Source organism: Myxococcus sp. SDU36 (assembly GCF_030168875.1).
Lineage (GTDB): Bacteria > Myxococcota > Myxococcia > Myxococcales > Myxococcaceae > Myxococcus > Myxococcus vastator.
In genome coordinates this window covers 285,550-343,220 of sequence record NZ_CP077414.1, presented here as the reverse complement: position 1 = coordinate 343,220, position 57,671 = coordinate 285,550, and the positions used below count along the sequence as shown (strand labels likewise).

Genomic DNA, 57,671 nt, shown 5'->3' with positions numbered 1-57,671 from the left:
GCGGCCGCGGCCGCCTGCTCGCGTTGCAGCTCGTAGACGAAGTTCAGAACCTCGGCCACGGCGTCATACAGCTCCTCGGGGACCTCCTGGCCCACCTCCACGCGGTAGAGGGCATTGGCCAGGTTCACGTTCCGCATGAGCGGGATGTTGTGCTCCCGGGCAATCTCACGAATCTTCTCCGCCTTGAGCCGCATGCCCTTGGCCACCACGCGCGGCGCGCCGTCCTTCTCCTTGTCGTACTTCAACGCGATGGCGATTTCGGCGTCGTCACTCATGGGAGGCCTCCTGGCCGGACTTCAGGCCGTAGACGAAGTTGAGGACCTCGGCGACCGCGTCGTACAGCTCCTCCGGGACTTCGTGCCCCACCTCCACCCGCAGCAGGGCGTGGGCCAGGGGCACGTTGCGCAGCGTGGGCACGTCCTGCTCGCGGGCAATGGCCTTGATGCGCTCGGCCTTGAAGTCGATGCCCCGGGCCAGCACGCGCGGCGCGCCGTCCTTCTCCCGGTCGTACTTGAGGGCCACCGCCACGTGGTCCGGATTGGTGACGATGACGTCGGCCTCGCGCACGGCCTCCATCTGCGCGCCTTCCATGATCTCCTGGTGCAGCTCCTTGCGCTTGGCCTTGTGGTGCGGGTCGCCCTCGCTCTGCTTGTACTCCTTCTTCACCTCCTCCTTCGTCATCATCATGTCCTTCATGAAGGACTTGCGCTGCCACCAGACGTCGAAGACGCCGAAGAGGACGAAGAGGAGCGCCACCCGCGTGGCGACGCGCGTCACCAACTCCCCCATGATGGCCATGATGCCGCGCGTGTCCTGCCGCACCGCTTCGGCCACCATGGGCATGGAGTCCCGCACCACACCGTAGACGACGTAGGCGGTGACGGTGATTTTGAGGAGGTTCTTCAGCAGCTCAACAATCGCCTTCTTGTTGAACAGGTTCTTCATGCCCTGGATGGGGTTGAGCTTCTCCATCTTCGGCATCAGCGGGTCCATGGTGAAGAGCGACCCCACCTGGAGGTACTCCAGCAGTCCGCCGACAATGGCCCCACCCGCCAGCACCGGCAGTGACACCACCACCACGGCGCGCACGCCCAGGTAGAGCAGCTGCCCGGTGGCCACCGAAAGGTCCACCGGGTTCGTCAGGTGGTCGAAGGAGAACTGGAAGAGCGACGTCAGCTCCGTCTCCAGCATGTCCCAGCTGCCCTTGACCGCGGCCAGCCCCACCACGAGCACGCCCACGCCGCTGAGGTCCTTGCTCTTCCAGACCTGCCCCTTCTTGCGTGAGTCATCCAGCTTCTTCTGGGATGGCTCTTCTGTTTTTTCGCCGCTCTCGTCCGACATGGCGCGTCCCGGATGAAGAGGCTCAGGACAAGAGCCGCAGGGCCTGGTTGAGGGTCCGCAGCATGACGACCATCTCCCCCTGCATGCGGTCTATCAAGGCGCCGAGCACCAGGAAGACGAGCAGCACGCTCACCAGGGGCTTGACGGACATGGAGATGAAGAACACCTGGATTTGCGGCGCCACGCGGTTGATGGCGCCCAGCGCCACGTCCGTGAGGAAGGTCGCCAGCATCGCCGGAGCGGCCAGCGACAGGCTCACCCGGAGCAGGTCCGCGAACACGCGAATCATCAAGTCGAAGAAGGGCCACGGCCCGTCGTGGAAGCGCGGGAAGCCGTCCAGCGGCACCGCCACCAGGCTGTCCGCCAGCGCTTCGATGACCAGGTGGTGCCCGTTCAGCGTGAGGAACAGCACCACCGCCAGCTGCACCTTGAAGTTGGAGAACAGCGTCACCTGCTGCCCGAGCTGGGGCACGTACAGCTGCGCGTTGTTGCTGCCGGACATGGTGTCCACCAGGTTGCCAGCCACGCGCGCCGCCTCGAAGAGCGTGTTGACGACGAAGGCGATGGTGAAGCCAATGAACACCTCCTTCGCCATCAGCGCGATGTACGGCATGGCGCTCAGGGGGATGGACGTCACCGAGCCTGCGATGAGGGGATAGAGGACGATGGAGAGCGTCAGCCCGACGCCCATCTTCAGCTCGGTGGGGACCACCTCGCCGCCCAGGAAGGGGCTGAAGATGAGGACGGGCATCACCCGGCACATCACCAGCGCCACCGTGAAGATGACGGCCGAGACGTTGGCCCGGGTGCCCAGCTCCGCGACGAGGTCCGCGACGTTCATTTGATGAGGACGGGGAACCTGTCGAAGACGTGGAAGGTGAAGCGCACCAGCTGGCTTCCAATCCAGGGCCCCGCCAACGCGAGGACGCCGAACACGGCGATGACCTTCGGCGCGAAGGTGAGCGTCTGCTCCTGAATCTGCGTGGTGGCCTGGAACAGGGAGATGATGAACCCCACCAACAGGCTCATCAGCACCGGCGGCGCCGACGCGACGAGCACCAGGAACAGGGCCTCCTGGGTGATGAACGTGAGCTGATTCATGGAGCCCTCTTCCTACAGGTAGCCGACGACCAGGCCCTTGGCGATGAGATACCAGCCGTCCACGAGCACGAACAGCAGCAGCTTGAACGGCATGGAGATGGTGGTCGGCGACAACATGTGCATGCCGAGCGCCAGCAGGATGTTGGCCACCACCATGTCGATGACGATGAATGGGACGAACAAGAGGAAGCCTATCTGGAAGGCCTCCTTGAGCTCGGACACCACGAAGGCCGGGATGATGACCATGAAGTCATTGTTCTCCACGGCGTCGCGGTCCTCGCCCTTGCGCATCTTCTTGGCGAGGTTGAAGAAGAGCGCCCGGTCCTTGGTGGTGACCTTCTTGATGAGCCACTCGCGCAGCGGCTCCTTGGACTTGTTGGCGGCGCCCAGCATGGAGCCCACCGTCTCCGAGGAGAACACGCCAGGGCCCTTGGCCCAGATGTCCAGGCCGGCCGCCCGGTACATCTGCTGCCCCACCGGGGCCATGATGTAGACGGTGAGGATGATGGCCAGGCCGGTGATGACCTGGGTCGGCGGAATCTGCTGCGTGCCCAGCGCCGAGCGGACGATGGAGAGCACCACCGAAATCTTCACGAAGCTGGTCGCCATCATCAGCGCGAAGGGCACCAGGCCCATGGCCGCGAGCGCCAGGATGAGGATGAGCGGGCGCGAGGCGAACGAGTCGCTGTTGACGGCCTCGTTGACCACCGAGTCGGGGATGGCCGCGCTCCCGCGCCGCTGAGCGAGCGCGGCGAATGGATGAACGGTGACCGCGGCCGCGAACAGCCAGGGCGGGACGCGCGGGAGACGGGGGCGGGCAGAGGAAGGGACGTTCACGGGCACGGTCGTCAGGAGCCGGGGGGCTGGGAAGGCGAGCCACCGCTGCGGCGGGAGAGGAGCTTCTGGAGGAATGGGCTCAGTGGAACTGCATTCGTCTGCGGGCGCTGCGCGCGGATGCGCTCCACCGCCTCCACATCCAGCTTCGACAACAGTTGCAAGCCGCCCTCGCCGCCGCCCAAAAGCAGGTAATCGTCCGCGGCCTTCACCACGAAGAGGCTGCGGCGCTGGTCCAGGGGCAGCCGCTCCACCACGGAGATCAGGGGCTGACGGCCCGCGGCCACCCCCTGGAGCCCCATCAGCTTGCGCAGGCCCACGTTCAGCGTGAGGTAGATGGACGCCACCACCACGCCCAGCACGAGCAGCGTGCGCACCAGCGTCCAGCCCAGGCTGTCCGTCTCCTCGGACTCCGGCAGGGTGTCTCCGGCCGCGCCGCTCCGGGCCGCCTTCGCGGACTCGCGAGCAGACAGCTCCGCGTCCAGGGCACGGTCCGCCTCCAGCAACTCGGCGTCGGCCTCCGAGCCCACACGCTCAGTGGCCGGCGCTGGCGTCGCGGGCGAAGCAACCGCTGGTGCCTGCTGGGACGGGGCAGGCGCCGACGCCTCGGGAGGCGCCACCGGCTTCACGGTGGGTGCGACCGGCGCGGACGTGGACGGAGCCTGGGCCATGACGGCGGGCGGCGCGAACACCAGCGCGGCACCAAGCAACAGGCGCATGAGGGGGGGACGGAGGACTGCCATGGCTGGGCGCGAGGCTAGTGCATCGGCCGGAGGACCGCCACGGGCCCACGCCCGGCCGGCCGCTCCTGCTCGCCTGCCCTGCCCCGCCTGGGACTCAGCTCGCCAGGGTGATGATGCGCACGCCGAGCTGGCCTTCCAACTCCACCAGCTCACCCCGGGCCACCACCTTGCCGTTGACGGACAGCTCCACCGGCTCTCCCGGCCCCCGGCTCAGCTCGAGGACCTGACCGGTGCGCAGCCCCACCACCTGCTGCGCGGTGACAGGCACGCGCGCCAGCTCCACCGCAATCTGCAGGGGCACGTCTCCGAGCAGGTCGCTTCCGTCCGGCTTGCTCACATCGTCCAAGGCCGCCCCTTCCAGTGCCGGAGGCATGTCCAACTCCGGGTTCGTGAAGTCCTCTTCTTCATCCCCAGGCTCCTCGTCCGCGGTGCCCGGGTGGCCCGGCGCTCCTTGAACGAAGTCGGTGATGCGCGCCTGGTAGCGCCCGTCCTCGCCGACGAACACCTCCGCCTCGGCCCACCCCTCCGTCCCCTTCCCTACCCGCAGCCGCGCGGTGCCCGCCTCGCCCTTGTCCGGGCGCGCCGATAGCGCGTCCAACAGCAGCACGTCCTTCACCCGCAGGCTCGCCAGGTCCTGGCCGGAAATCTCCGCCGAGCCAATCTCCGCGCGCAGCCAGCTGCGCACCGCCGACAGGCGGCTCGCGAAGGCCTCCAGGTCCGCCTTCCCCCGGGCCCGCCGCTGCGCGCTCTCCACCGCGGGCTCGGCCGCGTCCAGCACCGCCGCGGGCACCACCAGCCGCACCATGCCGCTGTGCGGCCCCAGCGTCGCATGCAGGTGGACCGCCAGCATGGGGCCGTCATCCCCCAGCCGCGCGGAGACCTCGTCCACGCCCCGCGCCACGCCGTCCAGCCGGGGGCGCGGCACCGCCGCCTGCAGCCCTGGCACCAGCAGCTTGAGTCCCTCCAGGACGACGTAGGCCATCACGCCCTCCTCGATGTCCGTCAGCGGCCGCAGGCCCACCGTCTCCCCGGCGCCGCCCAGCAGCAGGTCCACCGCCACGTGCGCCAGCGCGAGCTCCACCTCCAGCACGGCCCGGCCCTGGAGCGCCCCGGGCGCGAGCACCGCCAGGAAGGTGGGGTCCCCCAGGAAGCGCCGCAGCTCCGCCATGGGCCGCACCTGGACGGACTCCACCGTCAGGCGCACCTCCGCGTCGAACACCTCCTTGAGCCGGGCCGCCACGGCCACCGCCGTGCCCTCCGCGGGCGTCAGCCACCGCAAGCGCTCCGCGAGCAGCCCCTGGGCCCGGGAGACCTTCTCCAGGTTCCTGAAAGCGAAGGGCCGCCAGCGCCGCTCCTGGCTGGCGGTGGGCTCCTCGGAGGCAGGGGACTCCTGTGGCGGCTCCTGACGCGAAGGCCGGAGCTGGCGCAGGTCCACCAGCATCGTGCGCTCATGGACGCCCGGTCCTTCTTCCTCGGATTCGAGACTCATGCCTTCGCCTCGAAGCGGACGTCTTCAAGCCGGAGCCCGCGGCCACTGAGCGCGGACCGCAGTCCCTCGCTGGCCCCTTCGAGCTGCTTGAGCACCTCGCGGTTGCTGCCGCTGAAGGTGGCCGAAATCTTCCCGTTCCGGGCGCTGACCTTGATGGACAGGCCGCTGAGCACGTCGCCCCGCAAATCAATCTGGAACTCCGCGTTGCCCGCGGCGTTGGTGCCCACGCGGACGCGGTCGACAATCTTCTGTGCAATCTCGGTGGCCAGGGCCCGCAGGCGCTCCGAGCCCGCGGTGTCCTTGGGCTTGGCCACGGGCACCGGCGCCATCAGCGCGGGGTTGAAGCGGAAGCCAGGGGCCATGGCCTCCGCCCCGCCTTCCTTCTTGTCCTTGCCGCCGCCGCCCTTGCCGCCACCAGCATCCGCGTTCGCCCGGATGGCGGCCCCCCGCTCGGAGCTGACCTGACCCAGGGAAGACTCCGCCTTGCCCAGGTCCTTCTCCCGGCTATCGGAGGTCCGCTTTTCGTCGGTGCGCCGGGCATCCCGGGAGTCCGCCGCGCGCGAGCCGCCACGGGCCTCCGCGGCCATGCCCTGGGCCTGGGCCTGGGCTTGCGGCTGGGCCAGCTCCTTCATGCCGGGCTGCTGCTCCTGCTGCACCCGCTCACCAAACGTCTTGCCCTGCTGCGTGGCCCGCGCGAGCACGGCACGCGCCAGCCCCCCCTGCTGCTGCTGGGGCTGCGCGGGCACCGAGCCCGGCGACGGGGGCGGCTGCTGGGACTGCTGCATCAGCCGCTGGAAGGCGGAAGCCCCCTCCTGGCGCTTCTTGGCCTGACCCTCGGCGAGCTTCTTCTCCTGGAGGAGGCGCTCGGCCATGCGCGCTGCTTCGCGGTCGTCGTCAACTCGGCTCATGGCGTCATTCCAGGGGGATGGGGAGGGCGCAGGTTACTTGCGCTGGCGCGCCAGGAACAAGGCGTTGCCAATCTCCTCCTGGTTCAGTTCCTCACGCTGCTGTCGCTCGTACTTCACCTGCTTCTGCCAATTCTCTCGGTGCTTCTCGATGGCCTTCAGCTCCTTCGCCGCCTCGGCCATCTCCCGCCGGCGCTGCTCCACCAGCCGTTCGGCCACCTTGACGGCCTCCCGCTGGCGCTCCACCTCCAGCGCCACCTGCGCCTCTTCGTCCTTCAGGCGCTCCTCGAAGCGGTTCATCATGTTCATGCCGTTGATGCCGGCACCCTTGAACATGACCTCCTTCAGGTAGGCGGCCACCTTCGCCTTGCGCTCGCGCTTGCGTTGCTCCAACTCGTCGATGAGACGCTGGAGCTCCGCCTTCTCCTTCTCCAGCGCCTTGATGGCGGAGGAAAAGGCCTGCTCCGCCTCTTCCTTGGCCCGGGCGCGCATGTCCTGCAGGGCCTGCAACCGGTACGGGGGCATGTTGGCCCCATCCTAACCCGGAATCCCCGCCGCGCAGCACCCCTGGCCGGCGCCTTACTCGTCGAACAGGGCGATCAGCTGCTCCACCGTCTCCTCGAATCCGGAGTTGGAGTGGGTGTCCTGCTTGAGGAAGTCGATGATGGCGTCGTACTTGTCGATGGCCTGATCCGTGCGGGGATCCGTCCCGTACTGGTAGGCCCCCAGGAGGATGAGGTCGCGCTGCTTCTCATACGTGGAGAGCAACTCGCGCAGCCGGCCCGCCGCCTTCTTGTGGTCCTTGGAGACGATGCCGCTCATCACACGGCTGAGGCTGGCGAGCACGTCCATGGCCGGCCACTGGTTGCGCTCACCCAGGGCACGGTTGAGGATGAAGTGACCGTCGAGAATACCGCGGACCTCGTCGGCGATGGGCTCTTCCATGTCACCGCCGGCCACGAGGCAGGTGTAGATGGCGGTGCACTTGCCCTTCTCCGAGTTGCCCGTGCGCTCCAGGATGCGCGGCAGCATGGAGAACACGCTCGGCGGGTAACCTTGACGGGCCGGGGGCTCACCCACGGCGAGACCAATCTCACGCTGGGCACGCGCCAGACGCGTCACCGTGTCCAGCATGAAGAGCACGTTGCCGCCGCGCTCGCGGAAGTACTCGGCGATGGCCGTGGCCACGTAGGCCGCGCGCAGACGCACGAGGCTGGGCTGGTCGGAGGTGGCGCACACCAGCACGGAGCGCTTCATGCCCTCCTCGCCCATGGCGTCTTCGATGAACTCGCGGACTTCGCGGCCACGCTCGCCGATGAGCGCCACCACGCAGAGGTCCGCTTTCGTGTTCCGGGCAATCTGCCCCATCAGCGTGGACTTGCCGACGCCGGAGCCGGCGAAGAGGCCCACGCGCTGGCCCTCCCCCACCGTGAGCAGCCCGTCGATGCAGCGCACGCCCAGGGGCAGTGGCCGCTCGATGCGCTGGCGGGTGAAGGGGTCCGGGCAGTCACGGTCCACGGACCAGTCGATGAGGCCCTCTTCTGGCAACGGGTGGCCGTCCATGGGCTCGCCGATGCCGTTGAGCACGCGGCCCAGCAGGGCCTCTCCGCACTTGATGCTCAGCGGCTTGCCGGTGGGGATGACCTCGCTGTCCGGACCGATGCCGTACAGCTCGCCCAGGGGCATGAGCATCACCTCATCCCCCTGGAAGCCCACCACCTCCGCCTTCACCGCGCCGCGGTTGCGGCTCTTGATGAGCACCAGCTCGCCCACGCGGACGTTGGGCACGCTGGCCTTGATGATGAGGCCCGTCAGCTCGGTGACGCGGCCGCGCACGCGCACGACCTGGGCTTCCTTGATGAGGTCGAAGTACCGCGAGAGGTCAATGGCCATGGGCGTGTCCCTTGACGCTCCGGCTCACGCCGGCCCTTCCTTGCGCGCGGTGTCCGGCAACAGGATGTTCTGGAGCATCTCCAACTGCGTGGGCAGCTGGGCGTCCACCGTGCCGAACTCCGTCTGGACGATGCAGCCCACGGGGGCCACCTCGGGGTCCTCCTTGATGGCCAGGTCCACCGCGCGGCCAATGAGCTCCATCAGGACGGGCTTCTTCGCGCGGAGCACGGCGGCCGTCTTCGGGTGGACCCGCAGAATCATGGAGCGGGCGCTGCGCAGGTTTTCAATGGCCACCGCGCACAGCTCCACCATCAGCTCCGGGTCCTTCTCCAGGCTCCGGCCGATGATCTTCTCCGCCATCTTGAGTGACAGCGCGATGACGTCCTGCTCGTGGCCGCTCAGCACCTCCCCCGCCTGCATCTTCGCGCGGAGGATGATTTCGGTGGCCTGCGCCAGGCCCTCCTGCCGGCCCTGCTCACGCGTCTTGGCGAGGAGCTCCTCGCGCTCACGCTGCGCCTCCGCGAGGATGCGCTCCTTCTCGCGCTGCGCCTCCTCCAGGATGGCCGACGCGCCCTGACGGGCCTCGAAGACCTCGGCGTTCATCACCCCCGCGCGGGGAGGCCGCAGCACGGGGCGCTCGGGCGCGTGCGCCGGCTCCGCCGTCCCATCACCTCGAATCACCTTGCCGATCGCCATGGGCCGCTCCTTGCGGGCCCGATGCTAGCGCGTTCCGCCCTTGGGTCCACGTCCCCCCGCACCAGGAGGCACAGGACGGTCGGTACCCGACGGAGAGCGGGGACGTCGCTGGACGGCGGTCCCCTCGCTCCGGGGCTTGGGCATGGGCGCCAGGGCCGGCGAGGTGATGGCCCGCCCCACCAGCACCCGGGGGGGACGCTCCGGCGCCGGCTCCGCCTCGGGGGGCCTGGCCCGGCCGCCTCCCTGGGCACCGGACGAGCGTGAGCGGAACACCCGGGAGACCTCCGAGTCCTCCCGGTCCGGGTCCGCCGCCCGGAGCTTCATCCGAGCGGCCCGAGGCGGCTCCTCCGCCGGGCGCTGCTGCCCCCGGGGCTCGACGCGGGAGCGCTCATCCGCGGGGCGCGCCTGGACTCGGGAGCCCTCGGCCACGCGGGAGCGCTCATCCGCGGGGCGCGCCTGGACTCGGGAGCCCTCGGCCACGCGAGAGCGCTCGTCCGCGGGGCGCGCCTGGACTCGGGAGCCCTCGGCCACGCGGGAGCGCTCATCCGCGGGGCGGGCGTGGACGCGGGAGCCCTCGGCCACGCGGGAGCGCTCATCCGCGGGGCGCGCCTGGACTCGGGAGCCCTCGGCCACGCGAGAGCGCTCGTCTGGAACGCTGGCATGGACCCGCGAGCCCTCAGCCACGCGGGAGCGCTCGCCCTGGCCCCCAGCCTGAACCCTCGAGCCCTCGGCCACCCGGGAACGCTCATCCTGGCCCGCGGCGTGGACCCGCGAACCCTCGGCCACGCGGGAGCGCTCTTCCGGCGGACGCGCGTGCACCCGGGAGCCCTCGGCGGCGCGCGCTCGCTCACGCTCGGACAGCGCGTCGGGGTCCTGGGGGCGAGGCCGGGCGCCGCGCTGTCCCAGCCGCGAAGGCGGCGGCCCGATGCGCGCGCCCTCTGGATCCGCCCGAGGCGGGCGCGTATCGGGCCCCTCACCCTCACGACGAGCCCCCGCGCCGCCCGCGTTCGCGGGCTCACGCCGGGCCGGCATCCGCTGCACCGCGGCGCCATCCTGCCGCTTCGCGGGCGCGGCCACGCGGGACGGCTCACGCGAGGACAACACGCCCGCGTTCCGCGCCGCCCGCTCCGCCATGAAGTCCCGCCGGACCGGTGGTGCTCCGGCCCCCTGGCGAGCCGCCCCCGGGGCCTTTCCCCGAGCCGGCGGACGCGCCGGCACCTCCCGCCCGGCACCCGGCGCCCCAGCGGCCGCGGCCCCACCAGGCGCGGCCCCACCAGGAGCCGCCGCCTTGGCCGCGGGTGGCGCCGCCGCCGCGGCCGCCTTCCGGGCTCCCGGAGGCGGAGGAAGCACCGCGGACTGACGCGGCGGAGGCGGTGTCGCCAGGCGAACCGGCCGCTCGATGAGGCCACGCGTGGCCAGCCGCTCCAGGTCCATCACGATGTCGGTCCGGCCGCCGTCGCCCCGCGCGGTGGGACGCACGCGCTCCTCGCGCACCCACTTCGCCAGCAAGCTTCCGAACTCACCGCGGTACTTCTCCAGCATGCGCGCGGCGAACTCCGGGGACTGCGCCACACACGCGCGCGCCAGGCGCTGAGCCCCCGCGCTGCGCAGCGCCACCGCGGGCCGCGTCAGGCCCTCGTGCGGCTCCAGCTGCGCCCGGGCGTCCTCCTCCGGCAACTTGCGCGGAGCGTTGGCCGCCACGGCCTTGGTGGCCAGCAGCTTCAGGTCCGGCGGCAGCTGCTCCAGCATGGCCTCGCGCTCCGCGTCCGGGAGGCCCGCCAGCGCCGGCCCCAGCACGCGCGCGCCCAACCGGTCGCACATGGTGAGCAGCTCCCGCTGCTGGAGCTGGAGCACGTCCGCGAACTTGAAGCCCGCGGCCTGCTGGCCCGCGACCTCGCGCGCGAGCAGCTCCTCCAGCTTCCACCGGACGATGTCCAGGACCTGCGGCCGGACCTCGCGGGTCAGCTTCACGCGCGAGGGCGGCAGATGCGCGCGCACCGCCTCCGCCAACGTGCCCGGCAGCGCGCGCAGCACCACTTCCACCAACGCGCCCCGCTCACGTTGCAGCAGCGCGGCCAGCCGCTCCGGCTCGGCGCTCCAGAGCTGCCCCCGGCGGTCCTTCACCAGCCGCTTGATTTCCTGCACCAGCGCGGGGATGCGCTTCTCGCGCGGAATCTGAAGCAGCTCCTGCGCGCGATGACGCAGGAGCGCCCCCTCCTCTTCGGGAAGGTGCTCCAAGGCGCCGAGGCTCTCCTGGCCGCAGAACGTCACGGCCGTCAGGAGCAGCATGCTCTGGCGCTTGTTGAGCGAGGTGAAGAACGAATCCAAACGTCACCTCTCGGGCCCCACGGACGCCCGCTGGGAGAGGGAGGGAAGCCCCACCGTGAGGGGCGGTGACGTCAGGCCTCGGGAGGACGACCGCGGGCACGCGCGCCAGTGCGCGTGGCCGGGGCGCTGCTGGAGCCGCCGCGCATGAAGGTCCACATCGTCAGGCCCAGCATCGCCAGCACCAGCACGAAGGCGCCCGCGAACATCACCTTGAACTGGCTGGCGCTGGACGCCGTCATGCGCAGCCCCAGCACGTCCTGCAGGCGGCTCTCCGAGTCCGTCTCCGCCGACGGCGGCAGGGCCTGCGTCATCAGCACCGTCACCGCGCTGGCCTTCAGCTCCGGCACCGCGGTGGCCGCGAACTGCTGCACCACGGCGGTTTCGATGGGCGGCCTGCCCCCCTCGCCCGGGCGGTACTTGATGAACACCGACGCGGACGGCATCGGCTTGTTCTCCGGCTGCGCGAGGTCGTTGTTCTCCGGAATCATCACGATGGCGCGCGCTTCCAGCACGCCATCAATCTGATTCAGCGCATTGGAGACCTCGCCGCCCATCGCCTTGAGGAGCATGGCGCGCTCCTCCGTCGCGGTGGGCACCATGCTGCCCTTGGAGAAGTGGGCCAGGCCCTTCTCCACCGGCCGCGGCAGCGAGTTGAGCTTGAGCAGCTCCGCCGCCTGCGCGGCATCCGCCTTGGGCACGGTGATCATGAACCGCACCTCGTTGCCGCCTTCTTCCTTCTCCTTCTTGGCGGTGATGCCGTTCTTGCTGAGCAGGACGTAGATTTCGTTGGCGTCCGCTTCGCTCAGCGCGTGCTGGAGTTCGATGTGGCAGCCCGTCAGGAAGAGGAGGGCAAGAAGCGAGGCGGCAAACGCGTGCGGTCGGCGAATCATGGGCGGGTCGGAGCTTACTAGGCCCCCGGAAAACGCGGAAGGGCGCCCCCTCCCGCTCGTAGAGGGAGGGACCGCCCTTCTCAAGGCCGCGTCGCCGGGGAGCCGGGGTTGGGCCTACACCTGGGTCTTGACGACGTCCTTCAGGCCGGTGGTCGCCTTCTCCACGACCTTGCTCGTCAGGTCCAGCTGCTGCGTGTACTGGTACATGGAGGCCTGGAGCGACAGCAGCTCCGCGTTGGAGAACGCCTTGCCGCTGGAGGCCTGCTTGATGATGTGCTCCAGGTTGACCTGGCCCTTCTCCAGGTCACCGACGATCTGCGTCATCATGTCGCCCGCCTTGGACGACTTGGACGCCTCCGCCTTGGCCACCACGGGCTCGGCCGCCTTGGTCGTCACCGACTCCTGGGCACCGTGCACCTTGTTGAGGGCGGCCTTCTCCGTCTTGGTGACGCTCTCCACCTGACGCACGGCATCCGTGCGCTGGGTGGCCTGCGCCGCCTGGGCCTTGTTCACCTGCTGGGCCGCGTCCACCTGACCGGCGCCCTGCGCCTTGTCAGCGAGAACTCCGTCGAACTTCGACGCGCCCTGCTTGTTCGTCTGCTGAGCGCCCTGATCCTGCAGCTTCTGCTGGGCGACCTGCGCCGCGGAGACTCCGGCCATCGGACCCGCCATGTGAGACCCTCCTTGCATCCATCGGAGAAGGAGGAAGCTCCTCCTCCTCGTTCAAGAGTTCCTTGAGCCGGTCGATTGCTCGCGCATGCAGCCGCGACGCCCAGCTCTTCGACTGTCCTATCTCCGCTCCCGCCTCTTCCAGCGTCCTGCCCTGGAAGTAGTACCCCATCAGGAGCTTGCGCTCCTTCTCCGGGAGCTTCTCGATCGCCGCCCGCACCCGCGTCTTCAGCTGCTCCTGCTCCATCCGGATGTCGACGGGGAGCGACTCGTCGGTGTAACCCGTCGTGTCCGCGCCTTCGATGCTGCTGGCGAAGACCATCGCCAAGCCCGTCACCGCATCCGAGATGTCATTCACATCATCGTCGAATGAGCTGCCGCGGTTGCCTGCTCCGGCCTCACGATCCGAAAGATTTCCCAGATACGCCGCCGCCCGCTCTCCCACATAGGCGCCGCGGGCGTCCGAACCGCGCAGCACGCCCATCTTCCGCAGCCCGTCGAAGATGGCGCCCTTGATGCGGTAGTGCGCGAAGGTGAGGAAGTTGGCCCCGACCTTCGGATCGAACCGCTCGGCGGCCTCCAGGAGGCCTATCTGACCGTAGGCCAGCAGTTCATCCAGCTCCAGCTGGGCATTGAACTGCTTGCGCACGGTCGCAGCCAGCGACCGGACGTAGGGGCCGTACTTCTCGAGGATGACCTGCCTGTCGTCGCCCAGAGCCAAGCGCCGCTCACTCGGCCTTAGACCACAGCCGCTCGAGGACCTGATTCAGCCGCGGATCATCCTGGAGCGCGTCTGCGATTTTGCTGGTGAGTGAAGAAGACTTCATTCGGAGCTTCTCCTTCAGGACTTCGGCGACCAGGGCCTGCGTCGCCTCTTCCTTGCTCTTGAAGCCCCCATTCTTCAGCTTCCGGGCAATGGCCACCGCCTGGGAGGCCACCGGATCCGCGGCCTGGGGGCCCTGGACATTGCTGGAGCCTACCAGACCCGAGGGCCCGACAAGAGACTCCGTCCGGTCCACCCGGCCACCAAAGCTGGCGCCACCCGCCGGAGCCGCGCCGGCAGGGCCCTTCGCGCCACCCGCGCGGCCCTTCCCACCGCCTCGTCCGACACCTCCGACAGCCATCGCCGTGACCTCCGTCCTACGTCTTCGCCGGAGGCAGGACTCCCGCCTCCTTGGCCTGGATGAGGGACTGCGCCAGGCGGGCACCGTCCCCGTCGGGATCCAGGTCCATGGCGGCCTTCAGCTCCTTGAGCGCCTCGGGAACCTTCCCCATGAACAGCAGCGCTTCGCCCGCATGCGCCCGCGGGAGCGCGGACTGCGGGGCCAGGCGCTGCGCGACGCGGTAGGCCTGCAGGGCCTTGTCATGACGGCCCTGCGAGAACTCCACCGCGCCCAGCGCCAACTGGGGCACCTCGCTCCGGGGCATCAGCGCGGCCGCCCCGGAGAAGATCTCCTTCGCCTTGTCGAAGTGGCCCATGTCGAGCCACAGATAACCGGCCTCCAGCAGGACCCTGGCCTGCTGGCGTCCGAGTGGGACGAGGCTGTTCGAAATCTCCGAGGTGTCCGCCATGCACGCTCCCTGGGGCGACGACGCCCGCGGTTAGCGGACGTTGCCGATGGAGTTCTTGATCGTATCGTTGCGCGACTTCATCACGTTCGAGATCGCGGTGAAAGTCTGCGACTCCTGCTGGATGGCGGCCTGCAGGTTCAGGAGCTTGGAGTTCTCCTCGGCCATCTTGTTCAGCGAGAAATTGCCATTGACGGTGTCCGTGGTGCTGCCGGAGCCCTGCGCACCCAGCCCCAGCGGCGAGCCGGAGCCGGCCACCGCGCCACCCAGGCCGCCGCCCGCGACGACACCGCCGCCGGCCGGCGCCACCGCGCCGCTCAGGTTGCCCGCCACCGCGGTGTTCATCACGCCCGCATACGGCGCGCCCATACCCGAGCCGCCCGTCGCGGAGAACGTGTGCATCGAGGAGACGGCGGCGGAGACAATCTGCCCGCCGGGAACCATGCCGGCCATCGCGCCCACACCCGTGCCCACGGCGCTGGCGGCGCTGTTGAGACCGTTGTGAAGCCGCGCGCCGAAACCGGTGTCCGGCGTCTGCCGCGCCGTCGTGACGTTGGTCGAGAGACGAACGTTCGGGCCCATCATGTTGTCGATCTTCGCCATTGCTTCCTCCAGGCGCTGCTTCCAGCGGAAAGGTCAGAGATCACCGATGCTCAGGATGCTCTCTCTTGCATTATCGGCGGGGGGCACCGCTGGTTGCCTGACCCCGGAAAAAAAGAGCCTCCCGGGGTAAAACCACCGTCATTTCCGGCCCTTGCCACCCTTGGACTCGGCGATCAGCCGCTCGCGGGTCTCCACCAGCATCTCCAGCAGCTCCTCCGCGCGGCCAATGGCGGCCTGGGCCTTCTTGCCCTGCTCCACCTTGGGGCCCTTGAGCTCGGTGAGGCCCGTCTTCACCCCATCGAAGAAGCCACGGACCTCTTCCACGGAGGCCGCCTCGAGCAGCGACTCGATGGCGGGAAACGAGGGCGCGGGGAGGTCCTGCGCGGTCTGGGACGGCTTGGCGGTCGGGGGCATCGCGGAGACGGTCTCCTGTCGGGCCACCAGCCAGGCTGGCCAGTGGGCGCTGGGCCCCCGACGGTAAGGGAAAGCCCCGCTGCCGACAAGGCGCTCTCCTCTTCCCACGACGCGCGCGGCCCCTGGACCACCGCCAGGAGAGCGAACGGCCATTCCAGCAGGGGGGTGGGCAAGCCCTGTCCGCTTCAACAAGCGCACCTAGGTTTCCTCCAACGGGGGACGTCGCAGCCCCCGCCCACTCACAACAACCACGGGAGCATTTCCATGAAGAAGCTCGTTGGCGTCTTCGCCACCATCGCCATGCTTGGAAGCGGTACCGCCCTGGCCAACAACGACGAGAACAAGCCAAAGGACTCGTCGGCGGCACAGGGTGGCTCCGGCCAGGTGGGTGAGACTGAAATCCAGAGGGACACCACCACCACCATCGAACGCGAGACGACCGCCACGCCCGCTGAGCCGGGCATGGGCGGCTCCGGCACCATGGGCCAGCAGGCCAACATGGGCCAGAAGGAGCTCAACGGCCGCGTGGTGAAGGCGGAGAGCGACAAGATCTTCGTCGACATGCAAGGCGCGGTGGTCCCCCTGGAAGTCGACCGCAGCACCACCTTCAGCGACCCGACCCTGAAGAAGGCCAAGGACCTGCGCCCTGGCCAGGAGATTCGCGCCAGCTACCAGGTGAAGGAGACCAAGAACATCGCCAAGAGCATCTCCCTGTCGGGCACGGGCGGCGCCGGTGACCCGGCGCTGACGCCCGACTCGTCCATCAACCAGGACAGCGACATGGGCGGCTCCGGCGTGGAGCAGCACGAAGGCACCGGCGGCGCGGGGGACGACAGCACCCTGAACCCGGACACGGGCTCCAACACCTCGCCCGACACGTACTGATGCCCCACCCACGGGCATGTCAGGACCGCACCCCATGATGGGGAACTCAGGGCCCGCAGCCACCACCCGGCTGTGGGCCCTGGCGCCATGCCGCGCGCGGACATCCGGCGCCGTCATGCCTGCATCAGCGTACAGTCCATTCAGTATTGACTGAACGAAGTCCGCCGCCTAAATGCCTGCCCACCGATCCGGCCGCCACGCGTCCCACCACGGGATGCCCGGCACGGCGAGGCGTGGAGCGCGGGCATGAAGGAGTTGGAGACCGCCGAGCACCGCTTCATCGAAGCGATGGGGCTGTACTTCGAGCGGCGGGGCGGCACGCGCATTGGCGGGCGCATCTATGCGCTGCTGATGCTCGCGGGCGAGCCCCTGTCGAACAAGCGAATCGCCGAGCTGCTCAAGGTGAGCGCGGCCTCGGTGTCCACCAACCTCCGCGCCTGCGCGGACATGGGTCTGGTGGAACCGACCACCGTTCCCGGAGACCGGCAGCACTACCACGTCATCCATTCCCAGGGCTGGGAGGGCAAGCTGCGCGTCGCGGAGGAGTCGCTGAGCGCCTTCGCCCGCATCTGCTCCGAAGCCCTCGCGGCTCCGCGCCTCGCTGGAAATCGCAGCTTGCGAGAAGCGTCCGCTTTCTGTGATTTCTACAAGGCCGAGCTGACAGGCATCGCCGAGCGGTGGCGCGCAGCGCATGCCCCCCGTCCGCCACGCCCCGACAAGACTTCGAAAGGACGTACCGCATGAATCCCACCGCTTCGCAGGCCTCCATCGTCTCCATCACGAACGTGACCAAGGACTACACCCTGGGGAAGGTGGTCGTCCCGGCGCTCCGGGGCGTGGACCTGGAGGTCCATGCCGGTGAGTTCATCTCCATCGCCGGGCCCTCCGGCAGCGGCAAGACGACGCTGCTCAACCTCATCGGGTGCGTGGACACCGCCACCGGCGGCGTGGTCCGGGTGGCCGGGCAGGACACCAAGCAGCTCACGGAGCGCCAGCTCACCAACCTGCGCCTCAACACCATTGGCTTCATCTTTCAAAGCTTCAACCTGGTGCAGGTGCTCAGCGTCTTCCAGAACGTGGAGTTCCCCCTGCTGCTCCAGCGCAAGCTGGACAAGGCCCAGCGCCGGGAGCGGGTGATGCAGCTCTTGGAGCAGGTGGGCCTGGCCAGCCACGCCAAACACCGGCCCAACGAGCTGTCCGGTGGCCAGCGCCAGCGCGTGGCCGTGGCGCGCGCGCTCGTCACGCGGCCCCAGCTGGTGCTCGCGGACGAGCCCACGGCCAACCTGGACTCGGTGACGGGCCAGAACATCATCGACCTGATGAAGGAGCTCAACCAGAAGGAGGGCACCACCTTCATCTTCTCCACGCACGACGCGAAGGTGATGAGCCACGCCAACGCCGTGGTGCGGCTGGCGGACGGCAAGTTCCTGGACCGCATCAGCGCCGCCGAGGCCAGCCGCGTCATGGCCGCTGGAGGCCACTGACCATGGGACAGCTCCGTTTGCTGCTGCAGGTGGCCTTCCGCAACCTGTTCTCCAGCAAGATCAATCTGCTCATCGGCGGCATCATCTTCTTCGGCACCCTGCTCGTGGTGGTGGGCGGGGCGCTGATGGACAGCATGGATAGCGCGATGAGCCGCAGCATCATCGGCAGCGTCGCGGGCCACCTCCAGGTCTACTCGGATGACTCCAAGGACCCGCTGGCCCTCTACGGCAGCATGAGCGGCGAGCCGGACCTGGCCGCGCTGGACGACTTCAGCCAGCTCAAGCCCTTCCTGGAGAAGCACCCCAACGTGAAGACGGTGGTGCCCCTGGGCACCAGCGGCGCCATCATCACCTCCGGCAACACGGTGGACCTGACGCTGTCGAACCTGCGCGAGCTCTACAAGAAGCGCGACGAGGCCGGTGAGACGCCCGAGCTGCGGGAGAGCATCGACAGCGTCAAGGGGCACGTCCGGCAGATGGTCAACCTGATGGCCGACCAGACGGCCCGGAGCGAACAGGAGCTGGGCGGCGCCCAGAAGGACCCCGCGGAGGTGAAGGCGCTCGCCCAGGCGCGCACGGACGCGTTCTGGGACGCCTTCGAGGAGGACCCGTATGCCTCGCTGGAGCTCCTGGAGAATCGCATCGCGCCGCAGATTCCGGACGGGGACATGCTGGAGTTGCGCTACGCCGGCACGGACCTGGACGCGTTCCAGCGCACCTTCGACCGCATGGAAATCGTGGACGGCCAGCCGGTGCCCACCGGCCAGCGCGGCATGCTGCTGTCCAAGTTCTTCTACGAAGAGTTCCTCAAGATGAAGTCGGCGCTCCGGCTGGACCACATCAAGCAGGAGCGGGAGCTCAACCAGAAGACCATCGCCACCGACCCGGAGCTGCAGCGCTGGGTGAAGGAGAACCAGGTCCAGACGCGGGAGATCATCTTCCAGCTGGACCCCGTCAAGACGCGGAAGATGGTGGAGCGGCTGCAGAAGCTGCTGGGCAGCCAGGAGCCCGCGCTGGACACGCTGCTGACGCAGTTCTTCACCACCGACGACGCCAACTTCGACACCCGCTACGCCCAGTTCTATTCGGAGCTGGCGCCGCTGCTGGAGCTCTACCGGCTGCGCATGGGGGACGTGCTCACCATCACCGCCTTCACACGCACCGGCTACATGCAGAGCGTCAACGTGAAGGTCTACGGCACCTACCAGTTCAAGGGCCTGGAGAAGTCCGCCATGGCCGGCGCGCTGAGCCTGATGGACCTGATGTCCTTCCGGGAACTGTACGGCTACCTCACCGCGGACAAGAAGGCGGAGCTGGCGGAGATCCAGAAGCAGAGCGGCCTGGAAGCCCTCAGCCGGGACGAGGCCGAGGAGTCCCTCTTCGGAGAGGGCAGCGACAACGTCCTGGTGGCGGAGGCCACGTCCACCGACGTGGACGACCAGGCCGCCTTCATTGGTGACCAGGGAGCCCTCACGCGTGAGAACCTGCTCCAGCGCGTCTACACCCAGCAGGAAATCGAACAGGGGGTGGCCCTGAGCGCGGCCGTGATGCTCAAGGACCCGGAGCTGCTGGAGCAGACGATGGTGGAGCTGCGGCAGGCGGCGAAGGACGCGGGCCTGAAGCTGCGCGTGGTGTCGTGGCAGGAGGCGGCGGGCATCATCGGGCAGTTCGTGCTGCTGGGGAAGATGGTGCTCTACTTCGCCGTCTTCATCATCTTCGTGGTGGCGCTGGTCATCATCAACAACGCCATGATGATGGCCACCATGCAGCGTGTGCGCGAGGTGGGGACCATGCGGGCCATTGGCGCGCAGCGCTCCTTCATCCTGGGCATGGTGCTGGTGGAGACGCTGGTGCTGGGGCTCGTGTTCGGCGCGGCCGGCTCATTGGTGGGCAGCGGCATCATGGCCCTGCTCAACAGCGCCGGCATCCCCGCCGGCAACGAAGCGCTCTACTTCTTCTTCTCCGGCCCCCGGCTGTTCCCCACGCTGAGCGCCAGCAACCTGGTGGCGGCGTTCGTGATCGTCCTGGGCGTCTCCGCCATCTCCACCCTCTATCCCGCGTTCCTCGCGACCCGGGTCTCGCCCCTCCAGGCGATGCAGACGGACGAGTGAGAACATGCTCCAGCTCTTCCTCATCGCATTCCGCAACCTCGGCACCCACCGCAGACGCACCCTGCTGCTGGGCGGCGCCATCGCCAGCGTCACCGCGCTGCTCGTCATCCTCATGGGCCTGTCCACGGGCATGAAGGAGTCGATGCTCCGCTCCGCCACCACGCTGTCCACCGGCCACGTCAACGTGGCCGGCTTCTACAAGGTGACGGCGGGCCAGGCGGCGCCCGTCGTGACGGGCTACCCGGCCATCCTGGAGCAGATCCGCAAGGACGTGCCGGAGCTGGAGTTCGCCGTCCAGCGCGGCCGGGGCTGGCTCAAGCTCGTGAGCGAGACATCCTCCATGCAGGTGGGCGTGGGCGGCATCGACATCCAGTCCGAGCCGGGCCTCCGCCAGGTGCTGCAGCTTCGCGCGGGCGCGCTGGACGGCCTGGCCGAGCCCGACACGGTGCTGCTCTTCGAGAAGCAGGCGAAGAAGCTGAACGTCCAGGTGGGCGAATCCGTGACGCTGGCCGCCCAGACGCTGCGAGGCGCCAGCAACACGGTGGACGCGCGCGTGGTGGCCATCGCGGCGGACATGGGCATGCTGAGCGACTTCGGCATCTTCGTGCCGGCGGACACGCTGCGCTCGCTGTACCAGTTCAAGAGCGACACCGCGGGCGCGCTGCTGCTCTACCTGAAGGACATCCAGCACGTGCCGGCGGTGCAGGCCCGGCTGCGCCAGACGCTGACGGCCGCGGGGCACACGGTGATGGACCACGACCCGCGCGCGTTCTTCATGAAGTTCGAGACCGTCAACCGCGAGGCCTGGACGGGCCAGCGGCTGGACATCACGAACTGGGAGGACGAAATCTCCTTCATCACCTGGACGCTCACCGCGCTCAACAGCCTCACCGGGGTGCTCATCTTCGTGCTGATGGTCATCATCGGCGTGGGCATCATGAACACGCTGTGGATTGCCATCCGGGAGCGCACCCGGGAGATTGGCACCCTGCGCGCCATTGGCATGCAGCGCACGCGCGTGCTGCTGATGTTCGTCTTCGAGGCCCTGCTGCTGGGCACGCTGGGCACGCTGGCGGGCGCCAGCGCGGGGCTGGTGCTGTGCCTGGCCGTCAACGCCATGGCGGTGCACGTCCCGGAGGTGGTGGCGGTGTTCATCATGTCGGACACGTTGAATCTGGCCGTGCACCCCTCGTCCATCCTGGGTGCCATGGCCTTCATCACCGCGTGCACCACCGCCATTTCGCTCATTCCCTCATTCCTCGCCGCGCGGCTCAAGCCGGTGACGGCGATGCACCACATCGGGTGAACCCATGAGCCTCAAGAACATGCTGTCCGCCGCGGCGCTGGCCGTGTCGCTGCTGTCCGCTCCGGCCGCCCTGGCGCTGGAGCCGGCCGAGCAGGTGAAGCTGCTGGCCACCATCGACGACCGCCAGCGCAACGGCGGCGACTACAAGGCGATGGTGTACCTGGAGCAGAAGGAGAAGGGGAAGGCGGACCTCGTCTACGAGCTGGTCGTCTATCGCCGCGACGAGGACGACAAGCTGATGATGCTCTTCACCAAGCCCAAGGCGGAGGCGGGCAAGGGCTACCTGCGGCTGGACAAGAACCTCTGGAACTACAACCCCAGCGTGGGCCGCTGGGAGCGCCGCACCGAGCGCGAGCGCATCGCCGGCACCGACAGCCGCCGCGCGGACTTCGACGAGTCGCGGCTGGCCGAGGAGTATGACCCGTCCTATGAGGGCGAGGCGAAGCTGGGCAAGTACACGGCCCACCTGCTGTCGCTGAAGGTCAAGCCCGGCGTGGACGTGGCCTACCCCGTCCTCAAGCTCTGGGTGGACAAGGCGTCCGGCAACATCCTCAAGCGGGAGGAGTACGCCTTGTCTGGCCGGAAGATGCGCACGGCGCTCTACCCCCGCTGGAAGAAGATGTTCAGCGAGTCCAAGAAGGACGACGTCTGGATTCCGGAGGAGATGCGCATCTACGACGACATCGAGAAGGGCAACTCCACCACCATCCTCGTCAAGACGGTGGACCTGCGCTCGCTGGAAGCCAACCTCTTCACCAAGGCGTGGCTCGAGAGCAAGAGCCGATGAGCCCGCGCACGCTCACCCTGGCCGCGGCGCTGGCCGCGGCCCTCACCGGCGCGTCCGCGTGGGCCCAGTCCGAGGAGCGGCCCGATGAGGACGCGCTCTTCGGAGGCGGACAGGAGGAGCCGCCCGCGGAGGCGCCCGCGGGCGAGGACTCGGGCCGGCCCGACGAGGATGCCCTCTTCGGCGGTGAAGGCTCGGAGCCGGCGGCGGACGTGGACCCCGGCACCACCGGTGGCGCCACGGAGCGGCAGCCGCCGCTGACCGAGCCGGCCGGGGACCGGGACGCGGACGTGTTGAACGGCCCGGCGACCCGGAGCGCCTTCGACACCGAGGACGTGCTGGATGATCCGCTGAAGATTGGCGGGCAGTTCTACCTGCGCGGCTTCATGGCGGGCAGTGAGAACACCTCGCTCCGCCAGACGTCCTTCTCCGCCCCCACGCTGGTGGACGGCTACCTCGACGCGCGCCCGTCGGACCGGATCCGTGGCTTCGTCGTGGGACGCTTGAACTACGACCCCGCAATGCCGCCGCGGACCACGCAGGACGCCCCGGCGAACCCGCGCGTGCTGCTGGACCAGGCGTGGCTGCGCTTCGACCTGGAGCACACGGTGTTCTTCACCGTGGGCAAGCAGCACGTGAAGTGGGGCACCGGGCAGATCTGGAACCCCACCGACTTCCTGTCGCCTCAACGCAGGGATCCGCTGGCCTTCGTGGACCTGCGCACGGGCGTGTCCATGCTGAAGGTGCACGTGCCCTGGGAGTCCAGGGGCTGGAACGTGTACGGCATCCTCGTCATGGATGACCTGGGCACGGACGTGGGCGCCATCACCGACCCGAGCGGAAGCCCCACGTCCCAGGCTGGCGGCAGCGACCCGGTCAACCGGCTGGGCCGTCTGGGCGGCGCGCTGCGCGCGGAGGTCATGGTGGGGTCCGCGGAGCTGGGCGCCAGCGCGGTGGCGCAGAACGGACGCAAGCCCCGCTTCGGGCTCGACGTGTCCTCGCCGCTGGGGCCGCTGGATGTCTACGCCGAAGTGGCGCTGAAGGAAGGCACGGACCGGCCGCTGTACCGCATCCCGGAGGGGACGACGCTCGAGGACATCGCGCAGAACGGTGTCCAGGTGGAGGCGTACATTCCCTCGGGGCTCACGCCGCAGATGACGGCGGGCGCGACCTACAGCTTCCCCTATGGGGAGAACGACCTGGCCGTGCTGGGCGTGGAGTACTTCTTCAACTCCACGGGCTACACCGGCTCGTTCGGGTATCCGTACCTGCTGCTGAAGGACGCCTTCAACCCGCTCTACCTGGGACGGCACTACGGCGCCGCTTACGTCTTCCTGGACCGGCCGGGGCCGCTGGAGCGGACGTCCTTCAACCTGTTCACGCTGGGCAACCTGTCGGACCGCTCGTTCACCACGCGGCTCAACGTGATGCACCGCGCGCTCACGTATCTCACGGTGGAGGCGTACGGCTCGGTGAACTACGGACGGCGCGGCGGTGAGCTCCGGCTGGCCATTGACGTGCCGGAGGGGCTCGTCGTGGACGGGCAGCCGATTCCGGCCTTCTCCGTGCCCGCGCCGACGTTCCAGCTAGGAGCGGGGCTCCGCATCAGCCTCTGAGTCCATCGCGGCGTCCTGAGGTGCCCGAGGGCCGTGCTCCCCTGCTGCTGGGAGCGCGGCCTTCGGTGTTTTCAGGGCTCGGGCAGGCAGGTTCGGGATGCCCGCCCTGCGAGCGACCCTCCGAGCGCCGCACAGGCAGTTGGGGTGTCCGCGGCCAGACGGATGGACAGGTTTTTCCCCATGCGCCTTTGGATTGCCATCGCTGCAGGGTTGGGCCTCGGCCAGTCGCCGAGCGCGCCAGTCATGATTCCCCCCGAGGACCCCTCCATCCGGGACCCGGCCGCAGCGGCGCTCCAGGACGCGAACCAGCAGGCGGCGGAAGAGATTGAAGGGCTGAGGCCCCCAGCGGGCTACGTCTATGAGATGCCGGAGGATGCATCGCAGCTCGACTTCGTGCTGACACCCGTCCTGCCCGACGGCGCGCCACCGCCGACGACGGGACAGGTCGCCACCGAGGAGGCCGCGCAGACCTACGAGCCGATTCCCTCGCCCCTGGAGGCGCTGCAACAGGAGCAGGCCGCGATGGGTGGGAGCGGACAGCAGCTGGTGGATGACGGCACCGCGACGGGACAGGACACCCCGGGTGGGACGGCGAACGGCGCGGGTGGGACGGGGCAGGACGGCCGTGGCACCACCGGCGCGGGCACCGTCGAGCAACAGGACGTGAGCGGAACCGGAACCGTTGACCAACAGGGCGCTGGGCCGGGTGGCGCTGGCAACGTCGGTCAGCAGGACCTGAGCGGCACGGGCACAGGAGGCTCCGGCACGACGGGCTCACAGGACGTCAGCGGAGCGCCCCCTGAGAACACCGTTCCTCCGGAGCAGCAGAACCTCGGCAGCACGGGCACGTCCGGCGCTCAGACGCCCCTCCGGCAGGGCCCCACCACGGGCCAGGACGGCACGGAAGCGACCAGCGCAGTCCCCTCCCCCGCCCCCTTGACGCCGGCCTTCATTGGCGGCTCCGAGCCCATTGGCCGCTCGGAGCCCATTGGCCGCTCGGAGCCCATTGGCCGCTCCGAGCCCATTGGCACGCCGCCCACCGTGACACCCGTGAACAACCAGCCGGGCACCGGCGGCGCGGGAGCACCGGACACGAACCCGCCGCCGCCCGCGCAGCAGTTGGAGCAACTGCGTGAGCGAATGAAGCAGCTCGAAGCCCAGCTCAACGAGCGCGACGCCGACCTCACCGTGCGCAACCAGGCCGTGCAACTCCAGGTGGACACCTACGGCGACCGCGCGGTCGACGTGGAGCAGGCGCGACAGGAGCGGCTGACCCAGATTCAGACCGCCAGCCAGTGGATGCTCGCGGCGGACACGGCGCTGGAACAGGGAGAGCTGGACGTCGTCAATGCGCTCGACATCGCCGACAACGCCTTCGCCGACTTGCGTGACAGCGCGGAGGCGGACGGCCAGGGGACCGTCGTCGTCCACGCGGAGCGCCTGCGTGCGGCGCTCAATCTCGCCCGTGGCTTCGTCAACAACCGCGACGGCTACAATGCCCGGCTCGCCCTCCAGGAGGCGGGCGCCCAGTTGAGCCTCCTCCGCGCCGCCAACCTCGAGCGGCAGGCCACGGGCAACGTGCTGCTCAATCCGTGAACGACGGCGTCGCCCCCACGGGGGGGCTCTGCGGCCGGGCGATGAGATAGCCCTGCACGAAGTCCACCCCGTGCGCGCGGACCCAGCGCAGCTCCTCGTGCGTCTCGATGCCCTCCGCCACCGTGCGGATGCCCAGCGTCCGCGCAATCTCCAGGAGCTTCTCCACGATGGAGCCCTTGTACGGGTCCAGGTGGACGTCACGCACCAGCTCCATGTCCAGCTTGATGATGTCCGGACGCAACTGGTGGATGAGGTTCAGCGACGAGAAGCCCGCCCCCAGGTCGTCCAGCGCCACCTGGAACCCCGTCTTGCGGTAGAAGTCCACGATGCCGCGCAGATGCTCCGCATCCGTCGTCTGGTCCGTCTCGATGATTTCGAACACGACACGCTCCGGCGCAATGCCCGCCGCGTGGATGGCCTCCACCGTGGAGCGAAGACAGAACGTGGCGTCGTAGATGGCCGTGGGCGTGAAGTTGATGAAGAGGTGCGTGTCCAGTCCGTGCTTCACCGCCTGCCGGATGGCCGTGGTGCGCGCCGCCAGATCCAACTGGAACAGCAGGTCCGCCTCGCGCGCCGTCTGCATCATCCGTCCGGGCGGCACCAGCGCGCCGTCCGGCTCCAGGCCCCGCATCAACGCCTCGTGCGCGAAGATGCGACGGGTGTCCTGCGCATGGACGATGGGCTGGAAGTGCGTGGTGAGCCGCTCCTCGGAGAGCAGCGCCACCAGCCACCCCGCCCGCGTCCGCCTGGCGAGCCGCTGGAGTGAGCCCACCCGGGCATAGTCACCCAGCCCGGGCTCCGCCTCCCCCAGCATGAACAGCGCCCGGGTGGCCCGCGCCTCCTCCTGCGTGAGCGCGGCCAACAGGCTCGAGGCCAGAGGCGACAGCGCCGCCTCCGGGACCCGCACCTCGACGCAGTGGACCTCGGCGCGCACCTGGACCTCGTGCCGCGCTTCCCGGAGGAAGGACAGGAGCCGCCCCTGGCTGTGCCCCACCGGGCTCCACAGGAACAGACGCCCGGCGCCCTCTGCGAGGGAAGGAAGCGTCTGGCACCTGCCGCAGGACCGCGTCGGGGTGTCGCTCATCCAGACAGCCTACTCCGTCGTCTCGCGGAAGATGAGCAGGCCTCGCGAGGAATCCGTCGCGTACACGAAGCCGTCGCCCGGCACGTGCACCTTGCTCAGGCCTTCGAGGAACGCGACGCCGTGGCCCGCGTCCGTCTCCCGCCAGGTGTTGTAGTAACCCACCTGCTGGGGCGAGCCGGGGACGGACACATCCACGATGCGCAGGCCGTCCTGACCATAGGCCAGGTAGACCTTCGTCCCGGCGAACGCCACCGCGCGGATGGACACCTCCGGGCGCGTCCGGAACTCACCCGTCCGGGCCACCGTGGCCGGCGCGCTCACGTCCAGCACGCTCAGGTGCGCGCCCCAGTCCTCGCCCGCGTCGAACGCGTAGGGCCGGTCTCCCACCATGCCGACCGCCGTGGCGCGCGACGGGGTGTTGGCGAAGCGGCCCAGCAGCTTCGGGCTCGATGGGTTGGTGACGTCCGAGACGGTCATGCCGAAGGACCAGTTGCTCACGTAGAGCCGGCCGCCCATCGCCGCGACGTGCAAGGGCACCTCACCCGCCCGCGGCTCCGCGCCCTCGACGAAGTACCGCCTGAGCTGCGTCGGCTCCGCGGGCGTGGCGACGTCGTAGACGTACACCTCCGAGTTGGGCGCCGGAGACGCCGCGTACAGGACGTCTCCGTCCAGCGCGAGGGAGTTCACCTCCACCACGGACTCGGGGACGGAGCGCAGACGGACGGGCACCGCAGGGTTGGTGATGTCGAACACGATGACGCCGCTGCGGCGGCTGCCCACGTAGAGCGTGCTCCCGTTCACCAGCGCGTCCGTGAAGAAGTCGTTGGACGGCTCGGACAGGCGGACCTGGCGCGGCTGCGCGGGGTCGCTCAGGTCGAACACGACGAGCCCCTTGGCCCCCGCCGTCACGTAGGCGTGGCCATGGGCCACCGCGACGTTGGTGACCGTGGCGTCCGTCAGCTTCACCTCGCCGACCAGCGCCACGCCGGAGCGCTCCTCTTCACCCGCGCGGCGGCCCACCCGGACGGCGTCGAAGGTGCCCTTCAGGTCCGCCGTCCCGTTGGCGCAGCGCCGGAAGATGCCTGACATCTGCCCGGGCCCGGTCGAGGAACACCCGGCGGCGGCGAAGCGGATCGTCAAGCCGTTGGCGTCCTGGAACTCGCTGGCCAGGAAGAACGACTCCGGGGTGCTCTGCCGCTCCGTGGCGGTGACGCCCAGCAGCATCTGGGTGTTGCTGCCCCCTCCCGACAACCGCATGGCGGCCGCGGCACCGGAGCCGTCGTTGAGGTTGATGTTGAGGTTCCAGATGCCCTCGGGTTGTACGGCCGCGAGGCTTGAAAGCTGGCAGGCCGACACATCGATGGCCTCGACCTGACACTCCGCCTTGGGAGCGGACGGATTGTCATTGCCGCAAGCGGTGGCGAGCGCCAGGGTGCTGGTGAATGCGAGGAGGCGTTTCATGCCCCCCTGCATATCATCCGGCGCCAGCACCCGACGAAACAGCGCGCTCCTCCGGTCTCCAAGGGAGCGATGCCCACCGCCCGTCAAGTAAACGGAAAGAAATCGCCAGGGCGCTTGTATACCCCGGCCGCTGGGAGGCAGCCTCCCAGGCAGGTGTAGTCTTGCCGGTACCCCACCCACAGAGGTGCCTTCAGTGAACCCCCGTCCCCTCGCCGCTGCCCTGCTCGTCCTGCTCTTCCCGGGGCTCGCGCTTGCCCAGTTCTACGTCGTGCCCCGAAGGCCCGGGAAGACGGCGGTGAACAGCTACGAATTCGAGTGGCGACACACGGACATCCTCGTCGGCCCGGGGGCCACGGGTCTGGCGGAGCCCGCCGAGCGGACGGCGCACGAACAACCACCGAAGAGCCCGGGCGGCGCCAACCCGGGCGCGCCCACCACGTCGCCGGATGTGGGCGACACGAAGGCACCTCCCGCCGGTCCGCCCTCGGAGGCCACGGGGGGCCCGTCCGAGCCCCAGTCCCAGACGGGGCTGCCCGGCAGCACGCCGGTGGTGCTCGGGGACGCGGCCGACGCGGGCGTGCCGCCCTTGACGACGGGTGAAGACGGGGGCGCCCCGGAGCGTGGCCTGGCGGCCTCGGACGCGGGGACGGAGGACGGCGGCGCCCTGGCCACGGCCGATGCGGGGACGGAGGACGGCGGCTCGCTGGCGGCCGGTGGCACCGACGGCGGCGAGCAGGACGCGGGCGCCACCTACCTGATGGCCAGCGACTCCGATGACGGCGGGACGGTGCTGGGCGGCGGCCAGTCAGTGTTCGCGGGCGCGGACGGTGGGTTCAACTACACCTACGCGAAGTCGCTGGGGGACAAGTCGGGCGGGGTGCGCTTCTACTTCTACGAGCGTGAGCGCATGGTGGCCGAGCGCGCGGCGCCGCTCATCGAGGAGGCCTACCGGTACCTGGTGGACCAGTTCAAGTACGTGCCCACCAAGACGTTCCCCTACATCCTCTACAGCAGCTACCAGGAGTTCCTGCAGACCAACCTCTTCGCCGTGTCCGAGGGCACGCTGGGGCTCACCAGCACCGGCGAGGACCTGAAGCTGACGCTGCCGTACCTGGGTGACCACCGCCTCTTCGAGGAGGTCAGCACCCACGAGCTGGCGCACCAGTTCACCATCCAGAAGGTCCGCACCGTGGCCGAGCAGGCCAAGATGTTCGGCGACCCGCTGCAGGCCATTCCGCTGTGGTTCATCGAAGGGCTCGCCGAGTTCTACGCCAAGCGCGGCATGGACCCGGAAGCGGAGATGCTGGTGCGGGACCTGCTGGTGAACCCGGACCTCTTCAAGGGCTACGCCTTCCTCGACTTCTTCTCCCCCGGACCCTACGGCTACCTGTGGATCTACAAGGTGGGCCAGGTCCGCGTGTCCTTCCTGGAAGAGGAGTACGGCGCTGGCTTCATCCAGCGCGTGCTGGAGGAGTCGCCGCGGCTGGCGGGTGGCTCGCGCGACTCACCGTCGCTCAAGTTCGAGGAGCTGCTGGAGCGGCTCACCGGTGACAACCCCAAGCGCATCTCCGCGCGGTTCGAGAACTGGCTGAAGCGCCGGGCCTTCAAGACGTACCTGGCGTCCGAGCAGTCCGCGCCGTCGTTGGACCTGCTCGACAAGGCGCCCGGCTACACCACCGCCATGGCGTCCTCGCCTTCGGGCAACGTGCTGGGGCTGCGCACCATCGTCCCGGAGACGGGTGAGAGCCGGCTGTACATCATGGACCCGCGCGTGCCGGACAAGACGGTGAAGGTGGCGGGTGACGGCGTGCCGGGCGTGGAGTCGCTGCACCCTATCTCCGGGCGCAGCTTCGCGTTGACGAACGACAAGCTGGCCTTCATCGCGGAAATCACCGGGCGCGACATCATCTACGTGCAGGACTACACGCACAAGTCGGAGCAGCGAGGCTCGGACGTGCTGGTGCGCCGCAACGCCATCCGGACCGGCATCGACCGGGAGGTGGGCCTGGTGGTCGACCTGAGCCTGGGTGGCCGCACCGCGTACCGCATCGACCGGCACGGGCTGCTCGCGGCGTACTCGCCGGCCTTCTCGCCCGACGGCCGGTGGGTGGCGTTCATCGGCATCAACGACGCGGGTCTGCGGGACATCTACGCCATCGACCTGCAGGCGGGCCCGGACGCCCCGCCGCTGCAGCTCACCGACGACGTGTTCTCCGAGCGCGAGGTGACGTGGGGTCCCTCCGGCGTCATCTTCACGTCGGACGCGACGTCCCACCGCCAGTTCAACCTCTTCCGCGTGCGCCCGGACGCGCCCCGGCAGGTGGAGCGCCTCACCAGCGAGGAGCGGGACCACACGGCCCCGGTGGCCCTGGCGGACGGACGCCTCTTCTTCACCGCCTTCAACAACAGCAGCTCCGACTTGCACGAGCTGACGAAGGACGGCCGCATCGTGCGGCGCACGGACCTGACGACGGGCGTCTTCGAGCCCGGCCCTGGCCCGGACGGCGGCCTGTGGATGCTGTTCCACGTCTCCGGTGAGCGCCGGCCCGCGGTGCTGCGCCCGCCGCGCATGCTGGCGCTGGACGTGCCCGCAGAGCCGCCGCCGGAGCCGCCCAACCCGCTGGCGGTGCGGCCCCTCACGGACGCGACGAACTACGAGCCCTTCACCCGGCAGAACCTGGAGTTCGGTCCCTTCTTCGGCTTCGCGGGCGCGGGCGGCGGCGGCTTCGTGGGCCAGCTCTTCGCGGCGGCCAGTGACCGCATGAAGGACCACCAGTTCCTGCTCACCCTGGCGGTGTACGGCAGCTTCGACCTGACGGACGGCTACCTGCTCTACGTCAACGACAAGTCGCGCATGACGTGGGGCGGCGGCCTCTTCCAGTCCCTGCGCTTCCGCGTGGACCGCACCTTCGAGGGCGAGGAGGGCGCGCAGAACGCCTTCTTCACGTCGGGTGAGCGCTTCTTCGGCGCGCTCGGCAGCGTGCGCTACCCGCTGAGCACCTTCCTCTTCGTGCAGGGCGACCTGGCCATTGGTGGCACCCGGTACTTCCTGGACGACTACACGGAGTTCGAGCTGTTCTTCCCCGAGCGCAACGCGGCCAACCGCGAGCTGCTGACGGAGTGGAACTCGCGCAACCGCTCCATTCGCTTCCAGACGGAGCTGAGCGGGCAGATTGGCTATGACAGCCTGAAGTACCACTACGCCACCGGCCCGCTGTCCGGCAGCGCGGCCATGCTGGAGACCACGGTGGGCGTGCAGCCCTTCGACAACCAGGCCTACGGCAACGTGCGCGTGGACGCGGAGCGCTACTTCCCCATCTACGGCCGCGCGAACATCTTCATCCGCGGCGGCCTGGGCACCACGCTGGGAGGCCGGTACGCGCGCTCCTACTTCCTGTCCTCGTTCGACACGCTGCGCGGTGTGAACTTCGGCGACATCCAGTGGCTGCTCGGCCGGCACTACGTCTACTCCACGCTGGAGGCGCAGCTGCCGCTCAACGACATCATCCGGGTGGCCTTCCTCAGCGACCTGGAGGCGATTGCCGCCATCGACGCGGGCGGCGTCGGCGAAGGCCGGGATGACCTGTGGAACCACCGCGTGGTGAACGGCGTCGTCGGCTTCAACCTCGCGCTGGGGCCCCTGCTGCTGCGCCTGCACTTCGCGCGGCCGTTCGACGTCGGCGCCGCGGCGGGCCAGCCGGACCCGGGCTGGGTGACGAACTTCTCGCTGGGCATCGCGGGCCTCAACGGCTTCTTCGACCAGGCGAACACCGGGAAGAGCGTCGGCCCGGCGCCGACGCCCATGTCCCCGGCCCTGATGCCCTCCCTGGGAGGCGGCTACACCGCGCCGCGCCGCTGAAGTGGCGTCAGGACTGCGCGGCGACGAGGGCGGCGTTGGCCCGGGCCATGGGCCCGCCCTCCATGGGAATGCGCTCGAAGTCGCCGCGCAGTGCCTTGATGGCGAACTTCTCCAGGTCGATTTCCCGGCGGGTGCGCACGCCGAGCACGCGCAGCAGCTCGGACAGCGGGCTGAAGCCGGACAGGCTGTGCTGGAGCAACATGCCCCCCGCCACCGCGGTGAGCCCCCGCCAACGTCCGCCGTCCCGCCGGCCCAGCAGCAGGCCCAGCAGGCCCAGGGCCGACGTGCCCACGGCGAGGGCGCGGTTGATGTCCCACTCGCGCTCCAGCCGGGCGAGGTAGCGCGTCATCTCCGCGCGGTCCCCCCGCTCGGCCATGTGCCGGACGCAGCGCTCCACGTGCTCGTCGATGCGCCGGTTCACCACCAGCGGCGTGTGGACACGGACGGTGTCGGACGACGTCTGGTTCCACGATTCCATATGAGGCCCTCTCTCCCTGACGCGGCGCGCCCCCTCTTCTCTAGAAGCTAGGACCGCCGCCCCACGCCGTGCACAGCCCACCCGAGGAAAGGGGCCCCGTTCAGCCCGGCCGCCTGCCCCGCCAGGGGCCCCTTCGCGTCCCATTCCCTCCAGGGTGGGACGAGCAGCCAGGTTGGGTAATCCGTTTCCCTTGCACGCGACGGCGGGTGCCTGCGCGCCGCTTCAAGCGTTCGCTCTTCACCAAAGGGTGGCCCTGGGAACAGGCACAACCGTTGCTTTGCGCCGGGGTTGATGACTCCTTCTCGATTGCTGCTGTGCCTGCCGCTGCTGAGCCTGTGGGCTTGTAATGGAACCCAGGCGGAGCGGCCCCCGTCCCTCCAGGACCCTCCGGGCGTGGAGAACCCGCGACTTCCGCCTGGCGAGGAGGAGCCGCCGCCGGCACAGCCACCGCCGCCCGTGGACCCGCCTCCTGTCGACCCGCCACCGGTGGACCCACCTCCCGAGCCCCCGCCGCCCGTGCCGGAGACGGAGCGGCCCTTCGCGATGCCGCCCGCGCAGACGTCGGTGCCGCGGTACGAGCTCATCATCCCCGAAGAGACGATGCGGAGGTTCGAGGCGGACCCGTGGACGACGGAGCAGGACGGCCTCTTCAAGGCGAACGGGACGACGTACCGCGTGCAGGTGCGCCTGCGGGGCGCCTCCGCGCGCTTCTTCCCGAAGAAGAGCTGGAACGTGAGCTTCGAGGACGGCGTGCGCTTCGAGGGGCGGACGTCACTCAACCTCGTGGCCGAGTACGCGGACGCGACGCTGCTGGCGGAGAAGCTCGCCTTCGACCTGCTGGAGGCCATGCGCGTCCCCGCCTCGAAGGGCACGCTGGTGCGGCTCGACGTCAACGGCGTGTACCAGGGCGTGTTCCTGGAAATCGAGCAGGTGAACAAGGCCTTCCTGCGGGCGCACGCCTACGCCGACACGGATGCAACCATCTACCGGTGCGGCTGGAAGGACTGCGAATTCAAGATGGTGAAGGTGCCGTACCAGGGTGACTGGGCGAAGAAGACGAACGAGTCCCAGCCGGACGACAAGCTCTGGGAGATGGTGGGCGCCATCAACCACACGCCCGAGCCCCAGTTCGTCAGCGAGCTGGAGAAGCGCTTCGAGCTGGAGCACTACCTGCGCGCCATGGTGATGGACGCGCTGATGTCCAACAACTTCGTGGAGGACTCGGAGAGCTACTTCATCTACGACCGCGCGGTGGCGAAGTGGTCCTACGTCCCGTGGGACCTCAACAACGTGGACTCGCGCTGGTGGTACCCCATCAGCGTGGAGGACATGAGCCAGAGCACCAGCAACATGCGCCACCCGCTGTTCAGCTTCACCCTCACCGACGCCTGGGTGGCGAAGATGTACGAGCAGCGCAAGCTGGAGACGGCCTCGTACCCCGGCTACCTGCCGGTGTTCTCCAACCTGGCCACCCGCGTGGTGATGAACCCCGTGCTGCGCGAGCGGCTGGAGGCGCGGCTGGACAAGGCGATGGAGGAGCTCTTCACCAGCGAAGTCATGGACGCGCACATCGACAAGCTCCATGCGCTCATCGACCCGCACATGCGTGACGACCCCTTCATGGACTACGGCCGCTTCTCCGCGGGCCGCGCCTACCTGAAGCGCTACGTGCGCGAGCGCCGCGGCTTCATCTTCAAGGAGCTGGAGCGGCTCGCGGAGCAGCGGCCCACGCTGGTGCTGGAGGCCGTCCACCCGCGCGAGGGCTGGGTGGAGGTGGGCAACCGCACCTCGGCGCCCCTCTCCCTGGCGGGCATGGTGCTGACGACGCAGCTTCGCATCAGCCTGGCGCAGAGCCCCAGCCACCTGCCCACCCAGGTGCGCGCGCCCATCGGCGCGGTGCTGCCGGACGTGACGGTGGCCCCGGGGCAGCGCGTCCGCCTCAACGCCGCGCAGCTGGGCATCCAGATGCCCGCCAACGGAGAGATTGGCCTCTTCAACGGGCGCTCCGTGGTGGGCGTGAAAGACCTGCTCTTCTACGGCGACCTGGGCGCGGGCAGGCGCTACGAGCGCGGCGCGCGGGGCTGGGAAGTGCGCTGAGCGCCGCGCGCGTGGTTCAGGGCCGAATGCGGACCTCCAGCGTCCGCTTCGCGCTCAGTCCCCGGTCATCGGTGACGAGAATCTCGTGGGAGCCCACGGACGGCGTCCACCACACGCGCTCATCGGCGCGCGCCGTCCCCAGCAGGGCCCCGTCCACGAACCACGTCAGCGCCCGCTCGTGTGAGGCCTCCGCCTCCAGCGGCACCTCCTGTTGCGAGGCCGGGACGCCGGGAATCAGCACGGCCACCTGTCCCGGCGCGGGGGAGACGATGGATGGGGCTGCGCGCGCGCCTCCCGGTTCGCAGCCAGGCGCGGCGGCGGGCGGCTCCGGCAGGCGCCGGTGCTGCTCCTCCAGCCAGCGGCGGATGGTGGCCGGCCACGTCACGTACACCCGCGTCTGCGTCTTCCGCCCCGTCCGGCACATGGGGCCCACCGACAGCCCCGTGGCCACGTCCACCTCCACGTGCTGGTGGTACGGGCAGCGCGCGGTGGGCACCGCCGAGCGCCGCGCGTAGACGTGCTTGCGCTGCACGCAGGCGTCCGTCGGCAGGTGCCCCGAATAGGCGCAGACCTCCACCACGGCCAGGTCATCCGGCGGATTCACGCGCTCGTCCGGCAGGTTGAGGCCGCGCGGGCCCACGCCCTCCAGGATGTCGAACAGCACCGGCCCCGCCGCGTCCGCGCCCACCAGGTGCACGCTGGGCGTGTGGTCGAAGTTCCCCAGCCAGACGACCGCCGTGTGCCGGGGCCCCGAGCCCGCCGCCCACGCGTCGCGGTGGCCGAAGCTGGTCCCCGTCTTCCAGTGCACGCGCGCTGGCATGCCCGTCAGCCGCCGGCGCGCCGGGAAGTCCGGCCTGTCCTTCAGCGACAGCGCCCGGCGCGTCAGCCACGCCGCGCCGGGGGACAGCACCTCCACCGGCTCGCCCGCCTTCTCGTCCAAGAGGAGCCGCAGGGGCGGCGCGCGCCCATCCCCCGCGAGCGCGACGTAGACGCCCGCGAGCTCCAGCGGCGTCAGCTCGATGCCGCCCACCGCCGCGGACAGGCCGTAGTAGCCGGGCTCCTGCACCAGGCTGGTGACCCCCGCCGCTTGCAGGGCGCCCAGGAAGCGCTCCACGCCCACGCGCTCCAGGAGCCGCACGAAGGGCATGTTGAGCGACTGGGACAGCGCGTACTCCAGGCGCACCAGCCCCTGGAAGCGGCCGTCGAAGTTGCGCGGCGCATAGCCGCCGTAGGCCGTGGGCACGTCCGCCACCAGCTGCTCTGGCCCCACCATCCCCAGGTCGATGCCCATGGCATACAGCAGGGGCTTGAGCGCCGAGCCCGGTGAGCGCGGCGTGGCGAAGCCAATAATCTGCCCGCCGTGCCGCGGGTCGAAGAAGTCGAAGTTGCCCACCAGCGCGAGCACCTCCGCCTGCTGCCGGTCCACCACCACCGCCGTCCCGTTGTGGATGCCTCGTGGCGCCAATCCCAGCGCCGCGTCCCGCATCAACCGCTCCACCATCCGCTGCGTGCCGGCCTCCAGCGTGGTGCGCAGCCGGGCCTGCTCCGGCCGCTGCGTGCGCAGCCACACCGCCACGTGCGGCGCCTCGCGGGGAAAGGGCGTCAGGTCCGTGGGCACCGGCGTGTCGCGCACCTCGCGCAGCACCGTCTGCGCCGACACACGGGCCGCCTCGGGCCCCCGGGGAAGCGCCTCCACGTCCAGCAGCCTGCGCGCCACGCCGTCCCGCGCCGACTTCAGCCGGGACGTGTTCCGCGCCGTGGGGAAGCGCCGGTTCGGGTTCTGCGGCACCGCCAGCAGCGTGGAAATCTCCGCGGGGCTCAGGTTCGCCGCGGTGTGGCCGAAGTACGCCAGCGCGGCGGCCTCCACGCCCTCCACGTTGCGCCCATACGGGACGAACTGGAGATAGGCCGCGAGCACCTCCTGCTTGGACAGCCGCACCTCCAACTGCATCGCCCGGAAGGCCTCAATGATTTTCGACGTGAAGGTGCGGGGCCGCGGCTCCAGCACGCGGACCAGCTGCATCGTCAAGGTCGAGGCGCCCGACACCCGCCGCCCCGTGGACAGGTTGCGCGCCGCCGCGCGCAGCACCGCCAGCGGGTCCACGCCCGGGTGGTGGAAGAAGCGCTTGTCCTCCAGGGCCAGCAGGGCCTGGACGTAGTCCGGGTCCACGCGCTTCACCTGCGTGGGGATGCGCCAGCGCTCGTCCGGGGCCAGGAAGACATGGGCCGGCGTGCCGTCCCGGTACTCCATCACCACCGACGCGGGCGCGAAGAGCCGGGCCGGCAGGGGCACGCGCCAGGCCGCCAGCCACGCGGCCACGGCGAGGCCCAACAACCCCAGGCCCGCGGGCAACAGCTTCCGGATGATTCGACGGGCACGGCTCATGAGGCGATGAATCCCTGGCATATGCTACGCGCGATGAATGCCTTTGAAATCGACGCCATCCTGACGTCCATCCTCGACGACCGGCGGCTCACCCCCACCGAGCGGCAGGCATTGCAGGCCGTCCTGGCGGAGCGGCGGGCAGGCGAGGCCCTGCTCACCCTCTTCCGCTCCCGGGCCTTCGCCCTGGCGCGAGCGTCGATGAAGGACGCGCGCTCCCGGGAGGTCATCTCCTGGCTGGAGGAGACGGTGCAGGCGCTGCACGCGCCCGAGCCCGAGCAGACGTCGCGCATGGAGGCGCACTTCTCTCCGGGCGAGGGCCCGCTCAACGCCATCGTCCAGCAAATCCAATCGGCGCGCGGCTCCATCGACGTCTGCGTCTTCACGGTGACGGATGACCGCATCACCCGCGCGCTGCTGGAGGCCCACCGGCGCGGTGTGCGGATGCGGATGGTGAGTGACGATGACAAGGCCATGGACCCGGGCTCCGACATGGAGCGGCTGGGGGACGCCGGCATCCCCGTCCGCCTGGACAGGACGTCCGCGCACATGCACCACAAGTTCGCCGTGTTCGACCGGCTGCGGCTGGTGACGGGCAGCTACAACTGGACGCGCTCGGCCGCCGAGTACAACCACGAGAACGTCCTGGTGTCCGACGACGCGCGGCTGGTGCAGCCCTTCAGCCGCGCGTTCGACGCGCTGTGGGAGACGCTCGACTAGGAGCGTCTCCCCGCGCCGCGCGCTACAGCAGGTTGTCCTTCCACGGCCCGGACACCTGAATCGTCCGGCCCGGCTCACGCGCCCACAGGCGCGGGTCATACATGGCCTCCGCCTCCGCCGACGGCAGCGTGAAGGCACCCGCCGTCACCGCGCGCACCGCGTAGACGACCTTCTTCGACTCGCGAGGCCCCAGGCTGCCAAACACTTCCATCCGGTCATCGCGGATGTTCACGTAGTCCGCGGACCACAGCGACGCCGGGTCCACCCAGTCGGTGGCGCCACCCCGGCCCAGGCGCGCGTTCTCGATTTCCCAGCCCGCCGGCAGCCGGTCCACCAGGGCGATGTTCTGCACGCGCTCGGCCGTGGTGTTGCGGAGTTCCAGCTCCACGTAGACGAGGTCCGCCAGCGCCACCGGGGCCTGCCCCATGGCCAGCTCCGTGCCGTCCAGCTTGCGCCAGGTGCGGGTGAGCGCCAGGCCGTCGCCGCCCGTGCGGGGCTTGCTGTCCGAGCGCACGCCCTCGCTGCTGAGCACGAGGTACAGCCGCCCCTCGTCCTTGGACGTCACCTCCAGTTGGAGCCCCTGCCGCTCGCTGGCCCGGGCCAGGGCCCACGTCCGGTCCGACGAGCGCACCGTCTTGTCCTGCACCGGCGTCAGCACCTTGCCGTCCGCCTTGAGCACCGGCGCGGAGAACTGGGTGGACGTGCCCTGCAGCCGCTTGCCCAGGCCGGTGATGCCCCACACCAGCTCCTGCGTCGTGTACCAGTTGCTGTGGTGCGCCTGGAGGGACTCGGCCACCATGCGGGCCAGCGGCTCGCCCGCCGCGTCCTTGCCGAACAGGTCCTGGAAGGTGCTCAGCATGAAGCCGCGGCGGCGCCGGTCCGAATAGAAGGACCAGTCGTTCTTCCGCTCGTCGGTGACGGGCGACAAGTCTGGGTTGCGCAGCTCCTTCTCATAGCGCCGGTCGCCCGCCAGCCACAGCGAGGCCTTGAGCATGTAGTCCCGCTCCTGCTCCTCGCCCGTGAGCGCCTGCTTCTGCGCCCGCGCCGCCAGCGCGTCCACCATCTTCTGCACGCGCGCCTTGCGGCCCTTGCCGGCCACGGAGAGGACGTAGTGCATGTAGGCCTCCGCGCTGTCCGTGTACATGGCGTCGCGGCCCTGGCGGCCCTCGAGCTTGTTCAGCTCGGTGGACATCCACGTGAGGGCGTCGCTCAGCCGGTCCTGCGGCACGGGGTACTTCAGCTTCTGCGCGTCCAGCAGCATGTGCGTGGCATACGCCGAGCCCCAGCCCACCGGCTCCGTGGCGCCCGGCCAGTAGCCGAAGCCGCCCGACGGCGTCTGCATGGACAGGACGCGGTTGATGCCCGCCAGCACCATGTCCCCCACGGACGCGCCCCGGGTCAGCGTGGGGTCCACGTCGTTCACCAGCTCGGACACGTACAGCAGCGGCCGGGTGGAGGACGTCGTCTGCTCCACGCAGCCGTAGGGGTATTGCACCAGGTACGAGAGGTGCTGCAGCGAGCGCGCGTACGGGTTGGCCGTCACCCACACCGTGGAGCGCTCCGTCGTGGGCACCCAGCCCTGGAGGTACTGAGAGACGTCCGTCGTCCCCTGCGCCAGCTCAATCTGCTGCACCCGGCGCTCGCGCGGGCCCGCCGGAGACAGCGGCACGTCCAGCGACTCCCGCGAGGTGTGGCCGCCGCCCTCCACCGTCACCGACAGCCGCGCCGCGCCCACCGCTTGCACCGCGCGGGCCTGGAAGACGAAGGTGTGGGACTTGCCATCCGCCACCCGCGCCGTGCCCTCGCTCTTGCCCAGGAGCTGCAGCGGCGAGGTGGCCGCCGCGGGCATCACCAGCCCCGGCACCGGCAGCGACTCCGCGTGGAGCGTCACCTTCACGTCCTGCGCCTTGCCGGACAGGTTGGTGACGAAGACGGGCACCTGGATTTCGTCGTGCTGCGTGAGGAAGCGCGGCAGCGTCGTCTGGAGCACCAGCGGGTCGCGCACCAGCACCTGGGCGCTGGCGCGGCCGATGCGCTGCGGCCCCGCCGTCACCGCCATCACCCGCACCGCGCCGCGGTACTGGGGCAGCTTGAAGGGCACGCGCAGCTTGCCGTTGGCCGGCACCGGCAGCAGGCCGCTCCACAGCGCCACGGGCTTGACGGGCTGCACGCGGCCGTCCGCGCCGCCCTCCCCGTCACCACCCGTGGAGCGGGACGCGCCTCCCGGCGGCACCAGCAGCGTCCAGCCCAGCGTCTCGTAGGTCTCCACGCCCAGCGCCCGCCGGGCGAAGAGCTGCTTCTGCGGGTCCGGGCTCTGGAAGCGCGTGAGGGAGAGGATGCCCTCGTCCACCACCGCGATGGTGGCGAAGGTGGGGCCTTCCTGCGGGCCCAGCTCCAGGTCCACCGTGAAGGTATCGTTGGAGCGCACCTCCTTGGGCACCTTCATCGTCACCGTCTGCGTGTACTCCACCGGCTCCAGCGTGACGCTGCCCACGCCGAAGGCGCGGTCCGGCATGAAGGCCTCGGCGGACTCCAGGTGCGGGTCCTTCACCAGGAAGGCGCTCACGTACACGTTGGGCGCGAAGGCGGACGGCGTGAAGCTCCACGTCACCTCGCCGGGCTCCACCGCCACCCAGTGGGAGGCGAGCACGCGGTCCGTCTCCGCGGTGAAGAGCATGCGGCCCTTGTAGGGTGACTTCAGCTTCACGGTGATGGCCTGTCCCACGCGCCCCTTCGCCGGCAGCGCCAGGTCCAGCGACGTGGGCTTGAGCGGGCGCGGCGTCTGGTCCACGCGCGAGCCTTCACCCCACCAGTAGTACCGGCCCTCCCCTTCCAGCTCCAGGTCCGTCTGGGCTCCGCCCGAGCGCACGCGCACGATGTAGCCCGCGGCGTCCGCGCCCGGCGTCACGTCCAGCGAGAAGCGGCCGTCCTTCACCGTCACCGTGGAGCGGCCCTCGCGCACCGGGCGCAGGTAGCGCTGGTAGCGCTCGTAGCCCTCGTTCTCGTCGTAGAAGGAGCCGTACTCCTCCTCCAGGCGCAGGAACTCCACGTCCACTGACTTGGGCGTCTTGTCCGAGGCGGCCAGCAGCTTGCCGTCCCAGTCCACCACCACGCCCTTCACCGTGAAGGGCTTGCCGGCCTTGACCTTGCCCGTGTTGCCCTGGAGGCCCACGTAGTAGGCCTCCGGGTGCACCGGCACCGTCACGCTGCCCAGGGTGGAGCGGCCGCTGCCCGACTCGAAGACGCTGGCCAGCGCGCTCAGCGCCCCGGCGCCCCGCAGGGCCCCCATGGCGCCCTGGGCCGGGCAACGAAGGACGGCCTGTCCCTTCGCGTCCAGCGTGCCCTGCACCTGGCCCAGCGTGACGGGGCGGGGCTCGCTGCCGTCCTGGCGCCACAGCCCGTAGGCGTACTGCGCGTTCTCCTTCGGCTTGAAGGCGGACGGAATCAGCCGGCACGTCAGCTCCACCGGGCTGCCCTCCGCCGAGCCACCGAAGAGGTACGCGGCCTCCACGCCCACCGGGACTTCCTCGCCCTGGAGGTAGCCGGCCTGCTCGGTGCGCGCCTCCACCTTCATGCGCTCCGGGACGAACTCCTCCACGCTGATGCTGTAGAGGGCCACGTCGCGGTCCGCCACCTTCAGCACCACGCGGTAGCTGCCCGTGTCCTGGAACGCCTCGAAGGGCAGGTCCAGCGTCACCATGCCCGCCTCGTTCGTCTTCAGCGACACCTTCTTCAGCTCGCGCTCGCGCGGGTCCACCACCACCAGCTCCACCGGCATGCCCACCGGCGGCGCCTTGTCGTCCTGCCCCCGCAGCACCGCGGCGAGGTGCGCCGTGTCGCCCGGGCGATACACGCCCCGGTCCGACCACACCGACGCGCGGTAGGCCTTCTCCGAACGGTAGGGCTCGCCGTGCACGTCCGCGTTGGCGATCTCCGTCTTCAGTTCGCTGTACTTGAGGTACGTCAGCTCCTCGCCGTCACGGGCGATGAGCGCGAAGGGCGCGCTGTCGTCGATGCCGGGCGCGGGCACCTGGAGCCGGCAGCCATCCGCCGCCACCGTGGTGCAGCGGGCCACCGACTCGCCGCTCTTCTTCACCAGGGAGACCTCCACGCCCGACAGCGGCTCGGTGCTCTCCATGCCCAGCGCCCACACCCAGACCTCACCAGCGCCGTTGGAGCGCGGCTCGGCCTCACCGCGCTTGGCCACCAGGCTCAGGTTGGTGAGGAGGATGCGGCTCGCCGCCACGTGGTGGCTCTGCTTCGCGGTGATTTCCACCAGGCCCTTCGTGTTCGCCGGAACCAGGCTGGCCACGTCCACGTAGGTGGTCGTCAGCGTGTCCGGCGGCGACTTGAGGGCCAGCGTGCGCTTCGCCACCACGTTGGAGGTGCGCTCGTCCGCGCGCTCGCGGTGGTCGTCACTCATCCAGAAGACGAGGTTCTCCGGCGGCACGTTGCGGACGGTGAGCTCCACCGAGTCCAGGTTGAGGTGCTGCAGCGGCAGGTTGCGCCACGCGCCGCGCGGCAGGTAGCGGCCAGTGGTCGCGAAGGACAGCTGCGGCGAGCGCGCGGGGACGGCGAAGGCGTCCTCGAAGGTGGCCAGCAACATGCCGCCGCCCACCGAGGTCGTTCCCGCGTCGATGCGCAGCGCGTAGGAGCCGCGCTTGAAGTCACCGAAGATGCGGAAGCCGCGGCGCGACGGCGCGACGGCGACCTTGACGGCGGGCGTCAGGTGGATGGACTCCGCGGCGATGCCGTCATCCAGCGTGCAGCCCTTGTTGCGGTGGTCCCAGTAGTACGGGTCATACCCCTCCGTCTCGCGCGGAGAGGGCGGCGCGGCGCCGTCCACGTCCCGGCAGCTCACCTCGAGGTAGAAGCCGGTGCCGCCCTGCTCCACGGACACGCGGGTGATGTCCATGCGCTTGCCGGCGCGCAGCTCGAACGCGCCGCGCGCGGAGGGGGCCGTGGCCTTCGCCTGCGACGCGGCGGGCAGTCCCGCCTGGAGGCTGAAGTCCACCGTGCGGCCCTGCTTGAGCAGCCCGCTGGTCAGCTGCGCGCTGACGACGTTGCGCGTGGTGGGCAGGGTGCGCCACTTCACGTCGCCCACCGCCTGCCCGCCCACCCGGAAGCTCGCCCGCGAACGCAAGGCGGCGACGTCCACGGGGCCGGAGAAGACGGCCTCCACCTCCACGCGGCCCTTCACCGTGTCGAGCTGACGCGGCACCATCCGGACGAACTGGAAGGGCGGCGTGGTGAACGCATGGGACCAGTCCCCAGCCGCGGGCGGCTTCACCACGCCCGAGTCCAACCCCACCGACGACACCGCGACGGCGTACTTCGTGTCGAAGGCGAAGCCCTCGCCCGACGGCGTGAACGTCAGCGTGGACAGGGAGGACCAGGAGAGGCTGCCCGGCACGTCCGGGGTGATGGTGACGACGGTGTCCTTCAGCACCGAGCCATCGCGGGGGCGCACCTCCCGAGGGAATTCGATGACGAGCTCCTGCGGAAGCACGTCACCGGTGGAGACCGCGCGGATGACGGGCGTCAGCACCTCCGGCGCGGGGGGCTGCGGCGTCCGCGCCACGTCCGTCCCCGAGTCCGCCGACTGCGCGGCGACGGGCGGCTGGGGCTGCGTCGCGGGCGTCTCGGTGGACTCCTGTTCCTTCTTGCAGCCCGCGAGCGTGGCGCTCACCAACAAGGCCGCGAGGAGCCAGCGCGAGCGTTTCGCCCACGGTGGCCGATGCGTGACGACGGACTGCGAACCCATGATTCCTCCAGAAGATGACGCGTGTTCTTCACGCGGCGTGCCGGACCCGCGCGCACCGGGGAAGAGAGGGCTGTGGTCAGGCGCCCGCGGCTCTGACGCGTCCCCCGCGCGTCAGCGGACCCGCAGGGTGTCCAGGGGGCCACACCGGCCGTGGCCCCTTGGCGCCTGCGAAGGCTTTCGAGGCCCCCAGGCTATCGGAGTCCGGGACGCGGCGTGACATCCATCCGCGGTCCTCGCGATGCGAGAAGGCGCTAAGGTGCCCCGCGCATGGTGCTGCCCGTCCGATTCGTCCTCATGCGCCCCCGCAACGCGGAGAATCTGGGCGCCGCCGCCCGGGCCTTGAAGAACTGTGGCCTGTCCGATTGGGTCTGGGTCCGCCCGGAGGTGGAGGACCTGGAGCCGGCGCGCAGGCTCGCCGTCCACGCCGGGGACGTGCTGGACGCGGCGCGGCGCGCGGACACGCTGGAAGCGGCCGTGGCGGACTGTGTCTGGGTGGTGGGGACCAGCTCGCGCAAGGTCGAAGGCAAGCGCCGGCTTCCGCCACGCGCGGTGGGCGAGGAGCTGGTGGCCCGGGCGCCCCAGGGGCCCGTGGCGCTCGTCTTCGGTGACGAGCGCAGCGGGCTCACCAACGCGGAGGTGGAGCGCGTGCATGACTTGTCCGCCGTGCCGACCGCGCCCGAGCAGCCCTCCATCAACCTGGCGCAGGCCGTGCTGCTGTACGCCTACGAGGTCCGCGTGGCGATGCTGGAGGCCGCCGCCACGCCGCCGGGCCCGCTGCCCGCGGCGGCCACGGACTCGGAGCTCGCGCAGGTGGAGTCCACGCTGGAGTCCGTCCTCACGACGGGAGGCTTCCTGGTGGACGCCCAGCCGGGCCGCACGGCGGTGCGGGACTTGTTCGCGCCGCTGCGGCGCTCCCGGCTGACGCGGAAGGAGGCGCGCTTGTGGCTGGCCGCGCTGCACAGCCTGCGCAAGCGCCAGCCCGCGCCCTAGCTAGACGGAGCGCGGCTTCTGGGGGATGCCCGTCCCCTTGCCCACGCCAATCCCGCCGGGCCCGGAGGTCGGCGGCCCCTTGCGCCCCGCCATGCGCATCGCGCTCCAGGCGAAGGCCGCGGCGACCACCACCAGCAGCAGGACCCACAGCCAGGTGGACGAGGAAGGGCCCGTCGTGGGCTCCCGGCCGATGGGCAGGGGCGCCTGCGCCTGTGACTGGGCGAGCGCGAGAACGGGGACCAGGAGCGTCAGATATGGAATCCGGGTGCGCATGACGGGAAGGTGTCCACCGACGCACGTCCCCGCCCGCGCTCCCAGAGGGCCACGCCGGCCGTGCGGACACGGACCGGCCGGCCGGGCGTCCCCCCACAAGCCGGCTCCAGCGCGCCGGGGTTCCCCGGGCCTCTACAACTCCTGCTCCCGCCCGAGGCCGGGCCGGGTACAGTGCCGCGCCCATGCCTCGCAAGCCCGACAAGCCGAAACCGCCGCAGCAGCAGCACAAACGCTGGGAGGGCAAGGAGAAGCCAGACTGGCTGTCGCGCGCGCTGGCCCGCGCGGGCGTCTTTCCCCAGAAGGAAGCGGAGGACGCCATCCGCGCCGGCCGCGTCAGCATCAACGGCCGCGTGGCGAAGATGGCCCTGACGCCCGTGCATCCGGGCGCGATTGTGAAGGTGGACGGCCTCGTCGTGCCCCTGGAGGCCCCGTCCACGCGGGTGCTGGCCTTCCACAAGCCCGCGGGCCTGCTGTCCTCCACGGAGCGGCAGCACCGCACCGGCACCGTCTTCGAGGCGCTGCTGCCCCAGCTCCCGCCGGAGCTGGCCGGCTATACGTGGCACGCCGTGGGCCGCCTGGACGTGGACTCCACGGGCCTGCTGCTCTTCACCAACGACGACAAGCTGGTGGCCCACGCGACGTCCCCGGACACGCGCCTGCCCAAGCGCTACGTGGCCACCGTCTTCAGCACCGCGAGCGACGAGCGGGTGGAGCCCCTGCGCCAGGGCATGACGTTGGATGACGGCCTCGCCCGCCCCGCGAAGGTGCACGTGCGGGACGAGCACACGGTGGAGGTGACGCTCACGGAAGGCCGGCACCACCAGGTGAAGCGGATGCTCGGCGCCGTGGGCCTGCCCGTGCGCGCGCTGCACCGCGAGGCCGTGGGCGGCGTGGACCTGGAAGGCATCCCCGAAGGCACCTTCCGGCTGCTGACGGACGACGAGGTCCGCCAGGGGCTTCGCTACGAGGGGCGCGCGCCCTCGGTCCCCTAGCCGCTTGCATTGGCTTCAAACGACCGGCCCGGTCGCGTACCTTCGCCCCCATGGCGGACTTCGACCTGGTGGTGATTGGCTCCGGCCCGGCGGGTGAGTGGGGCGCGGTGCAGGCGGCGCTTGCGGGCAAGCGCGTGGCGGTGGTGGAGCGGGAACCCGTGCTGGGTGGGACCGCGGCGAACACGGGCACCCTTCCCTCCAAGACGCTGCGCGAGACGGCGCTCCACCTGTCCGGCTTCCGGGCGCGAGGCCTGTACAGCGTGGAGACGACGCCGCGGCACGAGGCCACGGTGTCCGACTTCCTCTTCCGCGAACGGCGGGTGAAGGACATCGAGCGCGAGCGCATTGCCCGCAACCTCCAGCGCCACAAGGTGGAGGTTGTCCAGGGCACCGGCGCGCTCGTGGACGCGCACACCGTCGTCGTGCGGCGCCAGGGCTCCCCGGAGCGGCGCCTCACCGGCGACACCCTCCTGGTGGCCACCGGCTCGTCGCCGTACCGGCCGCCGCTGTACCCCTTCGAGGACCCGCGCATCCACGACTCGGACGAGGTGCTGGAGCTCGAGAGGCTGCCGCGCTCGCTGGTGGTGGTGGGCGCAGGCGTCATCGGCTGTGAGTACGCATGCATGTTCGCCGCCATGGGCATCCCCGTGACGCTGGTGGAGTCGCGCGCGGAGCTGCTGCCCTTCCTGGACGACGAGTTCTCCGCGCTGCTGGGGCAGCGCATGGAGGCGCTCGGCATCCAGTCGCGCTTCGGTCAGACGGTGGAGCAGGTGGACGTGCCACGGGACGCGGACACCCCCATCCGGCTGCGGCTCTCCTCCGGCGCCGCGCTGGAGACGGACCAGATTCTGGTCGCCTCCGGCCGCACCGCCAACACCGCGGGCCTGGGGCTGGAGGCCCTGGGCGTGAAGGTGGGCCCGCGCGGCCAGGTGGAGGTGGGCTCCACGTACCAGACGGCCCTGCCCAACCTCTATGCCGTGGGGGACGTCATCGGCTTCCCGGCGCTGGCGTCCACGTCCATGGACCAGGCGCGCATCGCCGTGGAGCACGCGTTCGGCCTGGGCGGCGTGCGCACCATGGCGCCGGTGCTGCCTTATGGCATCTACACCATCCCCGAGGTGTCGATGGCCGGCGAGACGGAAGGCGCCCTGCGCAAGCTGAACGTGCCCTACGTGGCCGGCCGCGCCGCCTTCGCCACCAACCCGCGCGGCCAGATTCTGGGAGACACACACGGCCTGCTGAAGCTGCTCTTCCACCGGGAGAGCCTCAAGCTGCTGGGCGTGCACGTCATGGGGCCCCAGGCCTCCGAGCTGGTGCACGTGGGCCTCACGGCCCTGCTGACCGGCTCCGGGGCCCGGCTCTTCGTGGAGACGTGCTTCAACTACCCGACGCTGTCGGAGGCCTACAAGGCGGCCACCTTCGACGCGTTGGACCAGCTCAGCGGTTGCTCCTGAGGCTCCCCACCGTGAGGCCCGTGGCGAAAGGGGCCGCTTCGTGCAGGTCGTCCGCCGAGCCCCGCGCCAGCCGGGGGGCCTCGGCGGGCGCTTCCCGGGCTGGCGTCGGCGCGGCGGCGCCGCGGCCCCCTGCCCCTCCGAGCAGCTCCTGGATGCGCTGCCAGCGCGCCTTCTCCTCCACCATCAGCCGGGTGAGCTCCGCGCGGGCGGACCCATCCTCCAACTCGGAGGCGGCCGCCGCCACGCGGTCCAGGAACGGCATCAGGTAACCGAAGTCCCTGTCGAAGGCGCTGGAGTCTGGGTTCTTCGCCATTGCCGCGCACGCTATCCCACTTCCCGGCAAGTGGGTGGCTTCAGCCGTGGTACACGCGCGAGGCGACAATCCGGTCGCCGCGCACCTCGAAGACCTCCGCCACCGGCATGGGGGCCTCCCCCGGCGCATGGCGCAGGTACTCCATGAACACCCTGTCCTCGTCCGCGGTGAGGGCCACCAGCTCATACCGCAGCCCCGGCAGCCGGGCGTTGGCCGCCTTCCACCAGGCGGACAGCGCCTGCCGCCCCACCAGCCGCCCGCCCGTCTCCGGGTGCAGCACCCGGATCTTGGGAGAGGTGTGGGTGGCGTCCTCGGCATAGAGCGCCACCAGCGCGTCCACGTCGTAGGCGTTGAAGGCGTCCAGCCAGGCTCGGGCCAGGGAGGAGTTTTTCGTCGCGCTCATCGTTAGAAACCTCAACTGAAAATGGCACTGAGTAGGCGGAGGTAGGCTCAGGTGAGTCAATCTCCATGCGGATTTGGCTGGAAACTACGTCCTGTGGGAAGTAGAGGCCCCGCCTGCTCTGTTCCGTCAGGCACTTTCAAGAAAAGAAGGACCGGATCGTGGCCGCCAACGCACCCATCGAGAAGATTCGAAACATCGGTATCTCCGCCCACATCGACTCGGGCAAGACGACGCTCTCTGAGCGCATCCTGTTCTATACGGGTCGGATTCACGAGATCCACGAGGTCCGCGGCAAGGACGGCGTGGGCGCGATCATGGACTCGATGGACCTGGAGCGTGAGAAGGGCATCACCATCCAGTCCGCCGCCACGTTCGCGATGTGGGGCGACCACAACATCAACCTCATCGACACCCCGGGACACGTGGACTTCACCATCGAGGTGGAGCGCTCGCTCCGCGTGCTCGACGGCGCCATCCTGGTCCTCTGCTCGGTGTCCGGCGTGCAGTCGCAGTCCATCACCGTGGACCGCCAGATGAAGCGCTACCGCGTTCCGCGCATCGCGTTCGTCAACAAGATGGACCGCGCTGGCGCGAACTATGACCGCGTGGCCGCGCAGCTGAAGGAGAAGCTGAACCACCACCCCGTGAAGCTCCAGCTGCCCATCGGCGCAGAGGACCGCTTCAAGGGCCTGGTCGACCTGATCGCCATGAAGGCGTTCTACTTCGACGGCGACAACGGTGAGAATGTCCGCGAGGAGGAGATTCCCGCGGAGCTGCTCGAGGAGGCCAAGGAGCGCCGTCAGCAGATGATTGAGGGCGTGGCCGAGGTCGACGACCAGCTCGGCGAGCTCTTCCTGTCCGACGCGGCCATCCCGAACGACGCGCTGGTCGCCGCCATCCGCCGGGCCACCATTGGCCTGAAGATGACGCCGGTCATGTGCGGCTCCGCCTACAAGAACAAGGGCGTGCAGCTGCTCCTGAACGCCGTCTGCTCGTACCTCCCGAACCCCAAGGAGGCGACGAACGAGGCGCTGGACCAGAAGAACAACGAGGCGAAGGTCATCCTCGAGTCCGACCCGGAGAAGCCCTTCGTCGGTCTGGCGTTCAAGCTGGAAGACGGCCGCTACGGGCAGCTGACGTACATGCGCATCTACCAGGGCCGGGTTTCGAAGGGTGACTTCATCGTCAACCAGTCGAACCAGAAGAAGGTCAAGGTTCCGCGCATCGTCCGCATGCACTCCAGCCAGATGAACGACATCAACGACGCCACCGCCGGTGACATCGTCGCGTTGTTCGGCATCGAGTGCGCGTCCGGTGACACGTTCACCGACGGCGCCGTGAACTACACGATGACGTCCATGCACGTGCCGGACGCCGTGATTTCGCTCGCCGTGGCCCCCAAGGACCGCTCCGCGCTGGCCAACTTCTCCAAGGCGCTCAACCGGTTCACCAAGGAGGACCCCACCTTCCGCGTGCACCGCGACGAGGAGTCCGGGCAGACCATCATCCGCGGCATGGGTGAGCTCCACCTGGAGATCTACATCGAGCGCATGAAGCGCGAGTACAACTGCGAGGTCCAGGCCGGCAAGCCGCAGGTGGCCTACCGCGAGACCATCAGCCAGAAGGGCGAGTTCGCGTACACGCACAAGAAGCAGACGGGTGGCTCCGGCCAGTTCGCCCGCGTGTGCGGGTACCTGGAGCCGCTGCCTTCGGACGCGGTGCAGCAGTACGAGTTCGTGGACGACATCGTGGGCGGCTCCATCCCCCGCGAGTTCATCCCGGCCTGCGACAAGGGCTTCACCGAGGCCGTGAAGAAGGGCAGCCTCATCGGCTTCCCCGTGGTGGGTGTGCGCGTGGTCATCAACGACGGCGCCTTCCACGCGGTGGACTCGTCCGAAATGGCGTTCAAGACGGCCGCCATCATGGGCTTCCGTGAGGGCTACGCCGCCGCCAAGCCCATCATCCTCGAGCCGATGATGAAGGTGGAGGTCCAGGCCCCCGAGGACTTCCAGGGCTCCGTCGTGGGTCAGCTGAACCAGCGCCGTGGCACCATCCTCTCCACCGAGACGGCCGAGGGCTACGTCACGGCGGTGGCCGAGGTGCCGCTGAACACCATGTTCGGCTACTCCACGGACCTGCGCTCCGCCACCCAGGGCAAGGGCGAGTACACGATGGAGTTCTCCCGCTACACGCCGGTGCCCCGGAACGAGTCCGAGGCCCTGATGGCGGCGTACAAGGAGAAGCAGGCCGCTGAGCAGGCCGCGCGCAAGTAGTCCGCGCATCCGCCACACTCTGGCGGTAAGGAAGGCGTCCCTCTTCAATGAGGGGCGCCTTTCGCCTTTTCAGGAGTCCGACACCGTGACGCTGCTCCGCGCCGCCAACGTTCAGCTCAGCTTCGGAAGCCGCACCGTCTTCCAGGACCTCACCTTCACCATCGAAGAGGGAGAGCGGGTGGGCCTGGTGGGCGTCAACGGCTCCGGCAAGTCGTCGCTGATGAAAATCCTGGCCGGGGCCTCCCGCGCCGACACGGGCGAGCTCCAGCTGCGCCGCGGCGCCCGCGTCACCTACCTGCCCCAGGAGCCGGAGTTCCCCGAAGGCGCCACGGTGGCCTCCGAGCTGTCCGTGTCCCAGGGGCCGCTGAAGGAGACGCTGGCCGCCCACGCGGAGCTGGCGCAGCGGATGGAGTCCGCCCCCGCGCAAGAGCAGGACAAGCTCATGGCGCAGTTCTCCGCGCTCAGCGACCGCATTGAGCAGATGGGCGGCTGGGACACCGAGCACCACGCGAAGACGCTGCTGGACAGGCTGGGCGTGAAGGACTGGGACCGGCCCGTGGCGCAGCTGTCCGGCGGCCTGCGCAAGCGCGTGGCCATTGCCCGGGCCCTGCTGACGCGGCCGGACCTGCTGCTGCTGGACGAGCCCACCAACCACCTGGACGCGGACACGGTGGACTGGCTGGAGGAGGAGCTGGACAAGCTGCCCGGGGCGCTGCTGCTCGTCACGCACGACCGGTACTTCCTGGACGGGCTGGTGGACCGCATCGTCGAAATCCAGCCCGGCGCGGGCGTGACGTCCTATCCCGGCAACTACCAGGCCTACGTGGAGCAGAAGCTGGTGGCGCAGGAGAACGCCGCGCTGGCGCAGCACAAGCGCGAGCGCTGGATTGCGCAGGAAGTTGCGTGGCTGCGCAAGGGCCCGGAGGCCCGCCGCACCAAGAGCAAGTCGCGCATCGACCGGGCGCAGAAGCTGATGGCGGAGAAGGGCTTCGAGCGCCCCAAGGTGGCGGACCTGCGCGTGGCGGCGGCGCCCCGGCTGGGCCACACCGTCATCGAGGCCGAGGGCGTGCAGAAGGCCTTTGGCGACCGGAAGGTGCTGGACGGCGTGGACTTCCGCCTCCAGCGCGGCGAGCGCGTGGGCCTGGTGGGCCCCAACGGCGTGGGCAAGACGACCTTCCTGCGCGTGCTGCTGGGCGAGGTGGAGCCCGACGGCGGCAAGCTCGTCATCGGGAAGAACACGAAGGTGGCGTACTACGACCAGAGCCGGGCGCAGCTCGACCTGGAGGCCACCGTGTACGAGTCGGCCTCGCAGGGCGAGGACTGGGTGGAGTTGGGCGACCAGAAGGTGGCCCTGCGCGACTACCTGGACGACCTGCTCTTCCCCGTGCCCATGCAGCGCATGAAGGTGAAGGCGCTGTCAGGCGGCGAGCGCAACCGGCTGCTGCTGGCGCGCCTGTTCCTGGAGGGCGCCAACGTGCTGGTGCTGGACGAGCCCACCAATGATTTGGACATCGTCACCCTCAACATCCTGGAGCGGCTGCTCCTGGACTTCGGGGGCAGCACCCTGCTCGTCACCCACGACCGGTACTTCCTGGACAAAGTTGCCACCAGCATCCTCACCTTCGAGGGCGACGGCCGCGTCACCCGCTACGAGGGCAACTACGCCATGTACCGGCGGCTGAAGGAGCAGTCGGACGCGAAGGCCGCGGCCCCCGCTCCCAAGCCCGCGCCCCGGCAGGACGAGCCCGCCCCCGCGCCCGCCAAGGCCACGCGCAAGGCCGGGAAGCTCTCCTACAAGGACCAGCGCGAGCTGGACGGCATGGAGGCCACCATCGAAGCCGCCGAGTCGCGCAAGGCCGGCCTGGAGGCCCAGCTCGCCGACCCCGCCGTGTACAGCAACGGCTCCAAGGTGGCGGAGGTGCAGAAGGAGCTGGACGCCACCGTCGCCGAGGTGGACCGGCTGTACACGCGCTGGCAGGAGCTGCAGGACCTGGCCGCCGCCAGCACATAGGCCGGCGCGCGTCTGTCCATTCCCAGCCATGTCTGGGAATGGGACTTCGCGGAAACCCAGGGAGAATCCGGACGACTGGCACGTCAAGTCAGTGCGTTGTTGGGAACCCCAGTACTTGCTGGACGCAAGGGAAGGCGTGCAGCCCTTGCGCGGGGCTGGCGCGTCGTGCGACTCGTGGGGGGCTTCGGGGCCGTCGCACTCACGTCATGATTCATTGGAGGCGTCGTCTTGCCGTCCCGGCCTGCGCTTGCGCTTGTCTCTGTGTTGTCCTCATTGGCCCTGCTTCTCGGCCCCGCTGAAACGCGGGCCCAGGGCCGCTCGCTCCCCTCCTTCAACCTCCAGCGTCTGGAATTGGACCCGGCGGCGCTGGGCTCGCTGATGGTGGGAACGGGCCGCACGCTGCCCCAGGGCGCGCTGCGGATGTCCGTCCAGGGGCACTACGAGCAGCTCCCCTTCCACTTCCAGCGGCGGTGGGAGCCGGGCAGCGGCAGTGGCCTGGTGGAGGACCGCTTCACCATGGACCTGACGGCCGCCTACGGCGTGCTGCCGTGGCTCCAGGTCGCCGCGGAGGTGCCCTTCATCGTCAGCCAGGGCGGCTCGCGCTTCCGGGACTTCAACGCCCCGGAAGGCTCGGGGATGGGGACGCCGTGGCTGGGCCTGCGCGCGGCGCTGCTGCGTCAAGACTTCGGCTTCCAGTTGGCGGCGGACGTGTCGGCCGCGCTCCCGGTGGGCAGCACGGCGCTGCTGGCCCGGGACGACTACGCGGTGCACCCGCGCCTGCAGGTCGGCTTCCTGGCGGAGACGTGGCAGGTGGGCGGGGAGGCCGGCGTGCTGGTGCGCAAGAAGCACGAGCTCTTCAGCGTGTCTGGCTACTCCCAGGACGTCATCGGCAGCGAGCTGCGGCTGGGCGCCACGGTGACGTCGCGGGCGGGGGAGAGCACGCGCGGCGAGGTGAGCGTGGTGGCGGGGCTGCCGCTGCAAGGCGGCCGTCCGGCCGGCGAGCTGCTGCTGGCCATCCGCAAGCACGCGCTGTCCTGGCTGGACCTCTACGTCCTGGGCGGGCCGGGCCTGGGCGCCGGCATGGACACGCCCACCTTCCGCTTCATGGCGGGCGCCTCGTTCTCCACCTTCCGGGTGGACTGAAGCGCCCCGCCCCGCCGTCGCGTCCTACTTGGGCATCACGCCGAAGGCCTTCGCCATCGCGATGCCGATGCCCAGCAGGCTCTCTCCCGCGATGAAGCCGGAGGACACCGGCAGCACCATGTCGTCCGCCAGCTTCGGCTTCGTGCGGCGCAGCAGCGCGGCGATGGCCGAGCCCAGGAAGAAGGCGATGGAGCTGGAGCCCGGAATCACGATGGCCAGCCCGAAGCCCGCGGGGGACGGCACGTAGGCCTTCGCCTTCGCCGGGGCCCAGCGCTCCAGCAGCACCAGGAAGATGCCCAGCGTGGCGCCGCACAGCGCGCCCACGCGCGCCGAGCCTGGCAGCGCGGCCACGCCCGTGGCGAGCAGCTTCGACACGCCGGCCCACACCATGGAGGCGGGCGCGGGGAACTCCTCGGAGCCCAGCATGCTGGCGTCCGGCACCAGAATCTTGAACACGGGCACCACCACCGCCGCGCCGGCCACCACGCCGAAGAGCTGCGCGACGAACTGCTGGCGCGGGTTGGCGCCCAGCAGCCACCCGGACTTGAGGTCCGTCAGCAGGTCCGCCGCGTGAAGTCCCACGCCGCCCGTCGCGTTGGCGCTCATGACGTTGGCGGGGATGTTGCCCGGCGCCAGGCCGCCGAAGATGAGCTGCGTGACGGGGCCCAGCGCCTTGGTGGGCGTGGTGTCCGTCTCGCCCGTCACCCGGCTGGCGATGACGCCCATCACGACGGCCAGCGGCATGGCCAGCACGCCCGCCCACCACGGAATCTGGAACAGGTAGGCCATGAGGAACACGGCCACCGGGCCCAGAATCGCGAAGCCCAGGGGGAACCACGAGGGCGGGCATTCGATGCCGGCCAGCGGGTCCGCCTCCTCCGCCTTCGCGTCCTTCCCCTTGAACAGGCCGGACAGCGACTTGAAGGAGCGCGCCACGCTGCGCCACTGGAAGGCGAAGGAGAGCAGGCCCGAGGACACCAGCACCGCGGAGCCCGTCCACACCATCCAGCTGTTGATGGAGCGGTAGCTGACCTCGGAGATGGCGCCCTGGCTCACCATGGCCGGGGCCAGGAAGCCGTAGGTGAGCACCGCGCCCAGCAGCATGGACCAGCCCGTGCGGAAGCTCACCAGCGCGCCCGCGCCCACCAGCAGCAGGCTGAACTCGAAGGACAGCGACCACGCCGACGCCTTCTTCCCCAGCATCGTGAAGGGCAGGCTCACCTTCTCCGGGATGTTGGCCAGCCACGTGAAGCGCGCGTCGCGCAGGGCCACGACGAACGCGCCAATGGCACCGGAGATGCCGAGCAGCCGCGACTTGCGCCGGGCCACCTCACCATGGCCGTGCAGCGCGCGGATGGTCTCCGCGGTGGCCGTGCCGGTGGGGAACGGCAGCGCCTCGATGTTGATGAGCTGGCGCTTGATGGGGATGGCCGCGAAGACGCCCAGCGCGGAGATGACGGCGAACCAGACCATCAACCAGCCCGAGGACGGCAGCGTCCCCGTCAGCATCAGCAGCGCGGGCACCGCGGCCATGTTGCCGCCGCCCGTCATGTAGCCCGCGGCCGACGCCACCGAGCCCATGGCGTTGTTCTCCAGGTCGGTGAACTCCGTCTTCAGCACCCGAATCGAGCGCAGCGTGCCGAACACCGCGAAGGCCAGGATGCAGGCGGTGATGGTGACGCCCAGGCTCCAGCCCGTCTTGAGGATGACGTACAGGTTGGACAGGCACATCACCGCGCCAATCGCCATGCCGGCGATGACGGCGCGCACCGTGAGCTGGCGCGCACCACCCTGGTAGACGTGCTCCAACCAGTAACGCTCCGGGTCGTGGGCCGCGGAGGCGCCCGCGTCCCCCGCTACGTCGGACGGTGGGATGCGGAGGTCGCTGGGGCTGGGCGTCTGCGAGGGGGACTGGCTCATGGGGGCCGCGAAGATAATCCACGCCACTTCCCCTCGCGAGCGCGACGTGTGACGGGCGGGCCAACCTCCTGGGCTGGCCGCGCCGCGTCAGGGCGGCACGTCAACCGTGCTCATGCCCGCCCGGCCCGTGGACGTGGCCGTGGGTGAGCTCCTCCTGCGTGGCGGTCCGCACGTCCTTCACGGTGACGTCGAAGTGCAGCGTCTTGCCGGCCAGCGGGTGGTTGAGGTCCACCACGACGCCGTCCTCGCGCACCTCCTGGATGCGCAGCGGGATGTCGCCCTGGTCCGTCTGCGCCATCAACGTCTGGCCGGCCTGCGGCGAGAAGCCGGGCGGCAGCATGTCGCGCGGCACGGTGCGCACGCCCGCCGGGTCGTGCTCGCCGTAGCCCTGGCCGGGCGCCACCACCACCTGCTTGCTCTCCCCCAGGCCCATGCCCTCCAGGGCGCCCTCGAGCCCCGGGACAATCTGCCGGTGCCCGTGCAGGTAGGAGAGCGGCTGCTGGGGCGCGCTCTGGTCGATGACCTGACCGTCTCCCAGGTGCAGCCGGTATTCGAGCGAGACGACGGAATCCTTGGCGACCCTCATGCGGGGCTCCTTGCCGATGACTGCGTTGGGACTGCGTTTGCCGTGGGAAGGTGCGGCGGGAAATGCCCGGCGTCAGGACGCGGAGGGGTCCACGGCTCCCTCTTCGGCCGGGCTGTCGGCCGGCTCCCCGCGCGCCACGTAGACGGCGGCGGCCAGGTCCCCGGTGACGTTGAGCGTGGTGCGGCACATGTCCAGGAAGCGGTCCACGCCCAGGATGAGGCCCAGGCCCTCCACCGGAATCTTGAACATGCCCAGAATCATCGCGATGACGGGGATGGAGCCCGCCGGCACCCCCGCGGTGCCAATGCCCGCCAGGATGCAGATGAACATGATGAGCGCCTGGTCGGACAGGGTGAGCGGCACGCCGTAGACCTGGGCGAGGAAGAGCACCGTGACGCCTTCGAAGAGCGCGGTGCCGTTCTGGTTCATGGCCGAGCCGGCGGTGAGCACGAAGCGCGACACGTTGCGCGGCAGCTTGAGGTTCTCCTCCGCCACCTTGAGCGCGGTGGGCAGCGTGGCGCTGGAAGAGGACGTGGAGAAGGCGGTGACGATGGCCAGCCGGCTGCCGCGGAAGAACTCGATGGGGTTGCGCCCGCCCAGGAAGCGCACCGACAGCGAGTAGACGACGAACATGTGCAGGCCCAGCGCCAGCAGCACCGTGCCCATGTACGAGGCGAGCTGCACGAAGATGCCGAAGCCCAGCCGCGCCGTCATGGAGAACAGCAGCGCGGCCACGCCGAAGGGCGCCAGGCTCAGCACGCCGTCGATGAGCTTCATCATCACGTCGTAGAGGCCCTGGATGGTTTCCCGCAGGCGCAGCACGGGCTCCGTCGGGGTGAGCGCCACGCCCAGGCCGAAGATGAGCGAGAAGACGATGAGGCCGATGAAGTCCCCGTCCGCCGCGGCCTTGATGGGGTTGGTGGGCACCATGGAGATGAGCACCGCGCCGAACGAGGACGCCCCTGGCGCGGCGGCCGCCTGGATGGTCATCCCGCCCTGGGCCAGCGCGCGGGCCTCGTCACTGAGGCCCGCGCCGGGCTGCAGCGTGTTGACCAGCACCAGGCCGATGAGGACGGAGATGGAGGACAGGACGACGGTGTAGCCCAGCGTGCGAGCCCCCAGCCGCCCCACCTGCTTGAGGTCCAGCTCCGCCACCGCCGCGACGATGGCGGAGAACAGCAGCGGCACCACGAGCATCAGCAACAGGCGGATGAAGATCTGCCCCACCGGCGAGGCGACATTGTCCACGACGAAGGCCAGCCAGGGCGCGCCGCCCGCGACGACGTTGGCGACGAGTCCCGCCACCGCGCCGGAGGCAATACCGACGAGCATCTTCTGGTGCGCCTTCATCAAGTCTCCGAGCCCTCCTCGCCGGAGGAGAATGGTCCACGCCACCGGGCGGTAGGCGAAGATGGCATGCTGTCCTCCTCGTGGAAACCCTCGTTCGACTCACCGAGAACGCCGTGCCCCCCCTGCTCTTCCGCCGCCTGCTGCGGCGCTTGGGCGTCGTGGGCACGGAGCGCCTGCGCCAGACCTACCAGACGACCTTCTGGTACGACTTCGGCCCCGCGGCCAACGTGGTGGAGGACATCATCCTCACGCTGCGTCCGCACATCGCCGGCAGCCGCCGCGTGGCCGGCGTGGAGTGGTGGCTGTCACGCATGTACCCGACGGACGTGCGCGTGGACTTCCACCAGGACCGCGACGAGAAGCTCGCGCTGCGCACCGGGGAGCTGGTGCACCCGCGCATCTCCTCGGTGCTGTTCCTCAACCGGGTGCGCGGCGGCGCGCTGGTGGTGACGCGCGAGCCGCCAGACGCGGCCAACCCGTCCCTGGCTCCCGCGAACCTGGACACCGCCGACCTGGTGACGCCCCGGCCCAACCGGCTGGTGACGTTCGACGGCACGCTCACGCACGGCGTGCTGGACGCGGACAACCAGATTCCCGACGGGAAGCTGCCCGGGGCGTCCCGCCAGCGCCGCACGCTGGTGATGAACTGGTGGGGACACCGTCCCACCGACATCCCCGCGTGGGCGGACACGCGCCTCTACCGGGCGCTGGCGCGCTGAGCCTCCTCGCGGGCCGTCTCGCGCAGGCGGTGGGTGACGCGCTCGGCCCACTCCGGCTCGATTTCCAGGCACGCGGGCCGCCGGCCCAGCCGCAGCGCCGCCGACGGCATGGAGCCGCTGCCCGCGAAGGGGTCCAGCACC

49 protein-coding genes (2 of these 49 only partly in view) are annotated in these 57,671 nt (G+C 69.9%); 18 read left to right on the top strand and 31 right to left on the bottom strand.

The window, feature by feature from the left end; translation table 11 throughout:
- The 19 genes from KGD87_RS01390 to KGD87_RS01300 all read right to left on the bottom strand — a co-directional run.
- Positions 1-275: the 5' portion of an EscU/YscU/HrcU family type III secretion system export apparatus switch protein gene (locus tag KGD87_RS01390; protein WP_011552525.1), read on the bottom strand. 10 nt of this gene lie to the left of the window's left edge; only the first 275 of its 285 coding nucleotides appear in the window; the start codon lies at positions 273-275; the stop codon falls past the left edge of the window.
- Positions 268-1,341 (bottom strand): type III secretion system export apparatus subunit SctU, encoded by a 1,074-nt coding sequence (gene sctU, locus KGD87_RS01385; protein ID WP_284665781.1) that lies wholly within the window; start codon positions 1,339-1,341, stop codon positions 268-270. The genes KGD87_RS01390 and sctU overlap by 8 nt, the downstream gene beginning before the upstream one ends.
- Positions 1,342-1,363: 22 nt before the next feature.
- Positions 1,364-2,182, bottom strand: coding sequence for a flagellar biosynthetic protein FliR (locus KGD87_RS01380; protein ID WP_284665780.1), 819 nt, complete (start codon positions 2,180-2,182; stop codon positions 1,364-1,366).
- On the bottom strand, positions 2,179-2,442 hold the full coding sequence (fliQ, locus tag KGD87_RS01375; RefSeq protein ID WP_163786267.1) for a flagellar biosynthesis protein FliQ: 264 nt from the start codon (positions 2,440-2,442) through the stop codon (positions 2,179-2,181). The genes KGD87_RS01380 and fliQ overlap by 4 nt, the downstream gene beginning before the upstream one ends.
- Positions 2,443-2,454: 12 nt before the next feature.
- A complete protein-coding gene (gene sctR / locus KGD87_RS01370; protein WP_284665779.1) occupies positions 2,455-3,279 on the bottom strand; it encodes a type III secretion system export apparatus subunit SctR in 825 nt (274 codons plus the stop codon).
- Positions 3,280-3,290: 11 nt separating this feature from the next.
- Positions 3,291-3,995, bottom strand: coding sequence for a flagellar biosynthetic protein FliO (locus KGD87_RS01365; RefSeq protein ID WP_284665778.1), 705 nt, complete (start codon positions 3,993-3,995; stop codon positions 3,291-3,293).
- A 118-nt stretch (positions 3,996-4,113) separates the two neighbouring features.
- Positions 4,114-5,508: a type III secretion system cytoplasmic ring protein SctQ gene (sctQ, locus tag KGD87_RS01360; protein WP_284665777.1), complete on the bottom strand. Its 1,395-nt coding sequence runs from the start codon at positions 5,506-5,508 to the stop codon at positions 4,114-4,116.
- Entirely contained in the window at positions 5,505-6,416 is a 912-nt protein-coding gene (locus KGD87_RS01355) for a flagellar hook-length control protein FliK (RefSeq protein WP_284665776.1), read from the bottom strand. Before KGD87_RS01355 ends, sctQ begins: the two co-directional genes overlap by 4 nt.
- A gap of 33 nt (positions 6,417-6,449) precedes the next feature.
- The gene (locus KGD87_RS01350) at positions 6,450-6,938 is read right to left on the bottom strand and encodes a flagellar assembly protein FliH (RefSeq protein ID WP_163786642.1); all 489 of its coding nucleotides are present in this window, start codon (positions 6,936-6,938) and stop codon (positions 6,450-6,452) included.
- Positions 6,939-6,992: 54 nt separating this feature from the next.
- A complete protein-coding gene (sctN, locus tag KGD87_RS01345) occupies positions 6,993-8,306 on the bottom strand; it encodes a type III secretion system ATPase SctN (protein WP_284665775.1) in 1,314 nt (437 codons plus the stop codon).
- Between the two features lie 24 nt (positions 8,307-8,330).
- The gene (locus KGD87_RS01340; RefSeq protein ID WP_163786644.1) at positions 8,331-9,002 is read right to left on the bottom strand and encodes a FliH/SctL family protein; all 672 of its coding nucleotides are present in this window, start codon (positions 9,000-9,002) and stop codon (positions 8,331-8,333) included.
- Positions 9,003-9,026: 24 nt separating this feature from the next.
- Complete coding sequence (locus KGD87_RS01335) at positions 9,027-11,330, bottom strand: hypothetical protein (protein WP_284665774.1); 2,304 nt, start codon at positions 11,328-11,330, stop codon at positions 9,027-9,029.
- A 71-nt stretch (positions 11,331-11,401) separates the two neighbouring features.
- On the bottom strand, positions 11,402-12,220 hold the full coding sequence (locus tag KGD87_RS01330; RefSeq protein ID WP_284665773.1) for a type III secretion protein: 819 nt from the start codon (positions 12,218-12,220) through the stop codon (positions 11,402-11,404).
- A 114-nt stretch (positions 12,221-12,334) separates the two neighbouring features.
- The gene (locus KGD87_RS01325; RefSeq protein ID WP_255207991.1) at positions 12,335-12,880 is read right to left on the bottom strand and encodes an EscF/YscF/HrpA family type III secretion system needle major subunit; all 546 of its coding nucleotides are present in this window, start codon (positions 12,878-12,880) and stop codon (positions 12,335-12,337) included.
- On the bottom strand, positions 12,774-13,610 hold the full coding sequence (locus KGD87_RS01320; protein ID WP_163779338.1) for a sigma-70 family RNA polymerase sigma factor: 837 nt from the start codon (positions 13,608-13,610) through the stop codon (positions 12,774-12,776). Before KGD87_RS01320 ends, KGD87_RS01325 begins: the two co-directional genes overlap by 107 nt.
- Before the next feature lie 7 nt (positions 13,611-13,617).
- Entirely contained in the window at positions 13,618-14,013 is a 396-nt protein-coding gene (locus KGD87_RS01315) for a hypothetical protein (protein WP_163779340.1), read from the bottom strand.
- A gap of 16 nt (positions 14,014-14,029) precedes the next feature.
- A complete protein-coding gene (locus tag KGD87_RS01310; protein ID WP_013939015.1) occupies positions 14,030-14,461 on the bottom strand; it encodes a tetratricopeptide repeat protein in 432 nt (143 codons plus the stop codon).
- A gap of 30 nt (positions 14,462-14,491) precedes the next feature.
- Complete coding sequence (locus tag KGD87_RS01305) at positions 14,492-15,061, bottom strand: hypothetical protein (protein ID WP_163779344.1); 570 nt, start codon at positions 15,059-15,061, stop codon at positions 14,492-14,494.
- Between the two features lie 138 nt (positions 15,062-15,199).
- Positions 15,200-15,475, bottom strand: a complete 276-nt coding sequence (locus KGD87_RS01300; RefSeq protein ID WP_026113931.1) for a hypothetical protein — start codon at positions 15,473-15,475, stop codon at positions 15,200-15,202.
- A 264-nt stretch (positions 15,476-15,739) separates the two neighbouring features.
- On the opposite strand from KGD87_RS01300, the gene KGD87_RS01295 reads away from it, so the two are divergent.
- The 8 genes from KGD87_RS01295 (at position 15,740) to KGD87_RS01260 (ending at position 25,257) form a co-directional block, all read left to right on the top strand.
- Positions 15,740-16,360, top strand: a complete 621-nt coding sequence (locus tag KGD87_RS01295; RefSeq protein ID WP_284665772.1) for an RNA-binding protein — start codon at positions 15,740-15,742, stop codon at positions 16,358-16,360.
- A 246-nt stretch (positions 16,361-16,606) separates the two neighbouring features.
- On the top strand, positions 16,607-17,104 hold the full coding sequence (locus tag KGD87_RS01290) for a GbsR/MarR family transcriptional regulator (protein WP_284665771.1): 498 nt from the start codon (positions 16,607-16,609) through the stop codon (positions 17,102-17,104).
- Positions 17,101-17,844 (top strand): ABC transporter ATP-binding protein, encoded by a 744-nt coding sequence (locus tag KGD87_RS01285; RefSeq protein WP_163779351.1) that lies wholly within the window; start codon positions 17,101-17,103, stop codon positions 17,842-17,844. The genes KGD87_RS01290 and KGD87_RS01285 overlap by 4 nt, the downstream gene beginning before the upstream one ends.
- Positions 17,845-17,846: 2 nt before the next feature.
- A complete protein-coding gene (locus tag KGD87_RS01280; RefSeq protein WP_284665770.1) occupies positions 17,847-19,955 on the top strand; it encodes an ABC transporter permease in 2,109 nt (702 codons plus the stop codon).
- 4 nt (positions 19,956-19,959) lie between these two features.
- Entirely contained in the window at positions 19,960-21,261 is a 1,302-nt protein-coding gene (locus tag KGD87_RS01275; protein WP_284665769.1) for an ABC transporter permease, read from the top strand.
- 4 nt (positions 21,262-21,265) lie between these two features.
- Positions 21,266-22,048 carry an outer membrane lipoprotein-sorting protein gene (locus KGD87_RS01270; protein ID WP_284665768.1) on the top strand — a complete coding sequence of 261 codons (783 nt, stop codon included), beginning with the start codon at positions 21,266-21,268 and terminating at the stop codon, positions 22,046-22,048.
- Positions 22,045-23,661 carry a hypothetical protein gene (locus tag KGD87_RS01265; protein ID WP_284665767.1) on the top strand — a complete coding sequence of 539 codons (1,617 nt, stop codon included), beginning with the start codon at positions 22,045-22,047 and terminating at the stop codon, positions 23,659-23,661. Before KGD87_RS01270 ends, KGD87_RS01265 begins: the two co-directional genes overlap by 4 nt.
- Positions 23,662-23,904: 243 nt before the next feature.
- A complete protein-coding gene (locus KGD87_RS01260) occupies positions 23,905-25,257 on the top strand; it encodes a hypothetical protein (protein WP_284665766.1) in 1,353 nt (450 codons plus the stop codon).
- Here KGD87_RS01260 and KGD87_RS01255 read toward each other — a convergent pair.
- The gene (locus tag KGD87_RS01255; RefSeq protein ID WP_284665765.1) at positions 25,247-26,341 is read right to left on the bottom strand and encodes an EAL domain-containing protein; all 1,095 of its coding nucleotides are present in this window, start codon (positions 26,339-26,341) and stop codon (positions 25,247-25,249) included. The two genes, KGD87_RS01260 and KGD87_RS01255, sit on opposite strands and share 11 nt — an antisense overlap.
- A 9-nt stretch (positions 26,342-26,350) precedes the next feature.
- Positions 26,351-27,802: an LVIVD repeat-containing protein gene (locus KGD87_RS01250; protein ID WP_284665764.1), complete on the bottom strand. Its 1,452-nt coding sequence runs from the start codon at positions 27,800-27,802 to the stop codon at positions 26,351-26,353.
- A 184-nt stretch (positions 27,803-27,986) separates the two neighbouring features.
- Between KGD87_RS01250 and KGD87_RS01245 the strand changes: the two genes are divergently transcribed.
- Positions 27,987-31,661 carry a TolB family protein gene (locus KGD87_RS01245; protein WP_502887993.1) on the top strand — a complete coding sequence of 1,225 codons (3,675 nt, stop codon included), beginning with the start codon at positions 27,987-27,989 and terminating at the stop codon, positions 31,659-31,661.
- Between the two features lie 7 nt (positions 31,662-31,668).
- Here the strand turns inward: KGD87_RS01245 and KGD87_RS01240 are convergent, their stop codons facing one another.
- Positions 31,669-32,139 (bottom strand): hypothetical protein, encoded by a 471-nt coding sequence (locus tag KGD87_RS01240; RefSeq protein WP_284665762.1) that lies wholly within the window; start codon positions 32,137-32,139, stop codon positions 31,669-31,671.
- 291 nt (positions 32,140-32,430) lie between these two features.
- Between KGD87_RS01240 and KGD87_RS01235 the strand changes: the two genes are divergently transcribed.
- Complete coding sequence (locus KGD87_RS01235; protein WP_284665761.1) at positions 32,431-34,236, top strand: CotH kinase family protein; 1,806 nt, start codon at positions 32,431-32,433, stop codon at positions 34,234-34,236.
- A 16-nt stretch (positions 34,237-34,252) separates the two neighbouring features.
- Here the strand turns inward: KGD87_RS01235 and pbpC are convergent, their stop codons facing one another.
- Positions 34,253-36,622, bottom strand: coding sequence for a penicillin-binding protein 1C (gene pbpC / locus KGD87_RS01230; RefSeq protein WP_284665760.1), 2,370 nt, complete (start codon positions 36,620-36,622; stop codon positions 34,253-34,255).
- Between the two features lie 33 nt (positions 36,623-36,655).
- Here pbpC and KGD87_RS01225 point away from each other — a divergent pair, with 33 nt between their 5' ends.
- A complete protein-coding gene (locus tag KGD87_RS01225; protein WP_350102657.1) occupies positions 36,656-37,339 on the top strand; it encodes a phospholipase D-like domain-containing protein in 684 nt (227 codons plus the stop codon).
- A 22-nt stretch (positions 37,340-37,361) separates the two neighbouring features.
- Here the strand turns inward: KGD87_RS01225 and KGD87_RS01220 are convergent, their stop codons facing one another.
- Positions 37,362-43,103 (bottom strand): alpha-2-macroglobulin family protein, encoded by a 5,742-nt coding sequence (locus tag KGD87_RS01220; protein ID WP_284665758.1) that lies wholly within the window; start codon positions 43,101-43,103, stop codon positions 37,362-37,364.
- 267 nt (positions 43,104-43,370) lie between these two features.
- On the opposite strand from KGD87_RS01220, the gene KGD87_RS01215 reads away from it, so the two are divergent.
- Positions 43,371-44,093, top strand: coding sequence for an RNA methyltransferase (locus KGD87_RS01215; RefSeq protein ID WP_284665757.1), 723 nt, complete (start codon positions 43,371-43,373; stop codon positions 44,091-44,093).
- Here KGD87_RS01215 and KGD87_RS01210 read toward each other — a convergent pair whose 3' ends face one another.
- Entirely contained in the window at positions 44,094-44,366 is a 273-nt protein-coding gene (locus tag KGD87_RS01210) for a hypothetical protein (protein WP_176418327.1), read from the bottom strand.
- 182 nt (positions 44,367-44,548) lie between these two features.
- On the opposite strand from KGD87_RS01210, the gene KGD87_RS01205 reads away from it, so the two are divergent.
- Positions 44,549-45,358, top strand: a complete 810-nt coding sequence (locus KGD87_RS01205) for a pseudouridine synthase (RefSeq protein WP_284665756.1) — start codon at positions 44,549-44,551, stop codon at positions 45,356-45,358.
- Positions 45,359-45,408: 50 nt separating this feature from the next.
- Entirely contained in the window at positions 45,409-46,812 is a 1,404-nt protein-coding gene (gene sthA / locus KGD87_RS01200) for a Si-specific NAD(P)(+) transhydrogenase (protein WP_284665755.1), read from the top strand.
- Here the strand turns inward: sthA and encD are convergent.
- Both encD and KGD87_RS01190 read right to left on the bottom strand, forming a co-directional pair.
- Positions 46,796-47,125: an encapsulin nanocompartment cargo ferric reductase EncD gene (gene encD / locus KGD87_RS01195; protein WP_163782799.1), complete on the bottom strand. Its 330-nt coding sequence runs from the start codon at positions 47,123-47,125 to the stop codon at positions 46,796-46,798. The genes sthA and encD overlap by 17 nt on opposite strands.
- A gap of 40 nt (positions 47,126-47,165) precedes the next feature.
- A complete protein-coding gene (locus KGD87_RS01190; protein ID WP_284665754.1) occupies positions 47,166-47,528 on the bottom strand; it encodes a nuclear transport factor 2 family protein in 363 nt (120 codons plus the stop codon).
- Between the two features lie 158 nt (positions 47,529-47,686).
- Here KGD87_RS01190 and fusA point away from each other — a divergent pair, with 158 nt between their 5' ends.
- The 3 genes from fusA (at position 47,687) to KGD87_RS01175 (ending at position 52,955) form a co-directional block, all read left to right on the top strand.
- On the top strand, positions 47,687-49,801 hold the full coding sequence (gene fusA, locus KGD87_RS01185; RefSeq protein ID WP_284665753.1) for an elongation factor G: 2,115 nt from the start codon (positions 47,687-47,689) through the stop codon (positions 49,799-49,801).
- An 85-nt stretch (positions 49,802-49,886) separates the two neighbouring features.
- Positions 49,887-51,812, top strand: a complete 1,926-nt coding sequence (locus KGD87_RS01180; RefSeq protein WP_284665752.1) for an ABC-F family ATP-binding cassette domain-containing protein — start codon at positions 49,887-49,889, stop codon at positions 51,810-51,812.
- A gap of 273 nt (positions 51,813-52,085) precedes the next feature.
- Positions 52,086-52,955 carry a flagellar motor protein MotB gene (locus KGD87_RS01175; RefSeq protein WP_284665751.1) on the top strand — a complete coding sequence of 290 codons (870 nt, stop codon included), beginning with the start codon at positions 52,086-52,088 and terminating at the stop codon, positions 52,953-52,955.
- Between the two features lie 24 nt (positions 52,956-52,979).
- Here the strand turns inward: KGD87_RS01175 and KGD87_RS01170 are convergent, their stop codons facing one another.
- The 3 genes from KGD87_RS01170 to KGD87_RS01160 form a co-directional block, all read right to left on the bottom strand.
- Positions 52,980-54,875, bottom strand: a complete 1,896-nt coding sequence (locus KGD87_RS01170) for an OPT family oligopeptide transporter (protein WP_284665750.1) — start codon at positions 54,873-54,875, stop codon at positions 52,980-52,982.
- Between the two features lie 100 nt (positions 54,876-54,975).
- Positions 54,976-55,461, bottom strand: coding sequence for an FKBP-type peptidyl-prolyl cis-trans isomerase (locus KGD87_RS01165; protein WP_284665749.1), 486 nt, complete (start codon positions 55,459-55,461; stop codon positions 54,976-54,978).
- A 72-nt stretch (positions 55,462-55,533) separates the two neighbouring features.
- A complete protein-coding gene (locus KGD87_RS01160; RefSeq protein WP_284668747.1) occupies positions 55,534-56,811 on the bottom strand; it encodes a dicarboxylate/amino acid:cation symporter in 1,278 nt (425 codons plus the stop codon).
- Between the two features lie 80 nt (positions 56,812-56,891).
- On the opposite strand from KGD87_RS01160, the gene KGD87_RS01155 reads away from it, so the two are divergent.
- Complete coding sequence (locus tag KGD87_RS01155) at positions 56,892-57,530, top strand: hypothetical protein (RefSeq protein WP_284665748.1); 639 nt, start codon at positions 56,892-56,894, stop codon at positions 57,528-57,530.
- Here the strand turns inward: KGD87_RS01155 and KGD87_RS01150 are convergent.
- On the bottom strand, positions 57,509-57,671 hold the 3' portion of the coding sequence (locus tag KGD87_RS01150) for a DNA-methyltransferase (protein ID WP_284665747.1). It continues 620 nt past the right edge of the window; 163 of the gene's 783 nt are visible here — the last part of the coding sequence; its start codon lies off the right edge, out of view; its stop codon occupies positions 57,509-57,511. The two genes, KGD87_RS01155 and KGD87_RS01150, sit on opposite strands and share 22 nt — an antisense overlap.

Coding starts and splice junctions, on each gene's coding strand:
- KGD87_RS01315 (WP_163779340.1), bottom strand. CDS start 14,013: ATGGCTGTCGGAGGTGTCGGACGAGGCGGTGGGAAGGGCCGCGCGGGT.
- KGD87_RS01350 (WP_163786642.1), bottom strand. CDS start 6,938: ATGCCCCCGTACCGGTTGCAGGCCCTGCAGGACATGCGCGCCCGGGCC.
- KGD87_RS01275 (WP_284665769.1), top strand. CDS start 19,960: ATGCTCCAGCTCTTCCTCATCGCATTCCGCAACCTCGGCACCCACCGC.
- KGD87_RS01365 (WP_284665778.1), bottom strand. CDS start 3,995: ATGCGCCTGTTGCTTGGTGCCGCGCTGGTGTTCGCGCCGCCCGCCGTC.
- KGD87_RS01270 (WP_284665768.1), top strand. CDS start 21,266: ATGAGCCTCAAGAACATGCTGTCCGCCGCGGCGCTGGCCGTGTCGCTG.
- KGD87_RS01240 (WP_284665762.1), bottom strand. CDS start 32,139: ATGGAATCGTGGAACCAGACGTCGTCCGACACCGTCCGTGTCCACACG.
- KGD87_RS01285 (WP_163779351.1), top strand. CDS start 17,101: ATGAATCCCACCGCTTCGCAGGCCTCCATCGTCTCCATCACGAACGTG.
- KGD87_RS01380 (WP_284665780.1), bottom strand. CDS start 2,182: ATGAACGTCGCGGACCTCGTCGCGGAGCTGGGCACCCGGGCCAACGTC.
- KGD87_RS01355 (WP_284665776.1), bottom strand. CDS start 6,416: ATGAGCCGAGTTGACGACGACCGCGAAGCAGCGCGCATGGCCGAGCGC.
- KGD87_RS01340 (WP_163786644.1), bottom strand. CDS start 9,002: ATGGCGATCGGCAAGGTGATTCGAGGTGATGGGACGGCGGAGCCGGCG.
- sthA (WP_284665755.1), top strand. CDS start 45,409: ATGGCGGACTTCGACCTGGTGGTGATTGGCTCCGGCCCGGCGGGTGAG.
- KGD87_RS01255 (WP_284665765.1), bottom strand. CDS start 26,341: ATGAGCGACACCCCGACGCGGTCCTGCGGCAGGTGCCAGACGCTTCCT.
- KGD87_RS01325 (WP_255207991.1), bottom strand. CDS start 12,880: ATGGCCGGAGTCTCCGCGGCGCAGGTCGCCCAGCAGAAGCTGCAGGAT.
- KGD87_RS01300 (WP_026113931.1), bottom strand. CDS start 15,475: ATGCCCCCGACCGCCAAGCCGTCCCAGACCGCGCAGGACCTCCCCGCG.
- KGD87_RS01330 (WP_284665773.1), bottom strand. CDS start 12,220: ATGATTCGCCGACCGCACGCGTTTGCCGCCTCGCTTCTTGCCCTCCTC.
- pbpC (WP_284665760.1), bottom strand. CDS start 36,622: ATGAGCCGTGCCCGTCGAATCATCCGGAAGCTGTTGCCCGCGGGCCTG.
- fliQ (WP_163786267.1), bottom strand. CDS start 2,442: ATGAATCAGCTCACGTTCATCACCCAGGAGGCCCTGTTCCTGGTGCTC.
- KGD87_RS01265 (WP_284665767.1), top strand. CDS start 22,045: ATGAGCCCGCGCACGCTCACCCTGGCCGCGGCGCTGGCCGCGGCCCTC.
- KGD87_RS01170 (WP_284665750.1), bottom strand. CDS start 54,875: ATGAGCCAGTCCCCCTCGCAGACGCCCAGCCCCAGCGACCTCCGCATC.
- KGD87_RS01220 (WP_284665758.1), bottom strand. CDS start 43,103: ATGGGTTCGCAGTCCGTCGTCACGCATCGGCCACCGTGGGCGAAACGC.
- sctN (WP_284665775.1), bottom strand. CDS start 8,306: ATGGCCATTGACCTCTCGCGGTACTTCGACCTCATCAAGGAAGCCCAG.
- KGD87_RS01305 (WP_163779344.1), bottom strand. CDS start 15,061: ATGGCGAAGATCGACAACATGATGGGCCCGAACGTTCGTCTCTCGACC.
- KGD87_RS01260 (WP_284665766.1), top strand. CDS start 23,905: ATGATTCCCCCCGAGGACCCCTCCATCCGGGACCCGGCCGCAGCGGCG.
- KGD87_RS01235 (WP_284665761.1), top strand. CDS start 32,431: ATGACTCCTTCTCGATTGCTGCTGTGCCTGCCGCTGCTGAGCCTGTGG.
- KGD87_RS01210 (WP_176418327.1), bottom strand. CDS start 44,366: ATGCGCACCCGGATTCCATATCTGACGCTCCTGGTCCCCGTTCTCGCG.
- KGD87_RS01250 (WP_284665764.1), bottom strand. CDS start 27,802: ATGAAACGCCTCCTCGCATTCACCAGCACCCTGGCGCTCGCCACCGCT.
- KGD87_RS01190 (WP_284665754.1), bottom strand. CDS start 47,528: ATGAGCGCGACGAAAAACTCCTCCCTGGCCCGAGCCTGGCTGGACGCC.
- KGD87_RS01290 (WP_284665771.1), top strand. CDS start 16,607: ATGAAGGAGTTGGAGACCGCCGAGCACCGCTTCATCGAAGCGATGGGG.
- KGD87_RS01205 (WP_284665756.1), top strand. CDS start 44,549: ATGCCTCGCAAGCCCGACAAGCCGAAACCGCCGCAGCAGCAGCACAAA.
- KGD87_RS01165 (WP_284665749.1), bottom strand. CDS start 55,461: ATGAGGGTCGCCAAGGATTCCGTCGTCTCGCTCGAATACCGGCTGCAC.
- KGD87_RS01295 (WP_284665772.1), top strand. CDS start 15,740: ATGAAGAAGCTCGTTGGCGTCTTCGCCACCATCGCCATGCTTGGAAGC.
- KGD87_RS01215 (WP_284665757.1), top strand. CDS start 43,371: ATGGTGCTGCCCGTCCGATTCGTCCTCATGCGCCCCCGCAACGCGGAG.
- KGD87_RS01280 (WP_284665770.1), top strand. CDS start 17,847: ATGGGACAGCTCCGTTTGCTGCTGCAGGTGGCCTTCCGCAACCTGTTC.
- encD (WP_163782799.1), bottom strand. CDS start 47,125: ATGGCGAAGAACCCAGACTCCAGCGCCTTCGACAGGGACTTCGGTTAC.
- KGD87_RS01310 (WP_013939015.1), bottom strand. CDS start 14,461: ATGGCGGACACCTCGGAGATTTCGAACAGCCTCGTCCCACTCGGACGC.
- sctU (WP_284665781.1), bottom strand. CDS start 1,341: ATGTCGGACGAGAGCGGCGAAAAAACAGAAGAGCCATCCCAGAAGAAG.
- sctQ (WP_284665777.1), bottom strand. CDS start 5,508: ATGAGTCTCGAATCCGAGGAAGAAGGACCGGGCGTCCATGAGCGCACG.
- KGD87_RS01160 (WP_284668747.1), bottom strand. CDS start 56,811: ATGAAGGCGCACCAGAAGATGCTCGTCGGTATTGCCTCCGGCGCGGTG.
- KGD87_RS01225 (WP_350102657.1), top strand. CDS start 36,656: ATGAATGCCTTTGAAATCGACGCCATCCTGACGTCCATCCTCGACGAC.